The 56,193-nt window shown below is 63.6% G+C and carries 55 protein-coding genes (2 of these 55 running past the window's edge); 20 read left to right on the plus strand and 35 right to left on the minus strand.

Annotated features, from left to right (window positions below; genetic code table 11):
- Positions 1–67, minus strand: partial view of a fumarylacetoacetate hydrolase family protein gene (locus AYX22_RS21395; RefSeq protein WP_207595463.1) — the start only. It extends 800 nt beyond the left edge of the window; only the first 67 of its 867 coding nucleotides appear in the window; the start codon lies at positions 65–67; the stop codon falls past the left edge of the window.
- Between the two features lie 135 nt (positions 68–202).
- Here AYX22_RS21395 and AYX22_RS21400 point away from each other — a divergent pair, with 135 nt between their 5' ends.
- Complete coding sequence (locus AYX22_RS21400; RefSeq protein WP_207595464.1) at positions 203–601, plus strand: RidA family protein; 399 nt, start codon at positions 203–205, stop codon at positions 599–601.
- A 41-nt stretch (positions 602–642) separates the two neighbouring features.
- On the plus strand, positions 643–987 hold the full coding sequence (locus AYX22_RS21405) for a DUF1801 domain-containing protein (protein WP_207595465.1): 345 nt from the start codon (positions 643–645) through the stop codon (positions 985–987).
- Between the two features lie 11 nt (positions 988–998).
- Here AYX22_RS21405 and AYX22_RS21410 read toward each other — a convergent pair whose 3' ends face one another.
- The 12 genes from AYX22_RS21410 to AYX22_RS21465 form a co-directional block, all read right to left on the minus strand.
- Complete coding sequence (locus tag AYX22_RS21410) at positions 999–1,802, minus strand: IclR family transcriptional regulator C-terminal domain-containing protein (protein ID WP_207595466.1); 804 nt, start codon at positions 1,800–1,802, stop codon at positions 999–1,001.
- A gap of 146 nt (positions 1,803–1,948) precedes the next feature.
- On the minus strand, positions 1,949–2,617 hold the full coding sequence (locus tag AYX22_RS21415; RefSeq protein ID WP_207595467.1) for a 3-oxoacid CoA-transferase subunit B: 669 nt from the start codon (positions 2,615–2,617) through the stop codon (positions 1,949–1,951).
- A gap of 2 nt (positions 2,618–2,619) precedes the next feature.
- The gene (locus AYX22_RS21420; protein WP_207595468.1) at positions 2,620–3,306 is read right to left on the minus strand and encodes a 3-oxoacid CoA-transferase subunit A; all 687 of its coding nucleotides are present in this window, start codon (positions 3,304–3,306) and stop codon (positions 2,620–2,622) included.
- Positions 3,307–3,318: 12 nt separating this feature from the next.
- Positions 3,319–4,533, minus strand: a complete 1,215-nt coding sequence (locus AYX22_RS21425; RefSeq protein WP_207595469.1) for a thiolase family protein — start codon at positions 4,531–4,533, stop codon at positions 3,319–3,321.
- A gap of 37 nt (positions 4,534–4,570) precedes the next feature.
- The gene (pcaC, locus tag AYX22_RS21430) at positions 4,571–5,002 is read right to left on the minus strand and encodes a 4-carboxymuconolactone decarboxylase (RefSeq protein WP_207595470.1); all 432 of its coding nucleotides are present in this window, start codon (positions 5,000–5,002) and stop codon (positions 4,571–4,573) included.
- Positions 4,999–5,802 carry an alpha/beta fold hydrolase gene (locus AYX22_RS21435; RefSeq protein WP_207595471.1) on the minus strand — a complete coding sequence of 268 codons (804 nt, stop codon included), beginning with the start codon at positions 5,800–5,802 and terminating at the stop codon, positions 4,999–5,001. The genes pcaC and AYX22_RS21435 overlap by 4 nt, the downstream gene beginning before the upstream one ends.
- Positions 5,795–7,234 (minus strand): lyase family protein, encoded by a 1,440-nt coding sequence (locus tag AYX22_RS21440; RefSeq protein WP_207595472.1) that lies wholly within the window; start codon positions 7,232–7,234, stop codon positions 5,795–5,797. The genes AYX22_RS21435 and AYX22_RS21440 overlap by 8 nt, the downstream gene beginning before the upstream one ends.
- Positions 7,231–7,821, minus strand: a complete 591-nt coding sequence (gene pcaG / locus AYX22_RS21445; protein WP_207595473.1) for a protocatechuate 3,4-dioxygenase subunit alpha — start codon at positions 7,819–7,821, stop codon at positions 7,231–7,233. Before pcaG ends, AYX22_RS21440 begins: the two co-directional genes overlap by 4 nt.
- Before the next feature lie 4 nt (positions 7,822–7,825).
- On the minus strand, positions 7,826–8,704 hold the full coding sequence (pcaH, locus tag AYX22_RS21450) for a protocatechuate 3,4-dioxygenase subunit beta (RefSeq protein ID WP_207595474.1): 879 nt from the start codon (positions 8,702–8,704) through the stop codon (positions 7,826–7,828).
- A gap of 53 nt (positions 8,705–8,757) precedes the next feature.
- The gene (locus AYX22_RS21455; RefSeq protein ID WP_207595475.1) at positions 8,758–10,632 is read right to left on the minus strand and encodes a sugar phosphate isomerase/epimerase and 4-hydroxyphenylpyruvate domain-containing protein; all 1,875 of its coding nucleotides are present in this window, start codon (positions 10,630–10,632) and stop codon (positions 8,758–8,760) included.
- A complete protein-coding gene (locus tag AYX22_RS21460) occupies positions 10,632–11,537 on the minus strand; it encodes a shikimate dehydrogenase (protein ID WP_207595476.1) in 906 nt (301 codons plus the stop codon). Before AYX22_RS21460 ends, AYX22_RS21455 begins: the two co-directional genes overlap by 1 nt.
- Before the next feature lie 203 nt (positions 11,538–11,740).
- Positions 11,741–12,511 carry an IclR family transcriptional regulator gene (locus tag AYX22_RS21465; RefSeq protein WP_207595477.1) on the minus strand — a complete coding sequence of 257 codons (771 nt, stop codon included), beginning with the start codon at positions 12,509–12,511 and terminating at the stop codon, positions 11,741–11,743.
- 205 nt (positions 12,512–12,716) lie between these two features.
- Here AYX22_RS21465 and AYX22_RS21470 point away from each other — a divergent pair, with 205 nt between their 5' ends.
- Positions 12,717–14,054 carry an MFS transporter gene (locus AYX22_RS21470; RefSeq protein WP_207595478.1) on the plus strand — a complete coding sequence of 446 codons (1,338 nt, stop codon included), beginning with the start codon at positions 12,717–12,719 and terminating at the stop codon, positions 14,052–14,054.
- A gap of 135 nt (positions 14,055–14,189) precedes the next feature.
- Here AYX22_RS21470 and AYX22_RS21475 read toward each other — a convergent pair whose 3' ends face one another.
- Positions 14,190–16,904 (minus strand): FG-GAP-like repeat-containing protein, encoded by a 2,715-nt coding sequence (locus tag AYX22_RS21475; protein ID WP_207595479.1) that lies wholly within the window; start codon positions 16,902–16,904, stop codon positions 14,190–14,192.
- 227 nt (positions 16,905–17,131) lie between these two features.
- On the opposite strand from AYX22_RS21475, the gene AYX22_RS21480 reads away from it, so the two are divergent.
- Complete coding sequence (locus tag AYX22_RS21480; protein ID WP_207595480.1) at positions 17,132–17,368, plus strand: hypothetical protein; 237 nt, start codon at positions 17,132–17,134, stop codon at positions 17,366–17,368.
- Positions 17,369–17,391: 23 nt separating this feature from the next.
- Here AYX22_RS21480 and AYX22_RS21485 read toward each other — a convergent pair whose 3' ends face one another.
- Both AYX22_RS21485 and AYX22_RS21490 read right to left on the minus strand, forming a co-directional pair.
- On the minus strand, positions 17,392–17,679 hold the full coding sequence (locus AYX22_RS21485) for a MoaD/ThiS family protein (RefSeq protein ID WP_159707990.1): 288 nt from the start codon (positions 17,677–17,679) through the stop codon (positions 17,392–17,394).
- 7 nt (positions 17,680–17,686) lie between these two features.
- Positions 17,687–18,850 (minus strand): exo-alpha-sialidase, encoded by a 1,164-nt coding sequence (locus tag AYX22_RS21490; RefSeq protein WP_207595481.1) that lies wholly within the window; start codon positions 18,848–18,850, stop codon positions 17,687–17,689.
- Positions 18,851–19,157: 307 nt separating this feature from the next.
- On the opposite strand from AYX22_RS21490, the gene AYX22_RS21495 reads away from it, so the two are divergent.
- Together AYX22_RS21495 and AYX22_RS21500 are read left to right on the plus strand one after the other, a co-directional pair.
- Positions 19,158–20,366, plus strand: coding sequence for a GGDEF domain-containing protein (locus tag AYX22_RS21495; protein WP_242703445.1), 1,209 nt, complete (start codon positions 19,158–19,160; stop codon positions 20,364–20,366).
- Positions 20,367–20,585: 219 nt separating this feature from the next.
- On the plus strand, positions 20,586–21,365 hold the full coding sequence (locus AYX22_RS21500) for an isocitrate lyase/phosphoenolpyruvate mutase family protein (protein ID WP_207595482.1): 780 nt from the start codon (positions 20,586–20,588) through the stop codon (positions 21,363–21,365).
- 53 nt (positions 21,366–21,418) lie between these two features.
- Here AYX22_RS21500 and AYX22_RS21505 read toward each other — a convergent pair whose 3' ends face one another.
- Complete coding sequence (locus AYX22_RS21505; RefSeq protein WP_089596932.1) at positions 21,419–22,342, minus strand: LysR family transcriptional regulator; 924 nt, start codon at positions 22,340–22,342, stop codon at positions 21,419–21,421.
- Positions 22,343–22,523: 181 nt separating this feature from the next.
- Between AYX22_RS21505 and AYX22_RS21510 the strand changes: the two genes are divergently transcribed.
- Both AYX22_RS21510 and AYX22_RS21515 read left to right on the plus strand, forming a co-directional pair.
- Positions 22,524–22,898 (plus strand): YgjV family protein, encoded by a 375-nt coding sequence (locus AYX22_RS21510; RefSeq protein WP_207595483.1) that lies wholly within the window; start codon positions 22,524–22,526, stop codon positions 22,896–22,898.
- A gap of 151 nt (positions 22,899–23,049) precedes the next feature.
- The gene (locus AYX22_RS21515; RefSeq protein WP_207595484.1) at positions 23,050–24,081 is read left to right on the plus strand and encodes an LLM class flavin-dependent oxidoreductase; all 1,032 of its coding nucleotides are present in this window, start codon (positions 23,050–23,052) and stop codon (positions 24,079–24,081) included.
- 41 nt (positions 24,082–24,122) lie between these two features.
- Here AYX22_RS21515 and AYX22_RS21520 read toward each other — a convergent pair whose 3' ends face one another.
- Entirely contained in the window at positions 24,123–24,323 is a 201-nt protein-coding gene (locus AYX22_RS21520) for a hypothetical protein (protein ID WP_207595485.1), read from the minus strand.
- A gap of 193 nt (positions 24,324–24,516) precedes the next feature.
- Here AYX22_RS21520 and AYX22_RS21525 point away from each other — a divergent pair, with 193 nt between their 5' ends.
- The 4 genes from AYX22_RS21525 to AYX22_RS21540 are packed head-to-tail and all read left to right on the plus strand — an operon-like array spanning position 24,517 to position 28,039.
- Complete coding sequence (locus AYX22_RS21525) at positions 24,517–26,796, plus strand: CHAT domain-containing protein (protein ID WP_207595486.1); 2,280 nt, start codon at positions 24,517–24,519, stop codon at positions 26,794–26,796.
- Entirely contained in the window at positions 26,793–27,152 is a 360-nt protein-coding gene (locus tag AYX22_RS21530; RefSeq protein WP_207595487.1) for a hypothetical protein, read from the plus strand. Before AYX22_RS21525 ends, AYX22_RS21530 begins: the two co-directional genes overlap by 4 nt.
- Positions 27,136–27,477, plus strand: coding sequence for a CU044_2847 family protein (locus AYX22_RS21535; protein WP_207595488.1), 342 nt, complete (start codon positions 27,136–27,138; stop codon positions 27,475–27,477). Before AYX22_RS21530 ends, AYX22_RS21535 begins: the two co-directional genes overlap by 17 nt.
- A 55-nt stretch (positions 27,478–27,532) precedes the next feature.
- Positions 27,533–28,039 (plus strand): universal stress protein, encoded by a 507-nt coding sequence (locus tag AYX22_RS21540; protein WP_207595489.1) that lies wholly within the window; start codon positions 27,533–27,535, stop codon positions 28,037–28,039.
- A gap of 358 nt (positions 28,040–28,397) precedes the next feature.
- On the opposite strand, the gene AYX22_RS21545 is transcribed toward AYX22_RS21540, so the two are convergent.
- From AYX22_RS21545 to AYX22_RS21560, 4 genes are all read right to left on the minus strand, one after another.
- On the minus strand, positions 28,398–29,168 hold the full coding sequence (locus AYX22_RS21545; RefSeq protein ID WP_242703654.1) for a polyprenol monophosphomannose synthase: 771 nt from the start codon (positions 29,166–29,168) through the stop codon (positions 28,398–28,400).
- Between the two features lie 156 nt (positions 29,169–29,324).
- On the minus strand, positions 29,325–30,629 hold the full coding sequence (locus tag AYX22_RS21550; RefSeq protein WP_207595490.1) for an LssY C-terminal domain-containing protein: 1,305 nt from the start codon (positions 30,627–30,629) through the stop codon (positions 29,325–29,327).
- A 56-nt stretch (positions 30,630–30,685) separates the two neighbouring features.
- Positions 30,686–31,660, minus strand: coding sequence for an NAD-dependent epimerase/dehydratase family protein (locus AYX22_RS21555; protein ID WP_207595491.1), 975 nt, complete (start codon positions 31,658–31,660; stop codon positions 30,686–30,688).
- 107 nt (positions 31,661–31,767) lie between these two features.
- Positions 31,768–32,508 carry a GAF and ANTAR domain-containing protein gene (locus tag AYX22_RS21560; protein ID WP_242703446.1) on the minus strand — a complete coding sequence of 247 codons (741 nt, stop codon included), beginning with the start codon at positions 32,506–32,508 and terminating at the stop codon, positions 31,768–31,770.
- Positions 32,509–33,008: 500 nt separating this feature from the next.
- Here AYX22_RS21560 and AYX22_RS21565 point away from each other — a divergent pair, with 500 nt between their 5' ends.
- Both AYX22_RS21565 and treS read left to right on the plus strand, forming a co-directional pair.
- Positions 33,009–33,722 carry a TetR/AcrR family transcriptional regulator C-terminal domain-containing protein gene (locus AYX22_RS21565; protein WP_207595492.1) on the plus strand — a complete coding sequence of 238 codons (714 nt, stop codon included), beginning with the start codon at positions 33,009–33,011 and terminating at the stop codon, positions 33,720–33,722.
- Positions 33,723–33,933: 211 nt separating this feature from the next.
- Positions 33,934–36,225 carry a maltose alpha-D-glucosyltransferase gene (gene treS / locus AYX22_RS21570; protein WP_207595493.1) on the plus strand — a complete coding sequence of 764 codons (2,292 nt, stop codon included), beginning with the start codon at positions 33,934–33,936 and terminating at the stop codon, positions 36,223–36,225.
- Positions 36,226–36,272: 47 nt separating this feature from the next.
- Here the strand turns inward: treS and AYX22_RS21575 are convergent, their stop codons facing one another.
- The 7 genes from AYX22_RS21575 to AYX22_RS21605 all read right to left on the minus strand — a co-directional run bounded on the left by AYX22_RS21575 (position 36,273) and on the right by AYX22_RS21605 (position 41,320).
- A complete protein-coding gene (locus tag AYX22_RS21575; RefSeq protein WP_207595494.1) occupies positions 36,273–37,010 on the minus strand; it encodes a hypothetical protein in 738 nt (245 codons plus the stop codon).
- A complete protein-coding gene (locus tag AYX22_RS21580; RefSeq protein ID WP_207595495.1) occupies positions 37,003–37,533 on the minus strand; it encodes an RNA polymerase sigma factor in 531 nt (176 codons plus the stop codon). Before AYX22_RS21580 ends, AYX22_RS21575 begins: the two co-directional genes overlap by 8 nt.
- A gap of 121 nt (positions 37,534–37,654) precedes the next feature.
- Entirely contained in the window at positions 37,655–38,590 is a 936-nt protein-coding gene (ppk2, locus tag AYX22_RS21585) for a polyphosphate kinase 2 (RefSeq protein ID WP_207595496.1), read from the minus strand.
- A 79-nt stretch (positions 38,591–38,669) separates the two neighbouring features.
- Entirely contained in the window at positions 38,670–39,347 is a 678-nt protein-coding gene (locus tag AYX22_RS21590; protein WP_207595497.1) for a hypothetical protein, read from the minus strand.
- On the minus strand, positions 39,344–39,802 hold the full coding sequence (locus AYX22_RS21595) for a hypothetical protein (protein WP_207595498.1): 459 nt from the start codon (positions 39,800–39,802) through the stop codon (positions 39,344–39,346). Before AYX22_RS21595 ends, AYX22_RS21590 begins: the two co-directional genes overlap by 4 nt.
- Positions 39,803–39,852: 50 nt before the next feature.
- Positions 39,853–40,392 carry a GNAT family N-acetyltransferase gene (locus AYX22_RS21600; protein WP_207595499.1) on the minus strand — a complete coding sequence of 180 codons (540 nt, stop codon included), beginning with the start codon at positions 40,390–40,392 and terminating at the stop codon, positions 39,853–39,855.
- 37 nt (positions 40,393–40,429) lie between these two features.
- Positions 40,430–41,320, minus strand: a complete 891-nt coding sequence (locus AYX22_RS21605; RefSeq protein WP_207595500.1) for a MurR/RpiR family transcriptional regulator — start codon at positions 41,318–41,320, stop codon at positions 40,430–40,432.
- 174 nt (positions 41,321–41,494) lie between these two features.
- Here AYX22_RS21605 and AYX22_RS21610 point away from each other — a divergent pair, with 174 nt between their 5' ends.
- Both AYX22_RS21610 and AYX22_RS21615 read left to right on the plus strand, forming a co-directional pair.
- The gene (locus AYX22_RS21610) at positions 41,495–42,790 is read left to right on the plus strand and encodes a DUF1343 domain-containing protein (RefSeq protein ID WP_207595501.1); all 1,296 of its coding nucleotides are present in this window, start codon (positions 41,495–41,497) and stop codon (positions 42,788–42,790) included.
- A gap of 64 nt (positions 42,791–42,854) precedes the next feature.
- Entirely contained in the window at positions 42,855–44,873 is a 2,019-nt protein-coding gene (locus tag AYX22_RS21615) for a glycoside hydrolase family 3 protein (protein ID WP_242703447.1), read from the plus strand.
- 16 nt (positions 44,874–44,889) lie between these two features.
- On the opposite strand, the gene AYX22_RS21620 is transcribed toward AYX22_RS21615, so the two are convergent.
- From AYX22_RS21620 to AYX22_RS21640, 5 genes are all read right to left on the minus strand, one after another.
- Complete coding sequence (locus AYX22_RS21620) at positions 44,890–45,900, minus strand: YdcF family protein (RefSeq protein ID WP_207595503.1); 1,011 nt, start codon at positions 45,898–45,900, stop codon at positions 44,890–44,892.
- A 45-nt stretch (positions 45,901–45,945) separates the two neighbouring features.
- A complete protein-coding gene (locus AYX22_RS21625) occupies positions 45,946–46,962 on the minus strand; it encodes a LacI family DNA-binding transcriptional regulator (protein WP_207595504.1) in 1,017 nt (338 codons plus the stop codon).
- A gap of 19 nt (positions 46,963–46,981) precedes the next feature.
- Positions 46,982–47,890, minus strand: coding sequence for a carbohydrate ABC transporter permease (locus AYX22_RS21630; protein ID WP_207595505.1), 909 nt, complete (start codon positions 47,888–47,890; stop codon positions 46,982–46,984).
- Between the two features lie 2 nt (positions 47,891–47,892).
- Complete coding sequence (locus tag AYX22_RS21635) at positions 47,893–48,858, minus strand: sugar ABC transporter permease (RefSeq protein WP_207597685.1); 966 nt, start codon at positions 48,856–48,858, stop codon at positions 47,893–47,895.
- Between the two features lie 109 nt (positions 48,859–48,967).
- Positions 48,968–50,293 carry an extracellular solute-binding protein gene (locus tag AYX22_RS21640; RefSeq protein ID WP_207595506.1) on the minus strand — a complete coding sequence of 442 codons (1,326 nt, stop codon included), beginning with the start codon at positions 50,291–50,293 and terminating at the stop codon, positions 48,968–48,970.
- A gap of 191 nt (positions 50,294–50,484) precedes the next feature.
- Between AYX22_RS21640 and AYX22_RS21645 the strand changes: the two genes are divergently transcribed.
- From AYX22_RS21645 to AYX22_RS21655, 3 genes are all read left to right on the plus strand, one after another.
- On the plus strand, positions 50,485–52,527 hold the full coding sequence (locus tag AYX22_RS21645) for a beta-galactosidase (protein WP_207595507.1): 2,043 nt from the start codon (positions 50,485–50,487) through the stop codon (positions 52,525–52,527).
- Positions 52,528–52,627: 100 nt separating this feature from the next.
- A complete protein-coding gene (locus AYX22_RS21650) occupies positions 52,628–52,837 on the plus strand; it encodes a hypothetical protein (protein ID WP_207595508.1) in 210 nt (69 codons plus the stop codon).
- Positions 52,838–52,896: 59 nt separating this feature from the next.
- Positions 52,897–54,534, plus strand: coding sequence for a glycosyl hydrolase 53 family protein (locus tag AYX22_RS21655; protein ID WP_207595509.1), 1,638 nt, complete (start codon positions 52,897–52,899; stop codon positions 54,532–54,534).
- Between the two features lie 60 nt (positions 54,535–54,594).
- Here the strand turns inward: AYX22_RS21655 and AYX22_RS21660 are convergent, their stop codons facing one another.
- Positions 54,595–55,251, minus strand: a complete 657-nt coding sequence (locus tag AYX22_RS21660) for an alpha/beta hydrolase (RefSeq protein WP_207595510.1) — start codon at positions 55,249–55,251, stop codon at positions 54,595–54,597.
- 274 nt (positions 55,252–55,525) lie between these two features.
- Here AYX22_RS21660 and AYX22_RS24185 point away from each other — a divergent pair, with 274 nt between their 5' ends.
- Positions 55,526–56,193, plus strand: the 5' portion of a protein-coding gene (locus AYX22_RS24185) for an FG-GAP-like repeat-containing protein (RefSeq protein ID WP_242703448.1). Its footprint extends 1,219 nt past the window's final position; 668 of the gene's 1,887 nt are visible here — the first part of the coding sequence; the start codon lies at positions 55,526–55,528; its stop codon lies off the right edge, out of view.

The raw sequence follows: 56,193 nt of genomic DNA on the forward strand, positions 1-56,193 counted from the left end.
AGTCGGCGCCCGTGGCGAGTGCCGCCGTCGTACCTCCGTTGGCCGTGCGCAAGGTGGCGAGTTTCATTGCAGGTTCCCTTCGAGTTTTACGATGTGTCGACTTTTTTACGATCGTCACATATGCTCAACGTAGCACGGCGGAAATGATCTGCACAGAGGCTTTCCAAAAGTTTTTGCAGTTGCCACAACGAGGAGGAACAGCATGAGCCACCAGACGATCAACCCGGAATCGCTGCCCAAGCCATCAGGCTTCGCGCACGGCATTCTTGCCGGCAACACAGTTTTCCTGGGTGGACAGACGGCCCTGGACAAGAACATGAACATTGTTCCCGGCGGCATCGTGGAGCAGTTCACGCAGGCCTTCTCCAACGTGATCACCACGCTGCGTGAAGCCGGTGGAGAACCCGAGGATTTGGTCAACGTGACCATTTACCTCACGGACGTGGACGACTACATGGCCAACGGCCGCGAAATCGGACGCATCTGGCGGGAGATGGCGGGATCGAAGTATCCGGCAATGGCTGGCATCGGTGTCACACGGCTGTGGCAGAAGGAGGCCCTGATCGAAATCCAGGGCATCGCGGTCATTCCCGAGCGCTGAGCCTCTGGCCGTACCGGGCGCCTGTGGTGAACCATGTCCCTATGGGAACTGTCACCGAATACTTGGAGAGCGTCGCTGCGGGCAATCGCGTCATTCTTGAACGGATTGTGGGGATCGCCCGCGAGCTCGCACCGGAGGCCGAGGAAGGCGTCAGCTACGGGATGCCCGCGCTGCTGGTTGATGGCAAGGGCTTCCTGAGCGTGCAGGAAACCAAAAAGCACCTGGCACTGTATCCGTTCAGTGGGCAGATCCTGCCCGAGATGTCGGAAGAGCTGGGCGGCTACTCATGGTCGCCGGGGACGCTGCGGTTTTCGGCGGACAACCCCGTCCCGGACTCGCTGGTGCGGCGGATCCTGGAGACGCGGCTGGCTTCGATCCGGAAGTAGGTCGTGACGGCCTAGTGCTTCGCCGAGACGTCCTGCGAGATGGCGTTGGCCGTGGCCACCACTTCCTGCCGCACTGCATCGAGGTACTTCTCCGGATCCGGCTGGGCTGCTACCGCCTGGGCCTGAAGGGACACGTTGATCGCAGCCACATTATCGCCGTTGTTGTGGTTCCACACCGGCGCGGCGATGGACATCAGCCCGATCTCCAGCTCCTGGTCCAGCAGGCACCAGCCTTGCGTACGGACGCGTTCGACGGCGGCCCTCAGGTCGGGGACGCTGGCGACGGTTCGCGGCGTGAGCGGGGTGAGTTCCGCCGTCGTGAGGTAAGCCTCCAGCTTGGCCTGCGGCAGGCCGGCGAGCAAGACACGGCCCATGGAGGTGGCGTAAGCGGGGAAGCGGGTGCCGACCGTGATGCCGACATTCATAATCCTGCGGGTGGCGACACGGGCCACGTAGAAGATGTCCGGTCCGTCCAGGACCGCGGCGGACGTGGACTCCCCCAGTTTCAGGCTCAGCTGCTCCAGGTGCGGCTGGGCCAACTGCGGCAGGGACAGCGCCGACAGGTAGGAGTAGCCAAGCTGCAGCACCTTGGCCGTGAGGGCGAAGGTCTTGCCGTCGGTGCGGACGTAGCCGAGCTCCACCAGGGTGTGCAGGAACCTCCGGGCCGTGGCGCGCGTCAGGTCAGTACGGGCGGCGACTTCGCTGAGGGTCATCACCGGGTTGTTCGCATCGAACGCCCGGATCACTGCGAGACCCCGGGCCAACGACTGGACGTACTGGTCGCTGGCCTGCGGGGTAACTGCGGAGTCGGTCATGGTTACCAATCCTAGGGTGCGTTGCGGGCCCCGCAACGAGAGGGCCGAACTTGCGGGGCCTACTCTGCAGGGTTAGCACCCCGGAGACCCTGCGCAGCGGGCCTCGCAACGAGGAGCCCGAATTTGCGGGGCCTGCTCTGCCTTTGTTAGGCCGACTTTTTCAACGGCAGCGGTACGAGCTCCTGGATTTCTTCGAAAGTGCAGCCGAACGTCTCGCGGACGGTGACGCCGTCGGGGCCTGTCAGGAACACAGCTTTGTCTGTGTACACGCGGGTCACGCAGCCGACGCCGGTCAGCGGGTAGGTGCACTGCTCCACGAGCTTGGACACGCCCTCGCGCGTCAACAAAGTCATCATCACGAAGACGTCCTTGGCTCCTGTTGCCAGGTCCATTGCGCCGCCGACGGCCGGGATGGCGTCCGGGGCGCCGGTGTGCCAGTTGGCGAGATCGCCGGTGGCGGAGACCTGGAAGGCGCCGAGGACGCAGATGTCCAGGTGCCCGCCACGCATGATCGCGAACGAGTCTGCGTGGTGGAAGTACGAGGCACCGGGCAGCTCGGTGACGGGGATCTTGCCGGCGTTGATTAAGTCACCATCGACGTCACCGCCCTCAGCTGCCGGGCCCATGCCGAGCATCCCGTTCTCCGTGTGGAGGGTGATGTTTTGTTCCTCGGTGAGGTAGTTGGACACGAGCGTGGGCTGGCCGATGCCCAGGTTCACGAAGGAACCCGGGGCGATGTCGCGGGCCACCAGCTGGGCGAGTTCGTCGCGGCCCAGCGGCTTCTCGGACGTCTGGATGCTTGTCTGGGTGCTCATGCTCAGGCCACCTTTTCTTTTGTTCCGGCAGAATCGACGCGGACCACACTGTTGACGTAAATGCCCGGGGTCACTACGTTTTCCGGATCCAGGGAACCGGTGGGCACGATCTCCGAGACCTGCACAATCGTGTGCTTGGCCGCGGCAGCCATGATGGGCCCGAAGTTCCGGGCGGTCTTGCGGTACACGAGGTTGCCCTTGCCGTCGGCCTTGAGTGCCTTGATGAGGGCAACGTCGGCGTGGATCGGTGTCTCGAACACCTGCCACTTTCCGTCCAGCAACCGGGTTTCCTTGCCCTCTGCCAGGGTGGTGCCGTAGCCGGTGGGCGTGAAGAACCCGCCGATTCCGGCGCCGGCTGCGCGGATGCGTTCGGCCAGGTTGCCCTGTGGGACCAGTTCCAGCTCGATCTCGCCGGCGTGGAACTTGGCGTCGAAGTGCCAGGAATCGGGCTGCCGAGGGAAGGAGCAGATCATCTTGCGGACCCGGCCTTCCTTGATCAGCAACGCGAGGCCTTGGTCGCCCTGGCCGGCGTTGTTGTTGACCACGGTCAGGTCCTTGGCACCGCAATCCATCAGGGCGTCTATGAGTTCGAACGGCTGCCCGGCGTTGCCGAAGCCGCCGATCATCACTGTGGATCCGTCCTTGATGCCGGCGACTGCCTCGCCAACAGTGTCAATGAAATTCAACATGACCAGCCCTTTCTATGCCGACGCGCCGGCAGTGACGTTTTCGAGCACCACGGCCAGTCCTTGGCCCACGCCGATGCAGATCGCTGCAACGCCCCAGCGCTGCCCGGAAGCCTGCAAGGAACGGGCCAGCGTGCCAAGGATGCGGGTACCGGAGGCACCCAGCGGGTGGCCCATCGCGATCGCACCGCCATGGCGGTTCACGATTGCGGGGTCGATCCCCCACGCGTCAACGCACGCCAGCGACTGCGCGGCGAACGCCTCGTTAAGTTCGACGGCGCCCACCCGGTCCCAGCCGATGCCCGCCTTAGCGAGGGCCTTGTTCGCCGCTTCAACCGGGGCGTACCCGAAGAACTGGGGATCATTGCCATGCGCACCACGGCCGGCAATGCGGGCGAGGGGCTCCAGGCCCAGCATCCCAGCAGCCGCTTCCGAACCGATCCACGCAGCCGACGCACCATCAGACAACGGCGAGGCATTCCCGGCGGTGACCGTACCGCCGTCGGGCCCCGACGACTCAGGCCGGAACACGGTCTTCAGCCCAGCCAGCTTCTCCGCCGATGATCCGGCACGGATGCCCTCATCACGGACCAGATCAGTGCCCGGAACCTGCGACACCAAAGAATCGTAGAAGCCTTCGTTCCACGCAGCGTCGGCCAGATTGTGCGAATCAGCCGCAAAAGCATCCTGCCGCTCCCGGGTGATCCCGTACTTCTCGCGCAGCCGCTCTGTGGCCTCGCCCAGTGAGATGGTCCAGTCCTTGTTCATCGCCGGGTTCACCAAACGCCAACCCAGCGTGGTGGAAGCCAGGGTCATGTCCCCCGCCGGGTACGGCTTGGAGGTCTTCGGCAGCACCCACGGCGCGCGGGACATGGACTCGGCCCCGCCAACGAGCATGAGTTCGGCATCGCCTGCGTTGATCTGGCGGGAAGCAATGATCGCCGCATCCAAGGAGGAACCGCAGAGACGGTTCACCGTCGTGCCCGGAATCGACACGGGCAGACCGGCAAGCAGGGTAGCCATGCGGGCCACGTTGCGGTTCTCCTCGCCTGCACCGTTGGCGTTGCCGAACACCACCTCGTCGATCCGCTCAACATCCAGCCCCGGCGCCCGGCGAACAGACTCACGGACCACATGGGCGGCAAGGTCATCGGGACGGACAGCGGCAAGGCCGGAGCCGAACTTGCCAAAGGGCGTGCGCACGGCGTCGTACACAAAAGCCTGGTTCATGGGTTTCTCTTTCGTTCTTCCCACCTGGGTGGGGGACTTAGTTGGGTTCGTTGGCGTCCAGGTCAGCGAATACTTTCTGGGCCGTCTTGAAGGCCGAATTGGCCGACGGAACACTGCAATAAATGGCGGTCTGCAGCAGGATTTCCTTGATCTCGTCCCTGCTGAGGCCGTTGTTGAGGGCCGCCCGGACGTGCATGGCGAGCTCCTCCCAGTGACCGTGGGCCACCAGTGCTGTGAGGGTGACCGCGGATCGCATTTGCCGGCTGAGGCCGGGTCGCGTCCAGATGCCACCCCAGGCGATCCTGGTGATCATGTCCTGGTAGTCCTCGGTAAAGGAATCCTTGGTGGCGTTGGCCCGGTCCACGTGCGCATCGCCCAGCACTTCCCGGCGGACCACCATGCCGGCGTCGTAAATGTCCTGGGCGGTAGCGTCGGGCTGTACGGCGCCGTTGTGGTCGGAAGTAGTCACAGTCCGTTCTCCTTCATGAAGGTGCGCATCAATTCCGCCACGGCGGCGGGCGCCTCGGCGGGGGCGAGGTGGGCGACGCCGTCGAGCGCTACAGCCCGGGCGGTACCGCCGCCTGCGGTAATACCGGCGGCAACAGCTTCGGCGAACGACGGCGGAGCAACAGAATCTTCGACGCCGGCGATCGCCAGCGTGGGGACGGTGATGCTGCCGAGCTGCTCGCGGACGTCGAACGAGGCCAGGGCTTCGCAGCAGAACGAGTAGCCGAAGCGGTCGGCGTCGCGCAGGGCGTGCAGGAGGCGACTGCTGATGTCCGGCTGGCGGTCCATGAATCCGGGCGCAAACCAACGCTCCGCGGAGCCTTGGATCATCACAGGCGTGCCCAGTTTGCGGACGGTCTCCGCGCGTTCCAGCCAGCCTTCCGGGGTGCCGAGCTTGGCACCGGTGCACTGGACAGACAGGCTGCGGAGGCGGTCGCCGTGCTTGATCCCAAGCTGCAGGCCGGTGGCCCCGCCCAAGGAGACACCGGCGTAATGGAACGTTCCGCCCGGCGAAACAGAGTCGACAAGATCGACGACGGCGTCCGCCAGTTCCGCAACTTCGAAACCTTCGGTGGTGGTCGGCGAGATGCCGTGGCCGGGGAGGTCCCAGCCGATGACGTCGTACTCGTCGCCCAGGAGGGCAGCGGTTTCCGTCCACAGCACAGTGGAGGTGCCCAGCGACGGGCCCACCACCAGGAGCGGCTTCGCTCCCAGTTCGCGCTGCGGGGAGAGCAGCACGGCCTTGACAGTTGGCTTAGCCACGAGTGGCTCCCTTCGATGAGGCTTCGATCCCTTTACTGGGCGCTGCAAAGTGCGGGTACGCGGCGAGGATACGGCGGCTGATCTCACGCGCTTCGCCAAGGTAGCTCGCCGGATCCAGCAGCGCCTCAAGTCCGGCGTCCGAGAGTTGGTCCGCCGGAACGGTTTCGCGCAGCAGTTTGGTGTAAATGCGGGTCTGTTCGGCGGCGGGCGCCTTCAAGGTTTCGTCGACGACGGCCTGCAGCTTCTGCTTTCCTTCCTCACCCAGGAGCGGTGCGACGGCGGCCACCACCCCTTCGCTGAGGAGCAGCGGTCCCGAGATGTCGAGGTTCCGGCGCATTGCGTCGGGGAAGACCCGGAGGCCGTCTGCGAGTTCGCGGAGGTGTCCCGCAGCGCCCATGGCCAGGGCGAGCAACTGGCGCAGGGCCGGCCATTCACTATGCCAGGCGCCGTCCGGCCGCTCGTCGTTGAAAGTTGCAGCCGCGAGATGGAGTTGCGATGCCAGGCCGGGAGCCTGCAACGCCGCACTGCGGATCAGCACCGACAAGACAGGGTTCTGCTTCTGCGGCATGGCCGAGGAAACTCCGCGTCCGGCCGCCAACGGTTCGCCAAGTTCGCCGACTTCCGGGCGGCTCAGGAACAGCAGGTCGGCAGCAATCTTGCCGAAAGAATCGATCAGTGCAGCGAGCCCGTCGCCGAGGGCAGTGATCGCGAGGCGGTTGGTGTGCCACGGGGCGGGGGCGGGTGCGAGGCCCAGTGCGGCGGCCAGTGCATCGGCCAGTGTGAACGGCGTCGCGGCCGATCCGGCAGTCAGCTTGGTACCCGAGGCCAGCGTTCCACCAGCCCCACCAAACTGCACCGGCAACTCCAGGGATTCCAACCGCTCAGCAGCAGCGGCCACGCCCTGGAACCACTGGGCGGCCTTGAGCCCGAAGGTGTACGGAAGCGCATGCTGCGTCAGGCTCCTGCCCACGCACAGCGTGTCCGCATATTGCTCCGCCAAGGTAGCCAGCGCCGTCGTCGTGCCCTTGGCCTCTGCCAGCAACGCCGTAACGGTGCGGCTGGCGAGCAGCATGAGCGCGGAGTCGAGGACGTCCTGGCTGGTCAGCGAGGTGTGGACAGCGGAATTCGCGCCAACGCCGGCGGTATCCAACTCCCGGACCCGGGCCCGCAGATCACCGAGCAAGGGGATGACCGGGTTTCCGCCACCCTGGGCGCGTTCCGCTACCGAAAGAACGTCGTAAGAACCGGCATCGGCGGCTTCGGCCACCACGGCGGCGGATCCTGCGGGAGCCAGTCCCGCCTCCTCAAGGACGGCAGCCCAGGAGGCTTCGACGTCGAGGATTGCCGTGATCACGGCACGGTCGCCCGTCAGCGCCGCCACAGTGGGCGAGGCCGAGACGGGGCTGAGGAGGCCGAAGTCGCCGTTGGTCATGCCTGGTCCGTCGCCAGATCCAGCGAGCCGTCCTGCTGGAAATCCAGGAAGACGGTCTCGTCGCCACCCTGCAGGCGGATGTCCCAGGTGAGGCCACCGTCAGGATCGCGGCGGGCGATGAGCGTCTTGCGGCGCTCCGGGTCCAGGGAGCTCAGCAAAGGATCGTTGGCCAGGGCTTCCTCGTTCTCCGGCAGGTAGACGCGGGTGAAGAGGCGGTTCATGAGGCCACGGGCAAACACGGCCACGGAGATGAACGGTGCTGCGCCGGGTGCCGTAGGGCCGGGGTTGACGGTGGTGAACGTGTAGACGCCGGAGTTGCCCACGGAGCCACGGCCCCACCCGGTGAAGGTGTAGCCGTCGCGGACCAGGGAACCGGTGCGCTGGACGATGTTGCCGTCGGAATCCGGCTGCCAGATTTCCAGGATGGCGTCCGGAATGGCATCACCGGCGCCGTCGTACACGGTGCCTTGGAGGCGGATGCTGCCGGGGCTGCCGGGAGCCAGGAGTTCGTTGTCCTTGTTAAAGGGGAGGGCGTAGCCGTAGAAGGGTCCTACGGTCTGGCCCGGTGTGGGTGCCAGCTTGCTCATGCGCTTACTCCTCGTCCCCGGCGTCGCCGTATGCTTCGTTTTCGGTCCAGGTGCGCTTGGAACCGGTCAGGATGATGTCCCACTTGTAGCCGAGGGCCCACTCGGGGCTGGTGAGCTCGTGGTCGTACTGGGCCACCAGGCGGTCGCGGGCATCCTGGTCCACGATGGACTGGTAGATGGGATCCAGCGGGAAGAGCTGGTCGCCCGGGAAGTACATCTGGGTGACGATCCGCTGGGTGAACTCCGAGCCGAACATGGAGAAGTGGATGTGCGCCGGGCGCCAGGCGTTCAGGTGGTTCTTCCACGGGTAGGCGCCGGGCTTGATGGTGGTGAAGCTGTACGAGCCGTCGTCACCGGTGATGCACCGGCCGACGCCGGTGAAGTTCGGGTCCAGCGGTGCGGGGTGCTGGTCGCGCTTGTGGATGTAGCGGCCTGATGCATTGGCCTGCCAGATCTCCACCAGCTGGCCCGCCACCGGACGGCCATCACCATCGAGTACGCGGCCGGATACGATGATGCGCTCACCCTGCGGTTCGCCGTTGTGCTGGATGGTCAGGTCGGATTCCAGGGCGTGCACGTCCTGGTGTCCGAATGCCGGCGAGTAAAGCTCAATGGTCTCCGGGTCCGCGTGGTGCAGGCTCTTGGTGGGATGGCGCAGGATGCTGCTGCGGTACGGCGCGTAATCCAGCCGCGGCATGGTCTCCGGTCCCTTGCCGTTCTTCAACGCCTCGGCGTAGCGGTCCCCGATGCCCTTGATCTCAGCACTGAGATCCGCTTGGGTTTCCACCTTCTTGGCTGGATGGGCGGCATTTGCGGCGTGTGGCTCAGCGGGCGGCACGAGTTCCTCGGATTCGAGCGCCTGTGCTGTCTGTTCTTGCGGCACGGCCGGCTCCTTTCGGTTGGTGGGTTCTCTTGGGTTTGCGGGGCGGGGCGGGTTTACACCCGGTGGAGCGAGTCGTATTGGACGGCGTGGCGCACCGGGGCGTTGGGCGCCCCGTAGCCGTCGTAATTGCCGCGGCGCTCCACCATTTCGAAGAACACACTGCCCACGGTGGCGGTGTAGAAGTGGAGGAATTCGCCGTTGGTGTCCCGGTCATACAGGAGGTTGAGCTCCTTGAGGGTGGCCAGGAAACCGGGTTCAAGATCGAACCGGGCGTCCAGGTCCTCGTAATAGTTGGCCGGAATCTGCAGGAACTCAAGGCCTCTTCCTTGGGCGGAGCGGGCAGCCGCCACGAGGTCGTCCACGGCGAAGGCGATGTGTTCCTGGTACGTTTTACGGGCTGTTTGAGCCTGCTGCGCGGGCGCCAGGTTCAGGACCAGCCTGATCGCACCGTTGCTGGTCTCCATGACCTGCGAGCGCACCAGGCCATTGGGGCTGGGAACCTCAGCGAACGGCTGTGGTTCCAAAGCCAACGCGCTGGTGTAGAAGAGCACAGCCTCGTCAAAGTGTTGCCACGGCTGGGCCAGGTTGACGTGGTCAATCACTGCGTTCTGTGCGCTGGAGGCGTGCTCCTGGCCTTCGCCGAACTCGTGCGTCCACGCCGCGGTCCCATCCGGGCTGCCCTGGCAGAGGAAGATCTCGGTGGAGTCCGGTGCGGAGATGCCTTGGAAGACCTCCTCGTCCGCCTGGACCTTGCGGGCCACCACGGGAGCCTTGAGCTGCTGGGCGCGAGCGGAGGCAATCACTGGAGAGTCGACGTCGAATCCCAAAGCGGCAATGGCCGGTTCAGCGTTTTGTGCCGCCTGTTCGTTGATGATCACGCGCGCCTGTCCCATGGTCCATAGTTGGACGTCCTTGGTGCGGTGGCGGCCTTCGAACCCGAAGCCGAGCTGGCCCAGGAGCTTCTCCAGCTGCGCGGTGTCGTCAGCCTTGACCTCGGCGAAGTTGAAGCCGGCGGGTTCGTTCACCTTGGGCAGCGTGGCAAGTTCCATGGGATAACGACGGCGGGACGCGCTTTCGTTGCCGGCGGCTTCGGTTCCCGCGGGGCTGCTTGCCAGCCACTGGGCGCTCTGCTCCTCCAGCCAGATCAACGAACGCATGGCGTCAACGGCGGTGCGATCCGTGTCGGACTGCCGGAAGACGTCATTAAAGACTTCCAAGGAGACCGGCCCCGTGTAGCCGGCCCGGACGACGTGGCCCATGAACTTTGCGAGCTCGAACTGCCCTTCGCCCGGGAACACGCGGTAGTGGCGGCTCCAGGAGAGGACGTCCATGGAGAGCTTGGGGGCATCGGCAACCTGGACGAAGAAGATCTTCTCCGCGTTGATGTCCTCGATGGGCGCGGTGTCCCAGTCACGGGAGAGGATGTGGAAGGAGTCCAGGCAGGTGCCCAGGTTGGGGTGGTTCACCATCTCCACCAGGCGGTAGGCGTGCTCGTAGTCGTTGACATACTTGCCCCAGGCCAGCGCTTCGTAAGCAACGTTGACGCCGTGGGCCCCCGCAAGTTCGGCGAGTTCGGCCAGCTGCCCGGCCCTCAGCGCGTCATCGTCGATGGTTGCCGTGGCGACGTTGGAGCAGACCAGGATGGTGTCCATGCCCAGGCGTTCCATCAGGTTGAACTTGGCCTCGGCGCGCTTAAGGTTGGCCTTCAGCAAGTCCGGAGTGACGCCGTCGAAATCCCGGAACGGCTGGTACAAATCCAAGCCCAACCCGAGATCCGCCGCCATTTTCCGGACTTCTTCCGGACTGTGCGGCGAGGTCACAAGGTCCTGCTCGAAGATCTCGATTCCGTCGAAGCCAGCAATGGCGCAGGCCTGCATCTTCTCTTTCAAAGTGCCGGACAGGCAGACGGTGGCGATTCCTGTGCGCATCAGCGGCCTGCCTTCGCGAGTGCCGGGGCTGCTGCATCCTCGGCGGCGATCAGCTCCAGGAAGTGTGCGCGCATGCGGTCGCGGTCGGCATCCCGTCCGGTGATGAGCCTGAAGGCGTCGGACGCCTGGCCGACCGCCATCCGGCCGCCGTCGAGGACGTCGCAGCCCTTGGCGCGCGCTTCGCGGACCAGCTGGGTTTCGATGGGGCGGTAGACGATGTCCGCCACCCAGTGGCGAGGTTCCAGGAGATCGATGTCCAGCGGCAGGCCGGGGTGGGCGGCCATTCCGACCGGCGTGCAGTGCACCAGGCCGTCGGCAAGGGGCATGATCTGCGGGAGTTCGTCGGTGCTCCGCGGCGTGACGGTGGCTTCGGGGAAGAGCCCGCCGAGCTCTGCGGCACGTTCCGCAGCACGCGCAGGATCCATGTCCACGAGGTCCAGCGTGCCGACGCCGGCTGTGAGGAGCGCGTAGGCCACGGCCGAGCCGGCGCCGCCTGCGCCCAGCTGGACCACGCGGTCCAGCGTCGCCCCGGGCAGCCCGTCGGCGAGCGCCGAGCCGAAGCCGGAGAAGTCGGTGTTGTGGCCAATAAGCCGACCGTCCCGAATCAAGACTGTATTGACGGCACCCAGGCGACGGGCGTCGTCGGAAATTTCATCAAGGTGCTCTAGCACCAGCTGCTTGCACGGGTGCGTGATGTTGAGGCCGTTGAAGCCCATGCGCTGGGCGGCAGTCAGGAGATCCCCGACGGCGGTGGCCGGCAACTCGAGTTCCAGCAGGTCGATGGGGCGGTACAGCAAGCGAAGGCCCTGCACATCGGCTTCGCGTTCGTGCATGGGCGGCGTGAGCGAAGGCATGACGCCTTCGCCTATGAGGCCCACCAGAACGGACTCGGCTCGGTTGCTCATCCTAAAGCTCCTTTGACTTCAGCACCGCGGGATTCGGCGCCTTTTGGGGGCGCCGCCTGACCGGGTGTTCTTAGATTACTACAAGTGTTCATATTCCGCACGCATGTTCTTATCGCGAACATTTGCGAAGGGCACTCCCAACCAGGTAACAGATAACGCTCCACTGGGGGCTCATAGCGACAGTTGCTGTCACCTGGTTGGGATTAGCGCTGGGGCAGGCGGGCCGCGAGTTCAGCCGCAGCCTCCTGCAGGGTGGGCACGTGGGCGATCAGCTCCTCCATGGTCATACGAAACACCGGCACGGCGACGGCCACCGAGGCGAAGGCGTGACCCTGCGAATTGAGGACGGGAACAGCGACGGCGCGCATGCCGATCTCATTCTCTTCGTCCATCACGGCGTAGCCCTGCCGCCGGACTTGCTCGATCTCCTCACGAAACGTGTCGCGATCGGTGATGGAATGCTGGGTGAGCGGATCCAGGGGGAGCTCCTCCAAGAGCCGCTTGCGCTCAATCTCATCCTCGAACGCCACGATCGCCTTGCCCACCGAAGTTGTATGGAGCGCCCCGAGATGGCCAGGGTCACTGGTGACGCGGAAGGTCTTGGGGCCGTCCACCTTGTTGACCGTCAGATGGTGGTTGCCATCGCGAACGGAGAGGATGGTGGCCTCATGCGTGCGATCGGTAACCCGCTGCAGGACGGGCAGCGCAGTTGCGGCGAACCCATGGTGGTTCGATACCCGCTGACCGAGCTGGAAGACGCGCAAGCCCAAGTGATATCGGCGCCCGTCGGGCTCGTAATCCACAAAGCCATCGCGCGTCAGCGAGCCCAGCAGGCGGTATGTGGTGCTGAACGGCAGCCCGGCACTCCTCGCAAGATCCGCCGCACTGGCGCCGCGCGGCTCATCGCCCAGTAGTACCAACAAGCTCAGCGCCTTGCCGACCATGTCTGTCTTTGTGTCTTCTTTCACACTCATAGCTCGATGCTCTCACATAGTGAGAGCTATTTCTAGATGGTGGTGACTTCTCTTGACAAGTGACCCCACTCACAGCCACTATTGCTGTATTGCACAAGTAACTCTCACCATGTGGTTACTTGTCTGGGATTGACCGGCCGCACCTCGCTTGGGTCTCCCCACGAAAGCCAGATCCGCGACATCGTCGTCACAGAAGGAACCACCCATGAGCCAAACAATGCCGTCAGCGACGCCAGGCACTGAAACCGCCGCCGGAACCCCCAAGAAAGCCGCGCTTGCCAGCTTCCTGGGCAGCGCCGTCGAGTACTACGACTTCTTCATCTTCGGCTCGGCCGCGGCCCTGATCTTCCCGCACGTGTTCTTCCCGTCCGCCGATGCCAACGCGGCCATCATGTCCTTCGCGACGTTCGGCTTCGCTTATGTTGCCCGCCCCGTGGGCGCGGTGATCCTGGGCCACTTCGGTGACAGGATCGGCCGGCAGAAGGTGCTCATGTTCACCTTGGTCCTGATGGGTGCAGCTACCTTTGTGATCGGCTGTCTCCCCGACTTCAAGACCATCGGCTGGTGGGCGCCCGTCCTGCTGGTTCTGGCCCGTCTTTGCCAGGGCCTCTCGGCCGCCGGCGAGCAGGCTGGCGCCTCGTCCATGACGCTGGAGCACGCTCCGGACAACCGCCGCTCGTTCTTCACCTCGTGGACCCTCACCGGCACCCAGGGCGGCCAGATCCTGGCAGCGCTGGTCTTCATTCCTGTGGTGGCCCTGCCGGACGACATCAAGTACGGCATCGGCTGGCGTATTCCGTTCTGGTTGAGCGCTGTCGTGGTTCTGGTGGCGTTCTTTATCCGCCGCACGCTGCACGAGCCCCCGGCATTCGCAGAAGCCAAGAAGAACAACGAAATCTCCAAGCTCCCTGTTGCCGACCTGCTCCGCCTGCACTGGCGCGATGTCCTGCGCGTCGTCTGCTGCGCCTTCATCGCCGCAGTGAGCACCGTGTTCGGAACGCTCGCCATCAAGTACGCCCAGGACGTCGCCGGGGTCAACAGCACCATCACCCTGTGGCTCGTAGTTGTAGCCAACATCGTGGCCCTCGGAACACAGCCCCTGTTCGGCATGCTTTCGGACAGGATCGGCCGCAAGCCCGTCTTCATCTACGGCGCCCTTGCCAGCGCCGTCATGACCCCGGTCTTCCTGCTCACCCTGGAATCGGGCAATGTGCCGCTGATGTTCCTGGTGTCCGTGGTGTTCTTCTCCTTCGGGTACGCCGCTGCCAACGCAGTATGGCCGTCCTTCTACGGTGAAATGTTCAGCACCAAGGTCCGCTTCTCCGGCCTGGCTATCGGCACCCAGCTCGGCTTCCTCATGGCAGGGTTCGCCCCGGCAATCGTGACTGCACTGGGCGGAACCAAGCCCGGCGGGTGGGTGCAGATCTCCATCTTCACCGCCGTGATCTGCGTGATCGCAGCCGTCTCAGCCATGACGGCCCGCGAATCAGCCAAGACCCCAACTGCGGAGCTCGGCCTGCCCAAGCAAGCCCAGCACGCCTAAGCCCGACGCTTCTTCCCAGTGAGCTGGGACCAAGGCAGCGAAAACCCGGACTGTCACGAGACATTCCGGGTTTTTGCTTGCCCTAAACCTGAGGGCTTATGGCAACGGGGAAGGAGCCGCCAGACCTCGCCGATGCTACCGCGGGTCCACCGCCACCGGCTTGAACTTTCCCGTGCCCGTCCCGGAGTAAAGCAGCAGCGTTCCGTCGCCGGCTACACCAACCAGGGTCGGATCGCCTGTGCCCGTGAAAGCGTTGCCGAGGGCAGCGAAGGAGGTGAACATGTTCCATCCAGAGCCCAGGTACTGCCGTGCGAGGAACCCTCCGCTGCCGTTGCCCGGGTAAAGCCACAGCGCCCCGTCCGTCCCCCGGGCAAGGACATCTTCCCGACCGTCACCGTTGAAGTCGCTGCCCTGCATCACCGCGTTGAAGATATTCCACCCGGTACCGACCTGCTTCCATGGCTGGAATCCCCCGGCCCCATTTCCGGGGTAAAGCCATAAGGTTCCATCCGCGGCGCGCGCCAGGATGTCAGCCTTTCCATCACCGGAGAAGTCGCCCGGCGCCAGCATCTGCGTGAAGCCCTGCCAGCCAGTGCCGATCTGTTTGCGGGCAAGGAACTGGCCCTTCCCGTCGGTCGGGTACAGCCACAGCGTCCCATCGGAGGCCCTGGCCACAAGATCCGGGTGCTTGTCACCATCGAAATCGCCCACACTCAAAACTGACGTGAAGACGTTCCAGCCCGTCCCCACCTGCACGCGCGGCAAGAAACCACCCGAACCGTTGCCAGGGTAGAGCCACAGGATGCCATTGGTGCCGCGGGCCAAAATGTCAGCGACAGCATCGCCGTCGAAATCCCCCGCCTCCCACACCTGGCTGAACTGGTTCCAACCGGTTCCAATCGCCAAGCGGTCCGCGAAGCCGGTTCCGTCACCGGGATAAAGGGTCATGCGTGAACCGACGCCGAGGACGTCGGCTTTGCCGTCTCCGGTAAATTCCTGCCCGCCGACGATGTCGCCCGCCAGGTTCCACCCAGTCCCGACGGCGGTACGCGGCAGGAGGCTGCCCTTGCCGTCGCCGGGGTAGACGTAGAGGGTGCCGTCCGACGAACGGGCCAGGAGTCCTGCTATACCGCCCCCGAACGTTCCCGCCGCCGAAAGACTGGTGAACGCATCCCAGCCCTGGCCGATCTGCCGCTGGGCCAGGAAGCCTCCGGAGCCGTTTCCGGGATAGAGCCACAGCCGGCCATCGGTTCCGCTTGCCACCAGGTCTGCCCGGCCATCGCCGTTGAAGTCACCAGGAGCCACCAACTGGGTGAAGCCCTGCCAGCCAATACCTACCTGCAGGCGTGGCAGGAACCCGCCCTTGCCGTTGCCCGGGTAGAGCCACAGAGCGCCGTCGCTGCTGCGCGCCAGAATGTCAGCGAAGCCGTCACCGTTGAAATCGGAGGTGCCCAGTACAGCGTTGAAAATATCCCAGCCACTGCCAATTCGCACGGGCTCTTCAAGGCGGTTTCCGGGCAGCCCTGCATAGAGCAGAAGCGAACCGTCCGCTTCGCGGGAAATGACGTCGGCAAGCTTGTCGCCGTCGAAATCGCCGGCGGAAAAGCTCATCCGCGTCTTCAGTTTGGTGTCAGCGTTGATGGTCACCGTGGCCGACGTGGCGCTGACCGAGTTGATGGTCACCCTGGTGCCCGTATAGGTGGTGAAAGTGCTGCCTGCCTGCCAGGCATGGTTCTGGCTGTACCAACCATTAAAAGGGGTGGTGTCCGGCATAAGAATCAGTGACGAGGCGATGGTGGCACCGCCGCGCTGGACGATTTTGACGCCCTTGTTGCCGCCCGAGAGGTAGCTGTCGTAAGCACCCACAGGCTGCCGGAGTTCCAGGTAGTAGACCTCCCGGCTGACGGGATCCGTGAACTTGATGGCGCGCTGGGCCTCTGTGCCGCCCCAGGGCTTCAGGGTGTAACTCTTGACTCCCGTGGCCACGCCGGTATCGCGGATTTCGTCGCCTCGACCGAGGCCTCCGTAGTCCCAAAACGTGGAGCTGATGACCGGCGAGTTCCACTGCGCAGCGCCCATGATGTCTGTGGTGTCGCCGTATTCGCGGATGTAGCAGGACGGGTCCGTGAACTGGCCATTGCTGTTGACGCCGACGTCGGATGCCCCGCTGCGGCACTGCAGGGCATCAGCGTGCATCATGCCAATGACGTGCCCGAACTCATGGCTCATCACGTTATTGGAGAAGTTGCTGATCTGCGGCATCAAGACGCGGCCACTGTAACTGCCGCTGCTGTAGCCGGCGCCGAGAGCGTTCCCGGACAGGGTGGTGGTGGGAATGTAGATCACCAGCGCCGTGTACGGGCTCGCGGACCAGTTCAGTTCGCTGGTGATGGTGGAGATGATGGAGCTGTAGCTGTCGGTCGACTTCGCCCTGGACTGGTGCCCGGCAACCTTGCTGTTCACCGTCATGGACAGTTTGTTGGCCGACATCGCCTGCCAGTACTTGCTGGCGGCCTCCACCGTCTTTTCGGCGTCGGCCATGGAGACAGTGTTGGCGTTGTCCGCCAGCTTTGCCGTCACCAGCCGGACACGGATGTCCCCGGCGGGGCCAATCGCTGCCGCACCGTCACGGAGGAGGGAGTCGACGTCGGACTGTCCCTTGGGTGCATCGTCAGCCGGCGGCGTCTCGAACGTGTGATCAGAATGCGGGGTGCCCTCGACGAACTGGACGTTCGGATTATCCGGACCCGGCACTGGAACGGCCGTGGCGGGGGCCTGAACAAAAAACAGGCCGGTGGCAAACACCACCAAGCCTGTGGACAACGCGATGGATCGCCGCAAAACACCCATTAAATCTCCCGGGGACGGAGCCTGTGGTTCCTGTGAGTCTCAAGAACCGAGATCAGGCTACAGCCGCACCCGCGATGCGCCGGGAAGGCGGGGCTGCGTCACCGGAAATGCAACCAACCCGGAATGCTAACCGGACCCTAACCACCCCGAAATACCGTGGCAACATTGCCACGCCACACTGGAAGGGCCGGCAAGTGCAGGCACCAGCTCCAGCCCAGGAGGCCACCATGTTGAAGGAAGTCACAACACACACAACACGAGTACGCGCGATCAGCCAGCTCAACCGTGGAGACGAGATCGAAGCCCGACTGTCCGTGGGACCCGCCTATGATGACGTGGTCATCCGCCGCGGACAGGTCCAGGAAACCGCGCCGGGTATCGGCGTTGTCTGGATCATGGATCACGCCTCCGGTATGAGGAAAGCCATCAATACCGACGAATGCAGTGTTTGGCGCGTCGCCTGAACCGGCCTGACCCCAAACCCCGCTCAGCCACCGGCCACGGACTGGACTATCAGGACCTCCTGGCCGGCTGCAACCTCCGTATCAAGACCCTTCAGACGCCGGACCTCATCACCGTTCACGTAAATATTCACGAAACGACGCAGCGCCCCGGTTTCATCACGCAAGCGCCTGGCCAGCACCGGGTAATCTCCGGTCACCGAATCAAGCAACTGTCCAACGGTCACAGCCCCGTCGGCGGACGCAGTCAGATAGGACTGTCCGCCGACGAGTGGCTGCAGGACACCAGGCAACAGGACCGTAAAGTCAGCCACAACGGGCCTAACCAGGTACCAGGGCGCTGGCTTGCCCTGCACGTGCGGCGCCCCTGGGGCTTCCCACCACGACGGCAGCCCTCACGCACAGGACGTCCGGCAAGTGCGAGGCCACTTCAGTAAAGGTCCCGCCCTCGTCGGCGCTGGCATATACGGCACCTCCACGCGTGCCGAAATACACGCCGACGGGCTCGGCGGTGTCCACGGACGCGGCGTCGCGCAGTACGGCGTTGTATTCGTGGTCCGGCAGGCCGGTATGAAGTTCTGTCCAGGTGTTGCCGGCGTCGTTGGTGCGGTGAACACTGAGCCTGCTGTCCGGCGGGATGCGTTCTCCATCGGCCTTCAGCGGAATCACCCACGCTGTTCCTTCACGCCGCGGGTGCGTCAGCATGACAAAGCCGAAGTCCGCAGGCAGCCCGTCCGCGATGGAATCCCAGTTCTCCCCGTTGTCATCCGTGCGGTACACGCCGTGATGGTTCTGCGCGTACAAACGGCCTTCGACGGCCGCGTCCGCTGCGATCTTGTGGACGCACTGACCGAACTCCGGGTTGGGATCGGGCATGAAGTAGGCCGAGATGCCTTTGTTTCGGGGCTCCCAGGAGGTCCCGCCGTCGAGCGATCTGTAAACGCCGCCCGTGCTCATGGCGATGTGGACCTTCTCGCCGGAAGGATCAACCACAATCGAGTGCGCCGCCGCGCCGCCATAGCCGGCACCCCACTCGCTGCGGTGCGGGTGGTCCCACAGTCCGCGGTTCAACTCGAAGTGTTCGCCTCCGTCGGTGGACTTCCATACTGAAATCGGCTCGCACCCGGCCCAGACAACGCCAGGGCGGGAGTCGGCGTCGGGATAGATCTGCCAAACGCGTTCCAAGGCGGCATCAGTGCCGTCCGGGAATTTGATGGCACCTTGCTCGGGCTCGGTCCAGGTGTCACCAAGGTCATCAGAGTGGGCCACGGTGGGTCCCCAATGCTCTGATCTCACGCCCACCATAATCCGGGTTTTGCCGTCCCGCGTATCTATCCCGATGCTGGGAATCTCGCTCATCAGGAAGTGCGGGCCGGAGAGGGACCATCCTTTCCGGTCGGGGCTGGTTGCCAGCCACAGGCCTTTCTTGGTCCCGATCGCAATGACATAACTCTCTGCGGTATCTGCGGTAGCCATGCGTCCCATCGAACCACCAGGGCGGGTGGGTGGCAACGGTTTTTGGGCCTATGTGGATAGTCCCCTTTACAGGCAAGAACAACCCCTACGGTTACAGTGTGGTCAAATTCCAGATCGTGACGCAAAAATCGAGAAAACTTTTAGGGAGTTAAAGCGACCAACCTCCACCGGCACTGGGGAAAACGTGCTTGACTGTGGTTTTGCGGTCATGAGACCGAAACAACTTGCTGGGGGATCAGATGTTTTGCGAGGTCAAAGAGCCATGAGGCCATCACGAGGGAACTCCGCGGTTGTAGCCCGGTAGCGGGGCCGCGTCGTGATAGCAGTTTCGCTGCAAGAGGGAACGATTGTTCTGGACCCCTTTTCCGTCAGGATGGTCCTCGGCTTGGTCATTCTGACCCTGATCGTCATTTCCTGTGTCTCGTCCCAGCGGAGACGCTCGCCCTACGCCGAGTGGTGGCGCGTAGCCCTATGCCTCTTTTTGGTGGGCAATGCCGCTTTCCTGCTGAACGGCACTGACTTCCAGCTGTGGGCCAACCCCGTGGGCAAGGTCCTGGTTGTTGCCGGAAGCTTCTGCATCTGGGCGGGAGCGCGCACACTGCGCGACCACCGAGTGCATCCCTGGTTCCTGGCGGCTGCGTCCATTCCCAGCGGTATCGCATCTGCACTGGATGACCCGGGGAACAGCGTATGGTCCGGCGGTTTGGTGTACCTGGGCCTGACAACGTTGGGTATCACGTTGGCGGGGCTGGAACTGTGGTTCGCCAAACCAGTCCGGTCCAGGATTACCAAGTTTCTGTCGATCATTGCCGGGCTGACAGCCTTGTATTACCTGTTCCGGACCGTCAGCTTTGTCCTGGACGGGCCCACGAGCCAGGTCTTCCGAACATTCTTTGGGTATGCGCCGGCCGCTCTGATGCATTTGATCCTGCTGGTGGCAGTGTCCTCCACCATGAACACACTCAGCAACAAGCAGTTGATCAAACGCCTCCGGGAACGTGCCGATCGTGACCACCTGACGAACCTGCTTAACAGGGGGGCTTTCCTGGAGCTGGCCGCCCGGTCTCTTGCGGAGTCGTCCCCACGAGGTGCAGCGCTGGTCCTTGCGGACTTGGACAACTTCAAAGCCGTCAACGATGAGCATGGTCACGCAGCCGGCGACTCCGCGCTCCGGGCTTTTGCTGCGGCCTGCACTTCGTCGGTCAGGTCGTCAGACCTCGTGGCGCGGTATGGCGGTGAAGAATTCGTCCTGCTGCTGCCGGGAGCGACACAACAGCGGGCTGAAGCCATCGCATCCGACATCAGTGTTCGGCTGGCGGCCATGAAGGGTCCGGATGGCACGCCATTCCCGACAGTGAGCTACGGCGTGACGTCCACCGGCGCGGACGTCCAGGACCTGGCCTTCCTGATCAATGTGGCAGATGCCGCCCTCTACAGTGCCAAGGCCCAGGGCCGGAACAGGGTTGTAGGTGCGGACCCCGCGGACGCGGAAGCCGCGGCTGAAGCCAGCCACCCGCCGTCGTAATTCAGGACTCCGCCTATCTGGCCATCGGTAAGCGCACCAACGCCAACGGCTCCGCGGCGGCGGTGCCGGGCTTGGAGAAAGCGGCGAGTCAAGGGTAGGCCGTTCACTGCCCGCGGGCGCTTGGTATCGCGTTGCGTGACGTTATGCCTAGGCTGTGGGAGGCAAGTGGGATTGGTCCCACCCGTGGAGCACGAAGAACAACAGTTACGGAGAGCGACGATGACTGAAGCAAACATCAATGCACGTGCACAACAGCTGAAAGCCCTGCACGAAGCCCCTGAAATCCTGAGTGTGGTCAATGTGTGGGACGCCATCAGTGCCCGCACGATTGCAGGACTTCCTGAAACGAAGGCCATCGCCACTGCGGGGCATTCCATTGCGGCAGCCTTCGGATATGCCGACGGAACCATGCCCCTGGACGTGGCGCTGGACGGTGTGAAGCGAATTGTCGACGCCGTGGATCACCCGGTCACCGCAGACCTGGACGATGGCTACGACAATCCTGCCGAAACCATCCGCCGGGCGATTGGAATTGGCGTGGTGGGCGCAAACGTTGAAGACCGCTTGCGGCCCTTCGACGAGGCCGTTGCCCGCGTACAGGCCATCATCTCGGCTGCTGCCGGGGAAGGCATCCCGTTCCAGCTGAATGCGCGCACCGACGCGATTGCCCGGGGTGGAGACCGGCCGATTGAGGAGAGCATCCAGGACGCCATCGCCCGGGGACGCGCCTTCCTGGACGCCGGAGCTTCGCTGGTCTTCGTGCCAGGTGCCATGACCCGTGAGGTCATCGAGCCCTTGGTGGAAGGCCTCGGGCACGGGAAGCTCTCCGTGATCGGCGCGCCGGGAGCGCTGCCGGCCGCAGAGCTTCAGGAACTTGGCGTGGCACGCGTGTCCTACGGTCCGTTCACCCAGCGGGTGGCCCTGCGTGCGCTTCAGGATCTGGCCTCGGATCTGTACGGCTCCGGTGTCATCCCTGCCGACACTCCGGCGCTGAACTAGCGCCGCCTGCGTGTGCCTGCCTGTACCTGTCCCGTCCTCGAAGGCGGGACAGGTCAGGAGGCCGATCGGGTGTCGAACGCCGCCGCGGATTCCCTCAGCAGCCGGGCCACCGTGTCCACAGGAAGACTCGCTGCCCGTCGCCGATCGAAGCGTCGCAGGGCGATATGGCGGGTGCCCAGCCCAGGAACGTCCAGGATGTCTACATGGTCGTGGACAACGCCGGTCAGCGCCAGGGTGGGCACAATGGCCACCCCCTCGCCGGCAGCGACGAGCGCCAGCGCGGTGAGGGTGTCGTGGTACTGATGGACAGTCTCAATCCGTGCTCCCGTCGAGTGGCGGAGGCGTCCGAGCACTGCAGTATTGGCTGCTGACGGCTCCACCCCCAGCCATGGCAAGTGCAAGCGGCTTAGGTCGATGTTGTCCGTGCCAAGCAGGCTTCCTGCGGGCACCACGAGCTTCCACGGCTCATCCAGCAGGGGCTCCTGGACCATTCCGGCCGCCATCGGATGCTGCTCTGCCGCCGTCGAATCCTGTTCGATGACCACAGCATCCAACTGTCGCTGGCGGAGCAGCCGCATCACCGCCGGGAAGCTGTCCTCAACGATCTGTATCTGCAGCTGAGGGTATTGGCTGCGCCACTCGGGAAGTCGCGGGATCACCACTGTGCGCATGAAACTGGTGAATCCGCCCACCCGCACGACTCCTGCGATGTTGACCTCGCTTTGCATCCGGGCGCGGGCGACGTTGAGTGCCCGTTCTATCTCTTCCCCTGCCTCTGCCATGGCCAAGCCGGCGGGTGTGAGCATTGATCCTTTGGGGGTGCGCAGGAGTAGCGCCTGACCTGCCTCAGTCTCGAGTTTGCTGAGCTGCTGCGACACCGCAGACGGCGTAATCCGCAGTTCGTCAGCCGCCGCCAGAACGCCTCCAGTGCGGGCGACAGCAAGGAGAACCAGCAGCCGGCGTGGGTCCACATCCATGTTAAGCACTCCTAAACACGGTCTTCAGAATATTGCAATTGATCTAAAGGTCATCGTCACTCAATATTGACTCAAAAGCACGATTCAGCAACGCAACACGTCTAGCGAATCAAGCCTCCACTCCGGACCACACGCCGCCCGCCGGCGTCACCGGGGTGCCCAAAATCTTGAAAGGACTCCCATGGAACTGCTGTTCGAAATCACCGGCTGGGCCGGCGCAGTGGCAATGCTCGGCGGCTACATGGCAGTGTCCATGGGCTGGTTGCAGGCGGGCACCACCTTCCAGACCGTGAACCTCTTTGGTTCGTGCGCCTTCATCGTCAACGGCACCCTCCATGGGGCCTGGCCCTCCGTGGTGACCAACGTGGCGTGGTTCCTGATCTCCGCTGTGGCGCTTCTCCGGATGCGGGCCAAGGAGGGCCCCGCGCAGCGACCTGTGCAGCCCATGCAGGCTGAGCACGTGACGCCCCATGCTCACGAGATCCACTCTCTTGCCCCCGACACTGCAGCCCAGGTCATCGTCGCTGCCGCCCGCCCAGTCGCCACCTGCGCCTAGCCCGACCGCACGCCGCGTCTGGGCCCGCCGCCACGAGCAGTCCTTCCGCTGTGAACGGTCCGGGCATCACAAAAGGTAACGTCCCGCCGTCGTCAGCGGGACCGGAGCCTATTCTGGGCAAGTAGCCGCCGCCCTACCGTGAAGGAAGCCCATGCCCACCCCCGAACATCCCCTGCGCAAGCTTGGTTTCCTCACTATTGGCCTGTTCGATCCCACGGATCCCGCTGCCGGGCACCAGTCCACGTTGGAGATCATCGAGCTCGGGGAGAGGCTTGGCTTCGACAGTGCGTGGCTCCGGCACCGCCACCTGCAGTTCGGGATCTCCTCGCCGGTAGCGGTCATGGCTGCGGCAAGCCAGCGCACCTCCAGGATTGAGCTGGGCACCGCGGTGACTCCGTTGGGCTGGGAAAACCCTTTGCGCCTTGCGGAAGACCTGGCCACCGTGGACCTCCTCTCCGGCGGTCGGATCAATCCGGGGCTGAGCGTCGGCGAACCCATGAATTACGACACCGTAAAACATGAGCTCTACCCGGACACTGCCGGCGTGGAGGACTTCAGCTACGCCCGCGTGAACCGGCTTGCCCGCCTGATCGCCGGGGAGAAAGTGCGGGACTTCTCCGGTAAGCAGGGCGTGGTGGAAGAATTCTCCAACCGCGTGGAACCACACTCCGCCGGGCTGCGTTCGCGGCTTTGGTATGGGGCGGCGAGTATGAAATCGGCGGTGTGGGCAGGGGAAAACGGCTTCAATCTTCTCTCCAGCAGTGTGATCTTCCCGGACAAGGACCAAGAACCGGACTTCGCCGGGGTCCAGCAGTCACAGATCCGCGCCTACCGTGAAGCCGCAGCCCAGTCGGGGAACACCGCCCGGGCCTCGCAAGGCCTGGTAGTGATTCCCACAGACTCGGCCTCAGCTGCCCAGCGGAAGAAGTACCAACGCTACGTCGACGAACGTACGCCACGCACCCGCGCGCCCCAAGGGCCGAAGGGCATGATGTTCGCACAGGACATCATCGGCACCAGCGATGACATCGCCGAGCAGCTCTACGCCCACCGAGGATTCCAGGAAGTGGACGAAGTGGCCTTCGCGCTGCCCTTCAGCTTTGACCATGAGGACTACGTACAGATCCTCACCGACATTGCAGTCAAACTGGGGCCGGCATTGGGCTGGAAGCCCGCCGGCTAAGCCGCCGTCAGGCCGGCCAGCCCGTCAGGCCAGCCAGCCCGTCAGTCCACGAACTCGGATTGTGTCTCGATGAAGTCCCAATCCGCATCTGTCAGCACGCCGCTGACCTTGTCCGGATGGGGCCCGCCGGCCTCAGCAATATGCTGCAGCACGGGCAGCGGAAGTTCGTCGGCGCGCAGGTTCTCACGCAGCCATTCCTTGCTGTCGAGGTGCAGATCGAGCCACCACATGAAAATTTCCATCGCGGACCGCCTTCCGTCAGATGAGCCATGGGTTCTGATGCGCCGTGGGCCCGGATTAACCGTAGGCCGGGTCAGGAGCGTCTACAAGGGCCCGGCTCTTGTGGCGGGCCGGGCTTAGGGCCAATCTATTCCTAAGGGTGCTCCCGGCCCACTCGATAGTCGGCCGGACCGCCCGTCACACAAGGGATCCGCGATGGACTGTGACATCGAGCTGGAGATTGATGCCGGCTCTGCACGCGGCGAATATACGGTGCGCGTGGTCCGTGCACCGGCGGGAGGCCATGCCTCGGGCATGTTCACCCTGGACGTGGAGGGCATCCTTGGACGGCTCCCCCAGCTTGAAGCCACCGTTCTGGCGTCCGCCGTGGCCGCCCGCAGGACCATGCCCGTGGCTGAAATGGCCGTCCGTGAAGTGGGCCAGCAATTGTTCCAGGCCTTGTTCACCCGCGAGGTTTACGGCACCTACCGGGCGAGCCTCGGCGCGGCGCAGCATGCAGGCCAGCAGCTCAGGGTGGTCCTGAGGCTGTCCGCCCCTGAACTGGCAACCATGCCGTGGGAGACCCTGTTTGATCCCGAAACCGAAACCTACCTCTGCCAGACTGAGCCCCTCCTCCGCCATGTCCCCGCGCCTGACTACAACCTGAATCCCCTGGATGTGGCTCCTCCCCTGCGCATTCTGGGGATCGTCGCCTCGCCGCGGGACCTGCCCAGCTTGGACGTCACCGCCGAGAAGGACCATCTGAGCCGGGCCCTGGCCGGGCCGGTGTCCGAAGGCCGGGTGGAGCTGGTCTGGGCGAAAAGCGGAACCTGGGATGACGTGCAATCCATGCTGCTGGCCGGGCCTTGGCATGTGGTCCACTTTGTAGGCCACGGCGATTACGACTCCCGCACCGACGAAGGCAGGATCGCGCTGGTGGGACCTGACGGAAGGGCAGCCATGGTCCGCGCCGTCCGCCTCATGGCCCTGCTCAGCGTCGCTGCTCCCCGCCCACGGCTGGTGGTGCTGAACTCGTGTTCCTCCGGGGAAATGGGGCAGTCGGACCTCTTCTCCGGCACCGCGTCCGCTCTGGTCCGGAGTGGGATCGGCGCCGTGGCCGCCATGCAGTTCGCCATCAGCGATTCTGCCGCCATCGCTTTCGCCCACGGCTTCTACGCAGCAATCGCCAACGGTCGCACCGTGGACGAGGCAGCGCGGGTGGGCAGAATCTCTGTCATGGCCAGCCCGGACGGAACGCTCGAATGGGTCACCCCGGCCCTCTACGTCCGCGGCGGCACCACCCAGCTGTTCACACTCACAGGAACACCGCGCGCGCCGGCTTCGATTGAAAGTTCGACGGCGGCAAGGGCCTCGGGTGGTCAGGCTTCGGAACCAGCCCACGCATCTGCGCCGGCCTCACCGCCCGGAACCGGTCAGGGCCAATCCACGCCGGCCGAGGCGGCGCCGGTGCCGGCCACAGAACCGCAGGCCAACGCCGGGCAGGCCATGAAACGGGCGCAGTTGCGGGCCCTGTATGTCCAGGCGTCCGCTGAGTTGCGGGCCCGGCGCTTGGAACAGGCAGTGGAACTGTTCGAAGACCTCCTCACGCTGGAGCCTGGATACCGGGACGCGACGGCGCTCAGAGACAACGCCCGGCACCGGCTGGAGCTGGACCGCACCTACCGTGAAGCGCTCAAAGCAGAGGAAGCCGAAGACTGGCTGGCCGCGGCTGATGGCTTCGCCGCGGTGCAGGAGGACCCCGGGTTCCCTGACGCCGCCGCCCGACGCCAGGACTGCGAGCGCCGGCAACGGATATCGGACCTGCAAGGAGAGCTTCGATACCATTCCTCCCTGGGATCCTGGGAAGCAGTGCTGGACGTGTCGGCAGAGTTGGCCACCGTGGACCCCAATGCCGCAGATCCCGATCGGCTCGCAACCGCGGCCCGGGCAGAGATCGAAAAGGCCAAGCCGAAAGAGCCACCTCCCGCTGAAGCGGCTAAGGTGCCTCCGACGCCTGGCGATCAGAGGCCCCACGGTTCGTACACGGCGGCGGATCTACCGGAGCGGCCAGCACGGACGAAAGACCCGACCCGCGCCAACCCCGGCCCATACACCGCCCCCGGCCCCGGCTCCCAACCGCGTTCAGTACTGAACCCAGCCCCTTCCGTCACCAAAGCCGAGGCACCCGCTGGGGTCCCGCCGTCGACCGCTGGCCTCCGGGGGTCAGCACCCGGCGTCCCAGCACCCGTCTCCGTTGGCGGGTTTGCTCCACCCCTGCGGACGCCCCTGCTGTGGGGCGGCGTCGCACTGATCGTGGCGGGCGGACTCGGGGCGTGCTTCGCGGTCTACTTCCTGTGGTTGGACGACAACTATTGGTACGAGAGCGGCGGCGACGGCTCCTTCGCATCGTTTACGGCCTTGTGGCACCTCTTGGGTACCTGCTGTTGGCGGGCGCGGGCCTACCTGCCCGCACCACCATGGCCCGGGTGGTCATGACGGGGGTTGTTGTTTCGGGGGCTCTTTTTGGGCTCTCCGGGCTCACCGAAACGGTGGATCCAACTGCGGTGGTCGCCGGTTTTGTGCATGCGGGCTTCGGTTTGTGGGCGGGGATCCTTGCCCTGCGCTCCCGCACTTCCGAGCCGTACGGGTGGCTGCTGCTGTGGCCCACAGTGACGGTTCCGCTGGTCTGGGTCCAGGACAAGGGTGTCTTCCTTGAGTCCTGGTACCGGACGCACGCCTACTTTGTGCTGATTCAGCTGCTGGTTGTGTGCGCAGCCGGGATCGGTTTCGTGGTAGCGGCCCGCCGACTGCGGGCGTCGGAGAAGGGACAGGAACATGAGCAGGTTGGTTGAATTCACCACCGACGACGGCGGAACGGTTGTTGTGGAGGTCGCGAACGCAGCGGGGAGCCTGGTAACCCGGGGCGGTGATCACGCGGGGGACCATTCGGGGGTGTTCGCGCGGGCGCAGCAGACGTTCGAGCGGGCCCTGGCGCATGTGCGTCCAGCGGTGCAGGGGGTGATCGATGAGCTCCTGAGCCTGGAGAACCGGCCGGATGAGGTGAGCGTGGAGTTCGGCATTGACCTTCATGCCGAGGCGGGCGCTTTCATCGCGTCGGCAAGCACGGCGTCCAATTTCAAGGTGCGGCTTACGTGGAACAAGCCGGCGGAAACCTGACGCCGGCCCCTTCAACAGCCTGTTTTTTGGATCGCCCCGGCGCAACAATAAGGGTATGGTTGCGGAAAATTTCAGCGGACCGATTCCCTTGGTGGTGGGGGTTCTCCCGGACCAGCATGTGGAAGTACTCCAAACTGCCCGGACCTTGGCTGAGCGGCTCGGCGTCCCGCTGGTGTGCGCATATGTGGACGAGGCGAGTTACCTCGTCGAGTGGGACCCGTCCCGGGAGACACACCGGATGTCGCTCCACCCGGAGAAGGAAGATGCCGACGTCGAGGCCGTGCGCGGCGACCTCGGCAGGGTGATCGGGGAGGCGATGGACGGCGGCACGGCAGATTGGACCTTGCGCCTGCTGGCAGGTGACCCAGCGCGGGCATTGGGCAGGCTCGCCGCGGACATCAACGCGTCCATGATCATTGTGGGAACGCCCGAGCCCGGTTTGGGGCACAGGATTTCCGAGGCACTCAACGGCTCAGTGGCCGCGTGGCTGAGCCATCACCAACGCCGGCCGGTGCTGATTGTCCCCCAGAAAAAACGGCCGGAAGCTGCCCATAGAAACTAAAGCGAAAGTACTTATTCGAGGTGGTGGCGAAGGGGTTGCGCGCAACGTAGAGTGATTACTGCAGGTCAGCGAAAGCGCCTGCTCAAAGACCGCTCCGGAGTGCGTATCCCCCAATAACGCACTCCGGAGCTCTTTTGTTTAACCCTGGAACGCTCTCCCACCCCCGCGCCCTTCGGCCCCACGACGGCGGCGCCCAGGTGAGTGCCGCCGTCGGACCTTAGGGGCAGCCTTCACTGTGTGGCTGGCTTCATGCCCCGTACCTTCACCACTCACTTTGAATCTCCGGGCAGTGCAACACGCCGCATTCACCGGCGTCTCCAGCCGTCAGCGGATTCAAAGTCGGTGGTTGCGGGACGGCCTACTTGTGAAAGCGGAGCTTCCACGGCGTAAGCGCCGACTCCAACTGCTCGCGGAGATTCATCTTCGAGGCACCTTCCACGCGTTCTTCAAAGTGGATGGGAATTTCGGCGATTGCCAATCCTCGCCTTGCCGCCCGGTAGTTCATCTCAACCTGGAATGAGTAGCCGTCACTTCGAACCGCCTGGACATCAATCTCGTTCAGTGCAGAGGCGGTCCAAGCCTTGAAACCCGCCGTTGCATCTTTGACTTTCAAGCCCAGGACCACACTCACATAGAAATTCGCCCAAGCGGAGAGGACCTTGCGATGCCAAGGCCATTCAGCAGCCGTGGAACCCCCGGAGACATACCGTGAGCCGATAACCAGCGCCGCGCCGGAGGTTTGAATCCGATCAAGCATGGTGGGAATTGCCAGCACGGGATGGGACAGATCTGCGTCCATCTGGATGACGATCCCGGAGCCATCGGCCAGAGCACGGGTCATTCCTGCCACGTACGCTCTGCCCAACCCATCTTTTTCTTTCCGATGGAGGACTGACACTGTTCCGCTGGATTCCGCTGCCAGTCGATCAGCCACAGCCCCGGTTCCATCGGGAGAGTTGTCATCGACAACCAGAACGTTGAGATTGGCAATCCCAAGTGCAACTAGCTGGGAAACAAGAACGGGCAAGTTTTCCCGCTCATTGTAGGTAGGCACTACAACAGCGATTTTCGGATTCTTGACACTCAAAACGTGGGTCCCCAATTCGGTTTTCGGATCTAGCCTGAGCATGGTGCATGCGCCAGGCCCAGCCAGTCTATTCAGTGGATCTTCATGACCTCCGCACGCCCTGCCTGCCCCGTGCCTTCGCCACCCACTTTGAATCTGAAACCACCCCGACACGCCACAGACGACGGCGTGTCGGACAGAGCCCACGCTCAAAGAAGGTCAGGAGGACACACGCCGCCCCACCACGGATGCCGGAACGGCCGGGATGCGCTGCCGTTTGGCGTAGACCCTTGCCCGTTGGCTGGACAACGCCAGCAGGACCAGGATGTCCGAGGCAAGTCCGGAGAGACCCGCTTCGAGAGTGAGATTCGCGGTCCCGGTGGAGTAGTCGACGGCCTGCACCAGGATCGAGATGGAGCTCAGGGCCATTGCGATTACCCGGGCGCCGTTGCTGCCAAGGAAAATCCGCCATGCCAGGAACACCTCACCGAGCCCGAAGAGCAGGACGATGACCGCCATGGTGACAATCGCCGTCGTCGTGGTTTCCGGGTCCAGGGCGACGTCTTCGAGTCCGATGTCGCTACCGGAGCCCAGCAGTGTCATCGCCAAGGTAAAAGCGGCAATCGCCCGGATACCAACCAGGACAGCGCCGGTCACGATAGGTGCCGGGCGCCGGTCACGGCTGTCGGTCCGGCTGGGCGGCTGGTCGGCGGGGACCTGGACACGGCTGGCGTCGATGATGGGAAGGTCGCCGTCGGTGGAGATGGAGTCACCGCCGCCGTTGCGGGTGTGATATCCGGTGGAGAAGTCCTCGATCACCTGCACCGTGACGGCAGGCTCGGCAGCGCAAACGGTGGAAACGATGTGGTCCCGCTCCACGTCCGTGTTCTGCTCGATTTTGTGCGTGATCTGCAGGGTGAAGAGCGAGAAGCCGACGCTGCGGTCGTACGTGCCTGCCGCGAGCCAATCCACTTTGTGCCCACCGGGGAGGAGCCACCCCTCAGGGCAACGCCAGAAGCGGACGTGGTGGCGTTTTCCTGGGGTGTTGTTGACCTCTTGTTGGTAAGCGAAATCCTGTTGCCGGTCGAAGAGATACAAGGGGCTGACCGGCGCTTCGGTGTAGCTCTGCCGGAAAATGGTGGAGCTTATGATGCGGCGGCTGCTGGCGAAAGTGACGTCGTCGGCCATGGTCCATCCTGCGGACCTCATGATCGCATGGACCTGGGGTTCGGCTCCCAGTAACGCAACATTGACGGGATCGCCCAGCAGCCCATCGCTGGTGCGTGCGCGGCCTATGAAATAGCCCGGAACGTAAATGGTGGTCAGGATCCGGTGCAGCCGCGGCAAAAGCAGGTAGGCAAGGAAGGCCCAGAAGACAACGGAGAACCACAGCTGGCCCCACCCCAGGTGGAAGCTTTCCCCCACCAGCAGGAAGGCCAGCCACACCGCGGCAACTCCACCCAGGACGAAGAACCCGTGATCGAGCCGGCTGTCCGTGACGCCGTTGTTCGGCACTTTATCCATGAAACTCCCCCTGTGGCCCCTTAAGCTTCGGGCCTCGGGTGGGCAGTTGTACAGGTTTATGTCAGCAGTTTCGGGACGTCGAGTTGTCCGTTGCCGATGAGCCACTGCACAGATTCCAGCACTGCCTGCTCGGGTTCGTAGCGCGGCGTATACCCGATCAGCGAGGTTGCCTTGTGGATACTCACGCAGTGATTGCGGGAGAGGTGGGCCCAGCTGATATCGGCAGATTCCTTGGTGGTGGTCCGCCGGAACTCCTCCCAGCCCACGGTTTCCATGCGGGGCACCTGCCCAAACCAGGAAGCAGCGACGCTCACGTAACCGCGCACCGTCAGTGCGCTCGGAGCAACAATATTGAAGTCCTCCCCGGCCGCAGCGTCCCGATTCAGGATGGCTTTCTCGAAGGCCTGCGCGACGTCGTCGGCATGCACATGGTGCATCAGTTCATTACCGATTCCGGGAATCCGGAGTGGCTGCCCTGAGGCAATCGTCTGCCACACTCCAGGATCGAGGTTGCCCAAGGGCCCGATCGGCTGCCATCCAGGACCCACGATGTGCCCAGGATGAACCGATGTTGTGGCCAACCCTCCGGAAGCAGTCTCCTCCTTGAGCATGCGCGCGATGTCACGCTTCTGGATCCCGTACTCATCCACCGGCTCTTCGGCGAAGTCCGCTCCTTCGGCAAGGGGCAACTTCAGGCTGACGCCGTATCGCCAGATGGAGCCACAGTGCAGCAGATGGCCTGTTTCGCCGCGCAAGCGATCCACCAGCGCAGTGGCCGACCCAACGGTGAAGCACATGAGGTCAACCACGACGTCGGCGCCCAGTTGAGCTATACGGTCACCAAAGATACCCTCGCGGTCCTCGAGCTCACGGTCCGCGGTGACCTGGCGGACCTGCTCCCACTCGGGGAAATCGGCATAGGGCAGGCGGCTTCCGCGGCTGATGTTGACGACCTCGTGTCCGGCGCGCACAAGCCTGGGGACAAGGAAGGACCCAATATGGCCGCTGCCACCGATAAGTACGATTTTCATGGGTTCTCCGATCTCCACGAGTCACGGTACTGGCTTGTGGGAGTGATCGGTAGGTCCGCACGAGTTCCGGGGACCGCGGGCGGCTTCCACGTCTCCGGTCAAATCTCCTAAGCGTCGAAGTGGGTCCGGACCTTCGGGTCCTTGGTCAGGGAGGAGACTACCGAGGAGGCAAGGTCCCGGAGTTTGACGTTGCGTGTGCTGGAAGCGACCTGCAGGATCTTCATTGCCGCTTCCTGGCTGCAACGGTTTTGGGCCATGATGGCGCCGGTTGCCAGGTCAATGGTGGTCCGGGATTCCAAGGTGGCGAGGAGATGCTTCTTTGTTTCGGCCAACTGGCTGAGACGAACCGCCACGCGAAGTGCCTTGGACGCGTGATACGTGTACGCCTGGACCACATCAATGTCCACCTCGGTGAATCCGCGGGCCTTTGTGGAGTACAGATTCAGGCCGGCTTCGGCCTCCCCCTCAAGGGCCAGGGGAACGGACAGGCTGGATCCCACCCCCACCTGGACCGCGGCCGACGAGAAGGAGGGCCAGCGGTCATCGTTTGCCAAGTCAGGCACATGCACGACGACCTGTTCCCTGATCGCCGAAAGGCAAGGCCCAGCACCTATCGTGTATTGCGTTTGGTCGAGGCGCATTGCCCGTTCTTCACTACTTGCTACTGTCACGGGCTTCTTCCGACGCATGAGTGTGATGCTGCAGAAGGCGAGCGCAGGGTCGGTCAAAGTGACCGCTGAGAAATCGGCAAGTTCATCCAGCATTTCCTTCACATCCTGTGTCTTCAGGACAAGATCTTGCATGCGGTCAACGACGTAACTCGCGGGCAGAAGGGTTTGTTGCGCCACGATTGGCCTCGTTCCTGGATATTGGGGCGGTGTAAGAGTTTTGCTCAAGGAGTCCACAGGCCGGGCAGCTTCCCGGGGGCAGTCACTGCTGCGGCTTTCTCTGGTGCGGTAAGCGCCAGATGCCGCTGCCATGGGTGGGGATTCGTCGTAGAACTGGTGTTGCCCGGAACGTGCCATGCGCGGCTCTTTCCGCTCAAGTGACCTTGGTTCCGCCGTAGGGCAACGGCGGCTGGGCCTCCAGACCTTGCACAGGGGATCTGGAGGGGGCCGGAAGGGAGCTCTCGCGAATCCGGCAGGAAACATCATGGCCGGTTCCCCTGGGCTCTGGGGCCTCATACTGAACCGTCTACATCATCTGACTACATTGTAGACAGTACACGTAGACTACTGAATAGACAATGCATATTCACTACAATGTAGACTGTTTCTGTAGTGGCTGATAGCCGCTGCTTCCCTCCTCAAGGAGGTCTCGTCTCAAAGCATCCAACAGGAGGAAAACCATGGCTCCGGCAACGAAACCCCTGGCCGAGGCGGTACCGGGCAGGAAGCAGGCGCTCAGCCGGGAGTTGGTTTTATCCACCGCACTGGCCTTGGTGGACGCTGAAGGACTCGACGCTCTCACCATGCGACGGCTCGGGCAGGAACTCGGCAGGGACCCCATGGGCCTGTACCGCTACGCCAAGAGCCGGACGGAACTGCTGGACGGAGTCACCGAACTGGTCTTGAACGAACGGACCATCTTTCCGGACGACCCGGACTGGCAGGGCCAACTCCGCCGGATCGCCCACGACCTGCGCCTGATAGCACTCCGACACCCCAATGTCGTCCCCCTCCTGGTCACGCGCCCCCTATCCACCCCCATGGGACTTCGCCCGGTCGGCACCCTGCGCCCCCTCGAACAGATCCTGGACTTACTCATTGAGGCCGGGTTCGCCCCCTCGGACGCCCTGCACGTCTATCGCGCCTACTACGGTTTCCTCTACGGCCACATCCTGAACGAGCTGCAGGAATTCATCGTCGACCCTGACGAGGACGAAGCTCTCCTGCGCCTCGGCCTCCACCGCCTGCCCGCCAAGGAATTCCCGCGCCTCCGCGCGATCGCCCCGCTCCTGGCCGACTATGACGGTGAAGACGAGCTCGATGAAGGCATCACCATCCTCCTTGCCGGCCTCTCCGCACGCCTCACGGAACCCACCCACCAAACCCAGGCGTGAGCCCTGTCCGGGAACCGGAACTCTATACGTCCGCGCCAGGGCGGCGCGTCAAACCGTCACCTCATCACGAGACTTACTTGTTCCAGGGTTAGACAAACGGCAGGCTCCCCCGACTAGCATGAATAGTCCGGGCAAGCCCGGGTACGTGACCTCTTGAACGACCCCCCTCGGACGGTCGGCGTTGACGCGGCGACCACGTAAGGAGACAACTGTGCGGGAGCCTGCAGTCAACACGAGCGTGTCAGAAATCAGCGAAACTCCAGAAGAAAATCCGGAGGAGACGCCACAGGAAACGCCCGATGAAATCGCAAGCGAACCGGCGGAAATCACCTTTGACGAGCAGTTCTACCCGGCCCGGCCCAAGGCGCTCCGGCCAATCGCCCGAAGGCGCCAGTTCTTTGCCGCCCGGCCTTCCTTGGAATTCGACGGCCTGAACTCAACCTATGTGGACTGGCTCAGGAACCAATCCATGCTGGGTGATGCCAACACCATGGCCCGCCAGTTGTCCGGGCAGGCCAGCATGTGGCAGAACTCGTACGCCAGGCCCAACCCGCGCGCAGCCGTTGAGCGTTCACCTGTCTGGTTCACCGCCTACCCGCTGTCCTTCATCACCAAGGATGGCCAGTCCTTCCTTTCGGCGCTGGGTGATCCCGAGCTCTGGGATGCGTTCAGCAAGATTGGCATCCGTGGGTTGCACACTGGCCCTGTGAAGCTGGCTGGCGGCATCCGTGGCTGGTCGCAGACACCCAGCGTGGACGGCCATTTTGACCGCATTTCCATGGCGATCGATCCGGCGTTCGGGACGGAAGAGGAGTTCCGTCAGATGTGCGAGGTCGCCAACGAGCACGGCGGCACCATCATTGACGACATCGTCCCCGGGCACACAGGCAAGGGCGCGGACTTCCGGCTGGCTGAGATGAACTTCCGGGACTACCCCGGCATCTATCACATGGTGGACATCCCCGAGGAGGACTGGCACCTTTTGCCGGACGTTCCCGAGGGCGAGGACTCGGTGAACATCAGCCCGGCCGCTGAGGAAGCCCTGCAAAAGGCGGGCTACATCATTGGGCGGCTGCAGCGGGTCATTTTCTACGAACCCGGTGTCAAGGAAACCAATTGGAGCGCCACCAAGCCCATTATCGACACCACGGGCAAGACCCGACGCTGGGTGTACCTCCACTACTTCAAGTCCGGCCAGCCGTCCATCAACTGGCTGGACCCAACGTTCGCCGGCATGCGCCTGGTGGTAGGTGACGCACTGCATTCACTGTTGGACCTCGGCACCGGTGCGTTGCGGCTTGATGCCAACGGCTTCCTGGGCGTCGAAAAGAGCGCGGAAGAGGAGCCGGGATGGTCGGAGGGCCACCCGTTGTCCGAGGCGGCAAACCAGCTGATCGGCTCCATGATCCGCAAGGTGGGCGGGTTCTCCTTCCAGGAACTCAACCTCACTATCGACGACATCAAGGCCCAGTCAGAATCGGGTCCCGACCTCTCATACGACTTCATTACCCGGCCCGCATACCACTACGCATTCGTCACAGGCGATACCGAATTCCTGCGCCTGACCCTGCGCCTCTCCATGGAGATCGGGGTGGACCAGGCTTCTTTGGTCCACGCCCTCCAGAACCACGACGAACTGACCTATGAGTTGCTGCACTTTGCCGCCGGGCACAGGGACGACGTTTTCGAGCTTGGCGGTGAAGAACTGACCGGAGCCGAAGTTGCGGAGAAGGTGCAGGAGACCCTGCGGGAACGTCTCACGGGCGAGAATGGGCCCTACAACGCACTGTTCACCACCAACGGCATCGCTTGCACCACGGTCAGCTTCATCATGGCCGCGCTGGGTATCAAGGACCAGGACGCCATCACCCCTGAGCAGGAAGCCCAGGTACTGGACGCCCACGTGCTGTTGTCCATGTACAACGCGCTGCAGCCGGGCGTCTTCGCACTCTCGGGCTGGGACCTCACCGGCATCACGGCCCTGGACCGCGAAACCGTCAAGGAACTCACGTCGCAGGGTGACACACGCTGGATCAACCGTGGAGCCCACGACCTCATGGGCACCAGCCCGGACGCGAAGACCTCGCTGGCCGGCATGGCCCGTGCCCGCAGCCTCTACGGTTCCCTGCCCGAGCAGCTCAAGGATTCACGCTCCTACGCTCGCCGCCTCCAGCAGATCCTCACAGTGCGGGAGGAGTCGGGCATTGCCACCAGCACCTTGCTGGACGTGCCGGACGTTTCCAACCGGGGACTGCTGGTGATGGTCAACCAGCTGGCCGACGGAGCACTGCAGGTAACGGTCCTGAACTTCTCGGACCAGGACATTGCAGGCAGCATCCAGTCCTCACACCTCGTGCCCGGAGCTACCGTGCATGACTTGTTCAGCGGCGAGGACGTCGGCCAGGTGGACGACCTCCACAGCTTCTATCTCGAGCTGCCGGCCTTCCAGGGCACGGCCCTGCTGTTGAAGGACCCGGTTGTTGAGGAAGAGACCGCCGAATAGGAAGGCACGACGTCGGCGCTCACGGTGAGTGCCGACGTCGCGGTGGTTCAGGCGCCCGGGATGCCATGAGGGTAGGGACGCACATCCTCGACGAAGATGAGCGGCCGGCCATCGGCGCAGGCCCCCACGTCTTTGGAGTTCACCTCCAGGCCCCCATAGGAAATGACATCGCCGATGCTGAAGAATGCTCCATCGGGCATCAGCAAACCGGCGTCGGTGACCTTGGTTCCCGTGGGAAACAGGAGGCCGTTGCCGATACACCCGTTCTGGTCTGCCTCAAGTTTCTCCGTTCGGAGGACGTCCGGGCGCATGTAGATGCCACCGGCTATGAGGTTATCGATCCCGGTGGTGGAAGCGGCCAGCTTTCCTGCCCCGCCTGTGACGATCTCCGGTTCCACTGTGGGCGTCGGGGAGCCGGTAATCTCGGGCAGCGGCGAAACACCCGGCGGGTTGGACGCACTGTTGTGCGGCTCGGCGGCAGGCTGCGTCCCAACGGGCACATCCTCCAGGAGGGTATTCGTGGGCAGGGATGCGGTCACAACGACCCCCATCATCACCGCAGCGGCCGCTGCCGCCAGCCCATACCGTGCCAGCACGGGAAGAGGCCGCCTGACGGGCCGTTGATGGGAATCTCCGATGGACCCACCCACGGCAAGCTGCTCGGCGTCGGTAGCCATCACCGCCAAACTCATTTCCCGGCTGCGGGCCAGTTCATCTTCCGTCACCGCAAGGGCGGGATCGGCCGCGGTCAGGCGATCCAGGGTGGACATCTCGTTGTTACGCATTTCTGGGATCCTCCGTGATGTGGTCTGTACGAAGCAGGGTGCCGAGTTCCTTCCGTGCCCGGTGCAGACGCATCCTGACGGCCGTAGCGGTGACATCGAGCAGGTTTGAGACCTCGGCGGAACTGAATCCGTCCCAGTACGTCAGGAGAAGGACCTCGCGTTCCTCGGGCTTGAGACGGTCCAGCGCTTCCCTCACCAGTCCGTCGTCGGATCCCAACTCAGCCGTCCGCTGCCGCTCCAACTGCTGCGTGAGGTTCTGCGAGCGGACGGTCGAACGGTAATGATTCCGGAGGACGTTGCGGGCAATGCCAAACACCACAAGCACAGAGAGTTCCTGGTCCTGTCGGGACTTTTCCCACGCAATCCGGAACACGTCTGCGGTGAGGTCCTCGGCCGTGGACGCACCCTCCGTTCGGCGCCGGAAATAGCGGTATACCTTGTCATGGCACGCGGCGTGGGCCGCCAGAAAATGCTTCTGCCTGGCCAACTCCACGCGATCCCCCTGCTCCGTTTGCAAGCTCATACCCCGTTAATGTCCGGCAATCGGAAAAGTGTAACGAGCCCTGGGAAAAGACACGGAAAGCACGACGTCGGCACTCACGGTGAGTGCCGACGTCGCGGTTTGGCGTTGATCGCCTGCAGCGTTAGTCGCCTACGGCGTCGCGGCCACGGCGGAGGATCAGAGGATCGGCGTCGTAAACCACCGAGGTGTCCTTGTCCTCATAGTCGAATTGGTTCAGGAAGTAGCGCATGGCGTTGATGCGGGCGCGCTTCTTGTCATTGGACTTGATGGTGATCCACGGCGCATGGTCGGAGTCCGTGTGCAGGAACGTCTGTTCCTTCGCGTCGGTGTACTCCTCCCAGCGGTCCAGGGATGCAAGGTCCATGGGCGAGAGCTTCCAGCGGCGGACGGGGTCGATCTGGCGGATGGCGAAGCGGGTCCGTTGCTCCTGCCGGGTGACGGAGAACCAGAACTTGGTCACGTGGATCCCGGCGTCCACCAGCATCTTTTCGAAGACCGGCGCCTGCCCCATGAAGGTGTCGTATTCGTCGTCTGTGCAGAAGCCCATGACTTTCTCCACGTTGGCCCGGTTGTACCAAGAGCGGTCGAACATGACGATCTCGCCGGCTGTCGGAAGGTGCTGGATGTAGCGCTGGAAATACCACTGGCCCTGCTCCCGGTCCGAGGGTTTGGCCAGCGCAACTGTCCTGGCGGACCGGGGATCCAAGTGCTCCGTGAAGCGCTTGATGGTGCCGCCCTTGCCGGCGGCGTCCCTGCCTTCGAAGACAATCACGTGCTTGAGTCCGCGGTCCTGGCCCCAGTACTGGAATTTCAACAACTCAATCTGGAGTCGGTACTTCTCCACCTCGTACTCATCGCGGGTCATCCGCTCTTGGTACGGATAGTCCTCGTTCCACGTTTCAACAGCGGATCCACCGGGATCGATCAGGTCGGGGTCCTCCCCTTGCCCGCCGCTGATGGTGTAGCCCAACTCCACCAGGTGATCGATGGTCTCCCGAAGGTTGTCCCTGACCCACCAATCGTCCAGTGATGTGGATAGTGAGTTTGCCTCCGTCATGCGGTCCTCCTGGTCAGCCGTGTGGTGCGCGGCAGCCTAGCAACGGATGGTGACGGGAATATGAACAGGGTTTCGGCCATCAGCCGTGATTGCGGCGGTCCTCTGTTGTGGTGAACAGCAGCCAGGCCAACCAGACGCCCACAAGGATTGCGGCGCCAGGCAGCAGGTCCAGTGGTTCGATATCCCGCCCTTCAGGGAGGAAGCCGAAGCCGATCCATACAGCGGCAACCACCACCACCAAGCTGATGGCGTGGGACACCAGTTCCAGGGACCTGCGGCGAACCAGCTTGATCACCAGCTCTCCTGCCATGATCAGAGCGATGGCAGACCCCATTCCCAGCGGATAGGCGCTGAACCCCGGAACCAAATCCTGCGATGCAGTCCACGCCATGAAGATCAGCAGACCCGCTAAGAGTGCGAGCGAGGTGATGAGGGACGCCGTGATGGTCATCCCCGCCATGCGCCGGTCCTTGTCGTGGCGCTTCCCCGGAATGTAGTCCCACGCGCCGCGCGTGAGCTTCACACTGATCCACCCGGCAATCACCACCAGGACCAGTGGGTCCAGCACGGGCGTGACGTAGTTGTTGCTGACGGCCCAGAAGACGGCCAGAAGCGCTGTGTAGACCTGGGGCGTTGCGAAGACTCCCAACCACCAGCCCAGCAGGAATTCCTTTCGGGCTCCGGGAAGGTCAAGGGGATGGACAAGAAAGTGGGTTTTCGGGTCCGGTAGCTGGACCTTCTCTTCGATGGGATTCACGATGTCCTCCAAGGGACCTGCTCAATGTAGGGCGGACGAAGACCTGCCCGTGCAATGTCGTATACCTTCTGGCGCGCCACTCCGAGCTCTGCGGCCACCGTCACGGCGCTGTACTCGTCCAGGAGTTCAGCGACAGCCACTGACCTGATTCCGGATGCCCTGGAATTGAGATGTGCGGCAAAGACACTGACCTCCGCGGACAGCAGGGCCACGGCCAACGGTCCGCCAAACGGTTCTGCCCAGCCCTGCCCGCCCGCTGCGGCTGCCGCGTAGAGGGCATCCCCGCCATCGGTCAGGACGGCGTGGAGCTGTTCCGGGGTGATCCCGCGGTCCACAAACCTCTTGGCTGCGGTGTCGCGGGAACCGTCGTCGGCCCGACGATGGGTGAGCACGTGCTGCCACTGCGGATCAAGGGTTTGGGAAGCTGCATTGTCACCCCCGGGTTGACTTGTCATGAGTCCATAGTCCTCACACGGCAGTGAGGTGTCAACCCCCGGGTGACACCTCACTCACCTGCGGGGGCGGCAAGCTCAATCCAGTAGCGGCGGAAGGCCTTGCCCTCGCCGTCCAGGCGCACATCTTCCAGCACGCCGCCGCTTCGCTCAATGGTCCTCGCAGAAGCCGCATTGTTGTCATCACAGGTCAGGAGTACCCGCTCAGGCCCTCCCCCTGCAGCCAGGCTGGAGCACATCTCCCGCAGGGCCCAGGTTGCCACACCGCGGCCGCGATCCGAAGGGCGGACGCCGTATCCAATATGGCCGCCGGAGTTCAGGAGGGAAGGCGTGAGGTAGTGGCGGAAGGCAATCGAGCCCACGTATCGCGAATCCTCTGTTATCCAGCGAAAGGTGCAGGGGACGATGCCGTTCACTTCCTGGGCATGCTCAGCGTCCGCCAACTTTCGGACCCACGCGGCAAAGCCTTCGGCTGTGCTGACGTCATCGCCGGCGAACAGCCCGGCGCCGTCCTGGTGGGCGCCGTCCCATTCGCGGTGCGACTCGATGAATGACTCGTAGAGGGACACGTCAGGAGCGGTAAGAGTAAACATGGTGACGACTCTAGGCCCCGCTGATCCGAACTTCTTGTCAAGCCAATTTACGGCCCTGGACCGCTGCGTGCGTCTTCTTCAGCGCAGAGACGGACGCATCGTAGGAATGCTGGGCCACTCCAACAAAGAGGCAGTCAACCACCATCATCTGGGCGATGCGGCTACCCATGGCCCCGGACCTGAAGGGCGTCTCCCGCGCGGCGGTATTCAGCACAATGTCGGCGGTCCGCCCCAGCGCCGAATCGGCATGATTGGTGACCGCGATGGTGGTTGCTCCTGCCGCCTTCGCCGCCAACAGGAAGTCGACCGTATCCACGGTTGTGCCCGAGTGGGAGACGGCGACAGCAACGCCGTCGCCGTCCAGAAGGGCCGCAGATGCCAGCGCCGCATGGGGGTCCGCCCAGCTGAAGGACGTCAGGCCAATCCTGTGCAGCTTCTGCTGCAGGTCCTCGCCCACCAAGCCACCCGCCCCAACGCCGAAGATATCGGTCTTCCGCGAGGTGGAGATGACCTCCACCGCCTGGGCGAGTTTGTCGACGTCGAGCACTTGGGCCGTGTCCGCTATGGACATGGTCTCGTTGAAGGCAATTTTGGAGACGATGTCGCGCAGCGAATCGGACGTGTTGATGTCCTCATAGACTCCCGCCGGCACATTGTTGGCAAGGCTCTCGCGCGCGGTCTCCCGGGCCAGGTCCAGACGCAGATCCGAGTACCCGGTGTAGCCCACCTTCTTGTAGAAACGGACAACCGACGTGGTGGACGTCCCGCCCTGCTCGGCAAGATCCCCGATGGACATCATGGCCGCACGGGAAGGATCCGCCAGGACGAGCTCGGCAATGGCGCGCTCTGAGGGGCGCAACGTCGGCAGTGCCGAACGTATCCGCACTAAGACGGTCCGTGACAACTGCCCGCTCAGTGCCTCTTCCATGGTGTTTCCTTCCAGCCGACCCAGCCAATCCACGGTAGCGGCAGGCCCATGTAAGTAATTTACCCAAGGGCGGCGTCGGAGGTAAACGATTGACGCAGATCATCCCAGCGAATACGGTCGATGTAAGCGACATCACAAAAGTTGTCATGCCCTGCTCATCCGGAAAGGCTCCCCATGACACTCAACCGCCGAAAACTCATCCACGCGTCGGGACTGGCGGCAGCGGCCGCCGTCGTGTCGCCCTTTGCCCCGAGCGCCAGTGCAGCCACCGGACTGGCCACCCGCCCCGGAAAGCCTGGAACAGTTACCACCGGCGCCGACGTTGCCGCCGCCGACAACTGGGGCATTTTCGCCGACCGCCGGGTGGGAGTCATCACCAACCCCACCGGAGTCCTGGCGAACTTCCACTCGATCGTTGACGACATGGCGGAAAAGGGCGTCGACGTGAGGGCAGTCTTCGGTCCCGAACACGGCTTCCGGGGCACGGCCCAAGACGGCGCCAGTGAAGGGACCTCCGTGGATCCCCGCACCGGCATCACGGTCTACGACTCCTACGGCGCCGATGTGGACCACTACGTGGGCTTTTACGAAAAGTCCGGCGTCGACACCATCTGCTTCGACATCCAAGACGTGGGGGCGCGGTTCTACACCTACATCTGGACCATGTGGGGTGCCATGCAGGCCGCCTCCCGGACGGGTGCCAGGTTTGTCGTCCTGGACCGTCCCAACCCGATCGGCGGGCAGGCAAGGGGGCCGGTCCTGCAGCGCGGATTCGAGTCCGGAGTGGGAAAACTGGGCATCGCACTCCAGCACGGCATGACCGTGGGTGAGCTCGCCAAGTACTTCAACGCGGTGCATTTGCCGGCCGTGGGCCTCGCTCCCCTTCAAGACCTCCACGTGGTTGAAGTACAGGGGTGGCGCCGCGAGATGACCGGCCCGGAGAACCGGGCATCGTGGATCCTGCCGAGCCCCAATATGCCCACCCCGGAGACCGCCCTCTTGTACCCGGGCACGGCACTTTTCGAGGCCACCAATATGTCCGAAGGCCGCGGAACCACCAGGCCGTTCGAACTGATCGGCGCCCCCTACGTGGATTACCGCTGGGCCGAGGCGCTCAACGGCAAGGGCCTCGCCGGCGTCACCTTCCGCGAGGCCTACTTCCAGCCCACGCTCTCCAAGAACCAGGGGGTCATCTGCGGCGGAGTCCAGGTGCACATCACCGATCCTGCCCGCGTTGAGGCCCTGGAAGTCGGCACCCACATGCTGGTGGAAGCCAAACGGTTGTACCCGGGCTTCGCGTGGCGCGGCGACGCCGGACGCTGGATGGGGCTGTTGAGCGGGTCCGCCCGCTTTGCCGAACAGCTCGACGCCGGTGCTGACGCCCGCACCATCACGGACAGCTGGCGGGCGGAACTGGGTCAGTTCGTCCGGGATACCCGCCAATACCTCCTCTACAACGGGCCACGCTAGGCCAGCCGGAAATACTGTGACGATTGGGATGGGAATTCACATGCTCAGAAAAGGAACTACCTTGATGACGGCCGCCGCCACGGCGCTGCTCATGACGGGCGCGGGGGTGGTGACGGGCGCCGGCGCTGCAGTGGCGGACGTCCCCACCACGGCACGCACGACGACGGTCACCGCCTCACCGGACATCGAGGCAATGATCTCCGGCATGTCGCTGGACGAAAAGATCGGCCAAATGACCTGGACCCACGTTTACGGATCCTCGGCCGATGACACGTCCATGGCGGCAAGCAACCAAGCACGTTACGGCGTCAATACTCCGGCGGAAGTCGTAGCCAAGTACAACCTTGGCGGCGTCCTCTACTTCGCGTGGTCCGGGAACACCAACAACCCCCGGCAGGTTGCCGGGCTGTCCAACGGCCTGCAGGAAGCCGCGGTGGGCCAGGACGGAACCGGCATTCCGCTGGCGGTCACCATCGACCAGGAAGGCGGCCTGGTTGCCCGCATCGGACCGCCGGCCACCGTCCTCCCGGGAAATATGGCGTTGGGAGCTACGGCAGACGCGGAACTTGCGAGGGCGCAGGGCGAAATCCTGGGCTCTGAGATGCGTGCCATGGGCATCAACGTGGACTTCGCGCCGGTGCTGGACCTCAACTCCAACCCGGACAACCCCGTGATCGGCATCCGCTCCATGGGCGAAGATCCCGCGTTGGTCAGCGCGCTCGGTGTGGCGCAAATCGACGGCATCCAGGAACACAACGTCGGCGCGGCAGCCAAACACTTCCCCGGCCACGGCGATACCTCGGTGGATTCCCACTACGGGCTCCCCACCGTCACCTACGACCGGGAGACCCTGAACCAGCACCTGAAACCCTTCAAAGCCGCCATTGACGGTGGCGTGGACATGGTCATGACAGCGCACATCATTGTGGAGGCCATCGACGCAGAGATGCCCGGCACCCTGTCCCACAAGGTCCTCACAGGATTGCTTCGGGATGAGCTGGGCTTCAAGGGCCTGGTCACCACCGACGCCTTGGATATGGCCGCGATGGCCGCAGAATGGCCCCAGGAAGAAATAGCCGTCAAGGCCATCCAGGCCGGCTCTGACATCCTGCTTAACTCCCCCGATGTGGACGCCTCGTTCGCAGGTGTCCGTGCCGCCGTCGAGTCCGGAGAGCTCGCCGAGAGCCGCCTTGATGAGTCCGTCCGGCGCATCCTTGAGTGGAAGGTCAAGCGGGGAGTCTTCGAACAACCGATGGCAGATCCCAACGCTGTGGACACCCTTGTTGGAAGCGCAGAGAACCTGGCCACGGCCAAGCTGATCTCGGACCGGGCAGTGACCCTGCTCCGCAACGAGGACAAGGTCTTGCCCCTCGCATCCGGCAGCTCGGTACTCATGGTGGGGGCCGGTTCAGCCTGGCCGGAGCTCGCGGGACCGATGCTCAAGGAGCAGGGATTTACGGTCACTGAAGACTACGAGGATGGGGCATCCCCCTCCGCGGCGTACCGCGCGCGTGCGGTAGCCGCAGCCGGCACCGTGGATGCCGTGGTCTTCGCTTCGTACAACGCAACCGGCAATGCTGCGCAGCAGCAGATGGTGGCGGAGCTGGCAGCCACTGGGACCCCCGTCATCGTTGTGGCCACACGCAACCCCTACGACATCAGCGTCTTCCCCGGCGCCGACGCCGTGCTCAACAGTTACGGGGTCAAAGACGTCAATTTCCACGGTGCCGTCCGTGCCATTTCAGGGGCTGTAAACCCCGGCGGCAAGCTTCCGGTCAACATACCGGAAGCAGACGGCGACGGCGTCCTGTTGCCTTTGGGCTTCGGCCTCCACTACGACACCGCGACGCCGGCAACGGTCACCTTCACGGACAAGCCGGGCCGCGGGCAGGACTCGTACACCGTCCCGGCGGTGGACGGCGTGGTCTACCTGGTTGACGGCAAGGAAATCGCGGCCGGGACGTACAAGAAGCCTGAGGGCACCGTGACAGTCACTGCAGTCCGCGGCAAGGGGTACGTCTTTACCGAAGGTGCCGTCACCGAATGGAGCCACACGTTCACCACGGGGGTCCCCAAGCCGTAGGGCCAGGTTAAAGGGCTCACACCACCGACGAGTTCATCAGTGCGACCGTGATGAGCAGGGCAACCCCGAACATCGGCAGGCAAAGGACCATGTTGGTCAGGCGGTTGTCCCTCATCACGGCCACGAACTCGCGAAGGAAAGCGCTGGGCACAAAGTACCTGGCGGTCGGAGCACCCACTACCTCCGCGTTGATCTTCTGGCGTCGGGACAGGAGGGCAGCGCGGAGTACGTGGTAGTTGTTGGTGCACACCAGCAAGGGCCCTTGGATTCCCTTTTCAGCCAAAAGGGCTACGGAATAGGCAAGGTTCTCGCGGGTGGTGGTGGCCTGGTTTTCTTCCAGCACGTCGCCGGAGGCAGCGCCCTTTGCCACCAGATACTCCTTCATTGCCGTGGACTCGGGCCGGGGTTCATCCGGGCCTTGACCCCCGGAAGGCACCAGGACCGGCCTTGCCGGTGCGCCGCCGTCGTAAATTTCCAAAGCCTTGTTCAGGCGCGCGGCGAGCAACGGCGGGACTTTGCCGTCGATCAAACCGGAACCCAGGACAATGACGGCCGCCGGATTCGCGCTGAACCGCATCCTTGAATACACCAAGGCATACCCGAGAAACACCACAAAGGCGCAGCCCAGGTAAGCGCAGAGGAAGAAGGCCAACGCAGCGAGGCCTGCCAGGACGGGCTGCCCGCTCAGGACGAAGAGGAACGCGACCACCGGGGCGAGGAACACCGCCAGCCCCACCGCAATAGGCAGAAAGCTGCTGATGCCGGGGCCTTCCCTGCGGACCATGGTGATCCCGTTGGCGATCAGGAAGCCGGCGAACACGAAGATGCTCACCACCGGAACCACCACTACCACCAGGTTCAGCCATTCGAACCACGGGTTCAGGTCGATCAGCAAGTCCAGGATGGCCTGCAACAGGAGCCATACCGCCACCAGGAGCAGCACCCCGTTGCGGAGCCTGCGCCGATCGGACTGGTAGGAGGCAAGGAAGAGCCCCGCGAAGAGAAGTCCAAGGACCAGGTTCAGCATGGTCCAAGCCTATGCGCTGGGGACTGGTGCCTCGCGGTGCCCGGCTCAGGCCGATTCGCGGATGACCAGCTCGGTGGGGATGGTGACGGCGGCGGGGCGCTTGCCGCTGATCACGTCCAGCAGGAGCCGCACCATTTCCTCGCTGATCCGGTCAAAGGGCTGGCGAACGGTGGTCAGTGGTGGCGCTGCCTCCTGGGAGACTTTGATGTCATCAAATCCGACGACGGCCACATCACCTGGCGTTGTCAGCCCGGCGTCCCGGAGGACGTCCATTGCGCCGAGTGCCATGAGGTCGTTCGCGGCGAAGACGGCGTCAATGTCCTGGGTGCGGTTCAGGAGTTCCCGCATGGCCCTGGCCCCGCTGTCGCGGCTGTAATCTCCGTGCGCGATGAGGGTTTCATCGATGTCCGCCCCTTGATGGTCCCGGTACGCTTCGAGCCGGCGCGTGCCTCCCGAGGTGTCAGCAGGGCCGGCGATGGTGGCAATCCGCTGCCTCCCGCCGTCGTGCAGGTACCGCAAAACATCCCGGGCGCCCTCGTAATCGTCGGCCGCGACGTAGCCCATCTTCTTCTCGAAGCCCAACGGGACGCCACAGGCAATGGCCGGGACACCCGCGGCAATAATGTCCGCGATGATGCCCTTCCGGCTGCCGTGGGACGAGATCAGCAGGACCCCGTCGACGTGGCCGGCGGTGAGGAAGTCGGTGGCGCGCCGCTGCTCGTCATCCGTGCCGGCCATGATCAGCACCAACGGGATGTCGTGAACGGCCAAGGCGTCTGCAGCACCACGCATAAGCACGGCGAAGTTGGGGTCCTCGAACAGCCTCTCCTGCGTTTCCGTGAGCAGGAACGCCACGGAGTTGGCCCGGTTGGTAGCGAGGTTCCTCGCGTGCGGATTGACGCGGTACCCGGTCTTCTTGATGGCTGCGTTGACGGCTGCCAACGCAGACGGGCTGACCCAGTGGCCTCCGTTGAGAACCCGGGAAACCGTACCTCGTGAGACGCCTGCCTCTGCGGCCACGTCGTCGATTTTGGGCCTTGGCCGATGGGTGGGTTGCGTCATGACCAAAGCCTACCTAGGACTAGGCTTTGACGGCGCCCGCGGCCAGGTCGACCCGCCAATAGCGTTGCAGCAGAAGGAACATGATGACCAGCGGGACGATCGACAGCAGAGCACCGGCGAGTACCAGGGTGTAAAGAGCCGGCGCGGAGGCTCCCTGGTTCAGCAGGCCGTTGAGCCCCACGGTGATGGGGAACAGATGGTCATCGCCCAGCATGATGTACGGCAGCATGAAGTTGTTCCAGATGGCGACGAACTGGAACAGGAAGATGGTCACCAAGCCCGGCAGCATCATGGGCGCGGCGATGCGGTTGAAGATGTACATCTCCTTGGCACCCTCAGTGCGGGCGGCCTCAATGACGTCGCCGGGAACTGAAGCCGCAGCATAGATGCGGGCCAGGTAAATGCCGTAGGGGCTGATGATCTGGGGCAACAGCACGGACCAGTAGGTGTTGGTGAGTCCGGCCTGGGCCAGCATCAGGTACTGCGGAATGGCGAGGATGACGCCGGGCACCAGCACGCCCATCAGCAGGACCTTGAAGACTCCGGACTTACCCGGGAAGTCGAACTTCGCCAGGACATAGCCGGAAAGGGCTGACACCCAGGTGGACACGATCGCGCCGACACCCGCGTAGAGGGCCGTGTTGAGCATCCAGCGCCAGAACAGGCCATCTCGGTATTCGGTGAGCTCAACAATGTTGTCCCACAGGTGTGTGCTGGGCGCCAAGGTAAAGGTGGAGAACAGCTCGGTTCCGTCCTTGCTCGCGGCAGCTACCACCCAGACCACCGGGAACAGGCAGTAGAGCGCCCCGAGGATCAGGATGCCTGTGGACAGATAGCTGGGCTTTTCCTTGACATACTCCGGCTTGGTGGCCTTGCTTGGCTTGGGGTTGGCGCGGCGGCTTTTGGGTGGCGTGGCGAGGGCAGTCACGGTCAGTTCTCCTGTCCGAAGGCCCGCTTCTGCACGATGCGCAGGAACAGGAAGGAAATGATGAAGGTAGCCAGGGCAATCACGATGCTGGTGGCGGCCGCGGAGAAGACGTCATTGCGCGTGAAGGCATCGCGATACACGAGCATGAGCGGGGACCAACTGGTGGAAAGGCTGTTGGCCAGCGGACGCAGCGTGGTGGGCTCGGCGAAGACCTGCAGCGTTGCGATCATCGAGAACAGCGCGGTCATCACCAGGGAAGGGGCAATGATGGGGATCTTGATCCTGATGGCGGTCTGGATTTCAGAGCACCCATCCAGCTTGGCTGCCTCGTAGATTTCGCTGGGAACAGCCTTGAGCGAGGTGTACATGACAATCATGTTGAAGCCCACGCCGCCCCACAGGGCGATGTTGCAGATGGCGAACGTGACCAGGTTGGGATCCAGCAGCGAGGGCAGTTCCATGCCGAATTGACGGGCCAGGAAGTGGAACGGGCTGACACCCGGCAGGTAAAGGAAACCCCAGAGGAGTGAGCTGATCACTGCCGGGACTGCGTATGGCAGGAAGATCGCGGTGCGGGAGAAGCTTCCGGCCCGTGTACGCCGCGAATCCAGCAGCAGCGCGAACAGCAGGGCGAAGCCGAGCATCAGGGGAATCAGGATGAGTCCATAGGTCAGGACCCGGAGGACGCTGCCCAGAAATTCAGGATCCGTCAGTGCGCTGACGTAGTTGTCCAAGCCAGCGAACCCGGTGCTTTGCGAGCCCTTGCCGAGACCCAACCCGCTGACCTTCTTCTTCTGGAAGCTGAGAACCAGCGTGTAGATGATGGGCGCTGCCATGAAGACGAGGAACAGGAGGATGCCAGGGGCCAGCATTGTGTAAGGGATGAGCACCCGGGACTTGAAGTTCTTGGCCCGCCTGGGGGTTTCGGCTGTTCTGCCGGCCGCCGGACCGGGCCTGGTTGCGGTCATTGCCACGGGTGCACTTCCTTGTGGTGGTTCGAAGGTAAGACTCTGGGTGGAGACGCTGCGGGAGGGCGGGGCACCACCCTCCCGCAGCTGGTGCGGTTGCTTGGAACGGCTACTTGACCGTGAAGCCGGTCTTCTTCAGGTCATCAACAGTGACCTGTTGCATGCTGTTGACCGCGTCCAGGAAGGCACTCTTCTGCTTGGACTGGGCGGCCTTGGCGAACTGATCGTTGTAGGCGTTGTAGGCAACGTTGACGTTGGGGCCGTACGTGAAGGAACCCACATTCTGTGCAGCCTCACCCACAACCTTGTAGAAATCGGGCTGGTTGGAGAAGAACGCGGGAGCCTCTGTGAGGGCGGATTCAGCGCCGGCGGAGTCGGCCGGGTAGATGCCGGTTTCCTTAACCAAGGCCTTGACAGCTTCAGGGTCCGTGTTGAGCCATGTGGCGAACTTGGCGGCGGCGTCGAGGTTCTTGGACTGGGAGGTGACCGCGGTGGATGAGCCACCCCAGTTACCTGTGGACGGCTTGGACGCATCCCACTGCGGCATGGGTGCTACCTTCCACATGCCTGCTGTCGCTCCGGCGTTGCCCTCGAGAACGCCCGGGCCCCAGGCCGCGCTGAGCCAGCCAACCTGCTTGCCGGTATTGAGCGCAGTGTTCCATTCAGGGGTGTACATGGGCTTGTTGTCGATGATGCCCTTTTCGACGAGGCCACCCCAGTAGCCGGCCACTTTCTCGGTGGGCTCCTCGGCAATCTTGACGTTCCAGGCATCACCATCAACACCCCACCAGGAAGCTCCCGCTTGCTGTGCCATGCCCGTAAACCAACCAGCATCGTTGGAGGAGAACGTTCCGAGGTAGGCTTCAGGATCAGCGGCATGCACGGCCTCGGCGGCGGCCGCGTATTCATCCCAGGTGGTGGGTACAGCAATGCCGAGCTTCTCGAAGATGTCGGCGCGGTAATAGAAGACCATGGGGCCGGTATCCTGCGGGACCGAGTACAGGGCTTCGCTGCCCAGCGTCACGGAGTTCCAGACGCCTTCGGGGAAGTGGTCTTTGGTGTCATTGGCTGCGGTGCCCGACAGATCGGCGAGCGCATCGGCGGCCACCAAAGTGGGGATCTTCTGGTACTCGGCCTGGATCAGGTCCGGCGCGCCGCTGCCTGCCTTGACGGCGGTGAGAAGCTTGGTGACCGCGGGGTCACCGCCGTCCTGCTTGTTGACCGTGACGTGGATGGTGGGGTTCTTCTCGTTCCACAGTTCCACCACCTTGTCCAGGTTCGGGGCCCATGCCCAGTAGGTCAATTCCACCTTCTGGTTGGGGTCGCTGGCTGCAGCATTCTGGCTGCCGGCAGTGGGGCCTGCGGAACATCCTGCGGCGAGCATAGTGGCCGCTGCGAGCATGGCTACGGCGCCTGCACGAAATGACGTGCGCATTTCGTCCTCCTTGTCGAAAAGCTGAATGGGTCTGTCTGGGGTTTCACCGCTCATCCGAACTGGAGTCGCATGACTGTGAGCGGTTCCAGTTATTCACAGCACTGTGATCCATGTCAACCCTCAAATTGATCTAGCCAGCGTAATTGGAGCTGTGATACTACTGGGAGCGCACACAGTTCTTAGGAGATTTGATGACAGACGTCCTGCAGGCCCCCGCCACCCAACCCGCACAGGCGCCCTGGGTACAGCGACCGGCCGGCCTTTGCTACGGCGGGGATTACAACCCCGAGCAATGGCCCCGCGAGGTCTGGGTGGAGGACATCGCGCTGATGAAGGAGGCCGGGATCAACCTGGTCAGCATCGGCATCTTCTCCTGGGTGTTGCTGGAGCCGCGTGAAGGCGAATACGACTTCGAATGGCTGGACCACCTCATGGACCTGCTGGCCGACGCCGGCATCAGCGTGGACCTTGGAACTCCCACCGCCGCACCGCCTGCCTGGTTCTGGAAGAAGTACCCGCATGCGCGTCCCGTGACCCGCGATGGGGTCACGCTGGGCATCGGATCCCGCGGCATGGCCAGCCCCAGCTCACCGGAATACCGCCGTGCGGCCACCAACATTACGGAGCAGCTGGCACGCCGCTACGCGTCCCACCCCGCCCTGGTTCTTTGGCATGTGCACAACGAGTACGGCGCACCTGTCAGCGATTCATATGACGAGAATTCCGTGTTGGCGTTCCGCGACTGGCTCCGTCACCGCTACGTCACCCTGGATGCGCTCAACCAAGCGTGGGGAACGCTGTTCTGGGGACAGAAGTACGGCGAATGGGACGAGATCGACGCTCCGCGGGCCTCGGCCAGTGTCAGCAACCAAGGCCAGCGCCTGGACTTCCACCGGTTCACCTCCGACGCCATGCTCCAGTGCTTCATTGCCGAGCGCGACGTCATCAAGAAGTACACGCCCCACTTACCGGTGACCACCAACTTCATGGCCACCAACTGCCTGTCCCCTGACTACTGGGCCTGGGCCAAAGAGGTGGACATCGTTGCGAACGACCATTACCTTGTGGCCCAACGAACGGACAACCACGTCCTGCTCTCCATGGACGCCGACCTCACCCGATCCCTGGCAGGCAAGCGTCCCTGGATGCTGATGGAACACTCCACCGGGGCCGTGAACTGGCAAGGCCGCAACATCGCCAAACGCCCCGGCGAACTGGCCCGCAACAGCCTGTCCCACGTGGCCCGCGGTGCCGACGCCGTGATGTTCTTCCAGTTCCGGGCTTCCCGCTATGGAGCGGAAAAGTTCCACTCGGCCATGCTTCCGCACGCCGGCACAGGGACCCGTATCTGGCGTGAAGTCCTGGACCTCGGCGACGACTTGGGGAAGCTCTCCCCCGTCAAAGGCTCCACCGTTTCATCACGCGTAGCCATCCTCTGGGACGTGGAATCGTTCTGGGCGCAGGACCTGGAATGGCGCCCCAGCAGCGATCTTGACCACCGCGAGCGCATCGAATCCTTCTACTCCGTCCTGTGGAACCACGGCATCAGCGTGGACTTCGCCCATCCCGAAGCCGACCTTTCCGGCTATGATCTGGTCCTGGCCCCGGCTCTCTACCTGGTAGGTGATAAGGCGTCCGCGAACTTGGGCCGCTACGTCCACGACGGCGGCCACCTGATGGTGTCCTACTTCTCCGGCATTGTGGACAACAACGATACTGTCCCGGCTGGAGCCTCCCCCGGTGGCCTCCGTGACGTTCTTGGCCTGGAGATCCACGAATTCCTTCCCCTGCGCGAGGAAGAAATCGTCACCCTCGGCAACGGCGCCACCGGCACGGTCTGGTCCGAGGAAATCCACCCCGGAACCGCAACAGTCCTCAGCCGTTACACCAGTGGACCTGCGGCCACCGGCCCCGCCATCACGCGCAACGACTTCGGCAGCGGCACCGCTTGGTACGTTTCCACCAAGCTCGACGGCGCACACCTCGCCGACGTTGTCCTGGACGCTGTCCGGAATGCCGGAATCAATATCGGGATCCGGCCCCCGGCCGGGCTGGAAGTGGCTTCACGTAACTCCGAGGACGGCACGTTCACCTTCCTCATCAACCACACCGATGCGGACGCACAATACCCGGCAACAGGCCTCAACCTGCTTTCCGGGGAAGTCGTCGGCGGAATCGCCCACGTTCCCGCCGGGACGATTTGTGTCATCCACTCTCCAGCAGAACACTCCTGACCCGCTGGACCCAGGCCACCGGCCCGGACCCACCGCGGTCCGGGCCGGTATTCCAATCGCCCACTCCCTGCTTGATCCGACGTGATCCGAAAGGTGCCCCATGAACACTGCCACCGACGCCTCAGTGGAAGTCCGGGTGGAAACCGCCGCCCAAATCGAGGACCGGCTCAACGCCGCCATCCAGCACCTGCAGCCGCAGGCTGCCCGCAGCGGGCACGGCATCCTGGTGACCCGGCTCAACGCCGGGCACTTCAGCATCTCCGTCAGCGACGAGGTCCCCTTCGGCCTCACCCGCGAGCGCAGCCACTAACCGCAAACAGTCCCACTTCCAGGTAAGACCCCGGCAGCATCCGTCAAGGAGGACGAACCATGAACCACCCCGCTCTGATGACCCCAGGAAAACTGAAACAGCGACGGCGGCTGCTACCCGCCGTCGTACTCGCTTTTGCCTTGGCAGGAGCAGGCCTGCTGACCCCTGGCGCGGCAACAGCTGCCGGAACCGTCACCAATGCAGGTTTCGAGGCTGGACTGAACGGCTGGACTGTTAACGGACACGAAGATGCGGCCAGGGTGGAGTCCGATGGGTTTCAATCCGCCAGCCGCTTGACGCACTGGCTTCCAGGCGATGGGACGGTCACTACGTCACAAACCCTCAGCGGTCTCGCAAAAGGCTGGTGGACGTTCCGGGCGAACATCAAATCCGGCGGTCCCGTGGACTCGTCCCGATTGACCCTCACCGGTTGCGGGGCGCACGGGACAACAGTTCTGCCCTCCACCGAAACGGACGACCAATGGTTGTCGATGGCCGTAAGCGCCAACGTCACAAGCGGCAAGTGCACTCTGAAGCTGACCACCAGCGGCGCAGGCGCCTGGGCGAGCATGGACAACGTCACCTTCACCCCGGGCAAGGTCGATCGTAAGGTCCGCGGAGCCGACCTCTCCGGCATTCCCAAGAACGAAACACACGGCGCCGTATACGCCGACGCGAACGGCAACTCCGTGGATCCCGTCGAGGCGTTCGCAGACGCAGGAACCAACCTTGTCCGATTGAAAGTCTGGGTCAATTCGGCGGACGGCTTCAACATGAAGGAACAGGTCGCCTCCATGGCCCGGCGCGCCGATGCCCAGGGCATGCGGGTGCTCATCGATTTCCACTACTCGGACCGGTGGACGGATCCCGGCGCCCAGGGAGTTCCGGCTGCCTGGCAGGGGCTCTCTCCCATGGGGCTCGCGGACGCTGTGTACAGCCACACCCGTGACGTCTTGGCCGCGGTTCAAGCTGCTGGTGTCACCCCATACGCCGCCCAGATCGGCAACGAAATCAACCCGGGCATGCTGTGGCCCTACGGCCAGTCCTACGATGTGGACCCCGACGATTCCGTGGCAGGCGCCCAGTGGGACAATCTAGCCTCCTTCCTGAAAGCAGGGGCACGCGCAGTCAGCGACGTCAGTCCCGGCACCAAGAAGATCCTCCACCTGACAAACCTGAACAACGGGATTGACGGGATCAACTGGTGGTACGACCAAGCCACCGCCCGCTCCGTACCGTTCGACATCATCGGCTTGTCCTACTACGGCTACTGGCACGGCACACTCGCCACTCTGCAAAGCTCCGTGACCTCGCTGTCCGCCCGCTACAACAAGGACGTGATCGTGGTGGAAACCTCGTACCCGTTCACCCTCGCTGACAACCCGAATGCCCCATGGGAGAACGTCATCGCCACTCCGGGCCAGCTGGTGAAGGGCTATCCGGCCACACCTTCCGGGCAGGCCGCGAACTTCCGCGCAGTCCAGGATGTTGTGGCCTCCGCCCCGGGCGGCCGCGGTCTCGGTGCTGTCTACTGGGAGCCAGCCTGGACGTCCGTCCCCGGAAACGGCTGGGACCCGGCCGATCCCTCCTCCGGCAATGCGTGGGAAAACCAGGCGATGTTCGACTACAACAACCGCGCGCTCCCGGCTTTGGATGAGTTCCGGCCGGACGCAGGATCGACGCCGACGCTTCGGTAGGTGGTCACCACATGAGTAAGGTTCGACGGCGGCACCCGGGTGGGTGCCGCAGTCGGGCTTTCACGCTGGTCTCGTCCCTGCAATCTGTTGGGCGAACTGGTTCAACGCCGCCGCCACAGCGCCCGGGTGGCTCAGCGTGGCGTAATGGCCGCCCGGGATTTCCACCGGTTCGATTCCCAGCCGATCCTGTACTTGGCGCCGCATGAAGGGCGCTGGAAAGAACAGGTCGTCCCGGCACAGAATGGCCAGTGTGGGCACGTCCGGATGCTGGCCAGGCCAAGGCCCTGACATCCAGGCACCTTGCTGATCGCGCTCCTTGTCCCGGGCTTGCTGTGCAAGATCGTCAGGAACCAGGTTGAAGAACGACTCTTCGGGGATGGTCTCGCGGTCATGCCCGGTATTGGTCCACCAGTCGCCGAAGGTCTCGCCAGGCATGGGAATCATGGCCGTGAGATACACCAGGCCGTCGGACGTGAGTTCATTGCTGACCAAGGGTGCCGTAAAGCCACCCAGCGAGTGGCCCACAACTATGGTGTGCCGCGCGCCGTCGACCGCCCTGGTTGCCGCGCGGGTGTAGTCCTCAAGCATCGCGCCGTCGTCTTCAATAGGGAGGTCGACCGCGATGACCTCATGGCCCGCCGATTCGAGCAAGGGCTTGACCAAGTGCCAGTCCCACGCCGTGGAACCGCCGCCATGAATCAGTACGAAAACCGCCATTTCCCCTCCCCGTCCCAGTTCACCGTGTGCGTCACCAACGGGTCCGCAAAGCCACGTGTGGCCGGTGGGTTGATCAGAAATTCATCGTAGTGCCGGCCCTTCGGCAAAGGCCAGAACACCTGGGTGCTGCCTGAGGCGCGTCTGGTGCGTCCCGCCGTCGAGGGCTATTCCGCGGCCCAAGTGCGGGGTAGACTCCGGCCCAGGCGCGGGGGAAGCGTCTTGGCACTTTGGGGGGATTGCAGTGGGAACTGTTGTCAGTGTTTCAGGAACGCCTGTGCGCCGCTTTGCTGACCGGGGGCGGTCCCGCTGGGGCACTTTGGTTGCGGCAGCCGGAGTGGCGTCGTTGTTGATTTCCGGGATCCCAACTTCTCCTGCTGCGGCAGACATCGTCGCGGACATCATCGACGTGGGGCCCGAAGCCAGCGACGTAGCGGTCAACCCCGTCACCAATACTGTGTATGTCACTACCCGCGATGGGCTGACCGTCATTAATGGAAAAACACAGGCCACAGTCAAAATAGCAACGGGGAGCACCCCGGTGGCTGTCGCGGTTAACACTGCGACCAACAAGATCTACCTCAGCCTCAAAAGTGACCCATCCGCGCCGGGATCCGTCGCTATTGTCAACGGTGCCACTCATGCCGTCGCCAAAGTTACGGTGGGCGCCGCTCCCGGAGAGCTGGTCATCGACCAGAAGACCAACAAGATCTACGCGGGCACCCTTGACGGCGTTTCCGTCATTAACGGAAGCACCAACGCCAGCTCCATCATCAACTCCGGATCGGTCAGTACGCTGGCCATCAATCAGGTGACCCATCGGCTGTATACCCTGGGTGGAGGTGGCCTCAATGTCATCGACACTTCAACCAACGCCGTGACTCGCATTGACCTGGGCACCAATGCAATTCCGAGTTACTTGGCCGTCAATCAGGTGACCAACAA

Origin of the sequence: Arthrobacter sp. D5-1 (assembly GCF_017357425.1) — a bacterium.
Classification (GTDB): domain Bacteria; phylum Actinomycetota; class Actinomycetes; order Actinomycetales; family Micrococcaceae; genus Arthrobacter.

Bases quoted from the DNA above. Each gene is read 5' to 3' on its own strand.
- AYX22_RS21400 (WP_207595464.1), top strand. From the start codon at position 203: ATGAGCCACCAGACGATCAACCCGGAATCGCTGCCCAAGCCATCAGGC.
- AYX22_RS21415 (WP_207595467.1), bottom strand. From the start codon at position 2,617: ATGAGCACCCAGACAAGCATCCAGACGTCCGAGAAGCCGCTGGGCCGC.
- AYX22_RS21480 (WP_207595480.1), top strand. From the start codon at position 17,132: ATGTTGAAGGAAGTCACAACACACACAACACGAGTACGCGCGATCAGC.
- AYX22_RS21550 (WP_207595490.1), bottom strand. From the start codon at position 30,629: ATGGATAAAGTGCCGAACAACGGCGTCACGGACAGCCGGCTCGATCAC.
- AYX22_RS21440 (WP_207595472.1), bottom strand. From the start codon at position 7,234: ATGACCAACGGCGACTTCGGCCTCCTCAGCCCCGTCTCGGCCTCGCCC.
- AYX22_RS21525 (WP_207595486.1), top strand. From the start codon at position 24,517: ATGGACTGTGACATCGAGCTGGAGATTGATGCCGGCTCTGCACGCGGC.
- AYX22_RS21540 (WP_207595489.1), top strand. From the start codon at position 27,533: ATGGTTGCGGAAAATTTCAGCGGACCGATTCCCTTGGTGGTGGGGGTT.
- AYX22_RS21635 (WP_207597685.1), bottom strand. From the start codon at position 48,858: ATGACCGCAACCAGGCCCGGTCCGGCGGCCGGCAGAACAGCCGAAACC.
- AYX22_RS21605 (WP_207595500.1), bottom strand. From the start codon at position 41,320: ATGGAAGAGGCACTGAGCGGGCAGTTGTCACGGACCGTCTTAGTGCGG.
- AYX22_RS21515 (WP_207595484.1), top strand. From the start codon at position 23,050: ATGCCCACCCCCGAACATCCCCTGCGCAAGCTTGGTTTCCTCACTATT.
- AYX22_RS21490 (WP_207595481.1), bottom strand. From the start codon at position 18,850: ATGGGACGCATGGCTACCGCAGATACCGCAGAGAGTTATGTCATTGCG.
- AYX22_RS21660 (WP_207595510.1), bottom strand. From the start codon at position 55,251: ATGGCGGTTTTCGTACTGATTCATGGCGGCGGTTCCACGGCGTGGGAC.
- AYX22_RS21655 (WP_207595509.1), top strand. From the start codon at position 52,897: ATGAACCACCCCGCTCTGATGACCCCAGGAAAACTGAAACAGCGACGG.
- AYX22_RS21580 (WP_207595495.1), bottom strand. From the start codon at position 37,533: ATGAGCTTGCAAACGGAGCAGGGGGATCGCGTGGAGTTGGCCAGGCAG.
- AYX22_RS21610 (WP_207595501.1), top strand. From the start codon at position 41,495: ATGACACTCAACCGCCGAAAACTCATCCACGCGTCGGGACTGGCGGCA.
- AYX22_RS21625 (WP_207595504.1), bottom strand. From the start codon at position 46,962: ATGACGCAACCCACCCATCGGCCAAGGCCCAAAATCGACGACGTGGCC.
- pcaG (WP_207595473.1), bottom strand. From the start codon at position 7,821: ATGAGCAAGCTGGCACCCACACCGGGCCAGACCGTAGGACCCTTCTAC.
- AYX22_RS21640 (WP_207595506.1), bottom strand. From the start codon at position 50,293: ATGCGCACGTCATTTCGTGCAGGCGCCGTAGCCATGCTCGCAGCGGCC.
- AYX22_RS21520 (WP_207595485.1), bottom strand. From the start codon at position 24,323: ATGGAAATTTTCATGTGGTGGCTCGATCTGCACCTCGACAGCAAGGAA.
- AYX22_RS21500 (WP_207595482.1), top strand. From the start codon at position 20,586: ATGACTGAAGCAAACATCAATGCACGTGCACAACAGCTGAAAGCCCTG.
- AYX22_RS21425 (WP_207595469.1), bottom strand. From the start codon at position 4,533: ATGAACCAGGCTTTTGTGTACGACGCCGTGCGCACGCCCTTTGGCAAG.
- AYX22_RS21545 (WP_242703654.1), bottom strand. From the start codon at position 29,168: ATGCTCAGGCTAGATCCGAAAACCGAATTGGGGACCCACGTTTTGAGT.
- AYX22_RS21595 (WP_207595498.1), bottom strand. From the start codon at position 39,802: ATGACAAGTCAACCCGGGGGTGACAATGCAGCTTCCCAAACCCTTGAT.
- AYX22_RS21530 (WP_207595487.1), top strand. From the start codon at position 26,793: ATGACGGGGGTTGTTGTTTCGGGGGCTCTTTTTGGGCTCTCCGGGCTC.
- AYX22_RS21555 (WP_207595491.1), bottom strand. From the start codon at position 31,660: ATGAAAATCGTACTTATCGGTGGCAGCGGCCATATTGGGTCCTTCCTT.
- AYX22_RS21565 (WP_207595492.1), top strand. From the start codon at position 33,009: ATGGCTCCGGCAACGAAACCCCTGGCCGAGGCGGTACCGGGCAGGAAG.
- AYX22_RS21575 (WP_207595494.1), bottom strand. From the start codon at position 37,010: ATGCGTAACAACGAGATGTCCACCCTGGATCGCCTGACCGCGGCCGAT.
- AYX22_RS21620 (WP_207595503.1), bottom strand. From the start codon at position 45,900: ATGCTGAACCTGGTCCTTGGACTTCTCTTCGCGGGGCTCTTCCTTGCC.
- AYX22_RS21615 (WP_242703447.1), top strand. From the start codon at position 42,855: ATGACGGCCGCCGCCACGGCGCTGCTCATGACGGGCGCGGGGGTGGTG.
- AYX22_RS21650 (WP_207595508.1), top strand. From the start codon at position 52,628: ATGAACACTGCCACCGACGCCTCAGTGGAAGTCCGGGTGGAAACCGCC.
- AYX22_RS21405 (WP_207595465.1), top strand. From the start codon at position 643: ATGGGAACTGTCACCGAATACTTGGAGAGCGTCGCTGCGGGCAATCGC.
- ppk2 (WP_207595496.1), bottom strand. From the start codon at position 38,590: ATGACGGAGGCAAACTCACTATCCACATCACTGGACGATTGGTGGGTC.
- AYX22_RS21470 (WP_207595478.1), top strand. From the start codon at position 12,717: ATGAGCCAAACAATGCCGTCAGCGACGCCAGGCACTGAAACCGCCGCC.
- AYX22_RS21460 (WP_207595476.1), bottom strand. From the start codon at position 11,537: ATGAGCAACCGAGCCGAGTCCGTTCTGGTGGGCCTCATAGGCGAAGGC.
- AYX22_RS21535 (WP_207595488.1), top strand. From the start codon at position 27,136: ATGAGCAGGTTGGTTGAATTCACCACCGACGACGGCGGAACGGTTGTT.
- AYX22_RS21410 (WP_207595466.1), bottom strand. From the start codon at position 1,802: ATGACCGACTCCGCAGTTACCCCGCAGGCCAGCGACCAGTACGTCCAG.
- AYX22_RS21510 (WP_207595483.1), top strand. From the start codon at position 22,524: ATGGAACTGCTGTTCGAAATCACCGGCTGGGCCGGCGCAGTGGCAATG.
- AYX22_RS21645 (WP_207595507.1), top strand. From the start codon at position 50,485: ATGACAGACGTCCTGCAGGCCCCCGCCACCCAACCCGCACAGGCGCCC.
- AYX22_RS21455 (WP_207595475.1), bottom strand. From the start codon at position 10,632: ATGCGCACAGGAATCGCCACCGTCTGCCTGTCCGGCACTTTGAAAGAG.
- AYX22_RS21475 (WP_207595479.1), bottom strand. From the start codon at position 16,904: ATGGGTGTTTTGCGGCGATCCATCGCGTTGTCCACAGGCTTGGTGGTG.
- AYX22_RS21465 (WP_207595477.1), bottom strand. From the start codon at position 12,511: ATGAGTGTGAAAGAAGACACAAAGACAGACATGGTCGGCAAGGCGCTG.
- AYX22_RS21600 (WP_207595499.1), bottom strand. From the start codon at position 40,392: ATGTTTACTCTTACCGCTCCTGACGTGTCCCTCTACGAGTCATTCATC.
- AYX22_RS21420 (WP_207595468.1), bottom strand. From the start codon at position 3,306: ATGTTGAATTTCATTGACACTGTTGGCGAGGCAGTCGCCGGCATCAAG.
- AYX22_RS21505 (WP_089596932.1), bottom strand. From the start codon at position 22,342: ATGGATGTGGACCCACGCCGGCTGCTGGTTCTCCTTGCTGTCGCCCGC.